Genomic DNA, 44,587 nt, shown 5'->3' on the forward strand with positions numbered 1-44,587 from the left:
ATGTCTTCGACAGAAACGACAACCTCGTTGTTACACCAGAGACAATTTCGGAGGCATAGACGGAGAACACCATGGCAAATATTAGGCTAAAAGAAATTGCTCATTCATATACAGGCGAGTCCGATAATCCTGACGATTTCGCACTCAAGCGTCTTGATCTCACCTGGCGTGACGGCGGCGCATATGCACTCCTCGGTCCTTCCGGTTGCGGTAAGACCACTCTTCTAAACATCATTTCTGGACTGCTTGTTCCAACCAGGGGCGAGATTCATTTTAATGATGAAGATGTCACTCAGCTGCCAACCGAGCAGAGAAATATCGCTCAGATATTCCAGTTTCCAGTTATCTACGATACCATGACGGTATTTGAGAATCTGGCATTCCCGCTCAAGAACCGCGGTCGCTCCGCTAAAGAGATCGAACCTCGGGTTATTGAGCTTGCTCAGATGCTCGGCCTAGAAGAGAATCTTCACACTAAGGCACAGCACCTTACGGCTGATGCCAAGCAAAAGATTTCTTTAGGCCGTGGACTTATCCGCCAGAGCGTTAATGCAATCCTGTTTGATGAGCCTCTGACCGTAATTGACCCTCAGATGAAATGGGAGCTTCGGTCCCAGCTCAAGCATCTACATAAGCTCTTTGGATTCACCATGATCTACGTGACCCACGATCAGACCGAAGCGCTCACCTTTGCTGATGAAGTTGTGGTCATGTATGAAGGTAAAATCGTCCAGGTCGGTACCCCGGAAGATCTCTTCGAACGCCCTGCACATACCTTTGTAGGCTACTTTATCGGTTCTCCGGGAATGAACATAGTTCCCTGTCAGCTCAAAGGCAGCACCGCGATTGTAGAAGGTCACGAAATTGCACTAGGCAGCACCTACGCGCAGCCATCATCAACTAATGTAAAATTTGGCATCCGCCCCGAGCATCTCTCTGTCGTGGGCCCAGACCAAAACGGACTACCGGTCGAAATTATCAACGTTGATGACATCGGTCGGCACAAGATTGTACGCGTTGCCCTCAATGAGTCCCTGCTTAATGTGGTTATGTCTGAGTTCAAAGCCCTTCCAGGCGACAAAGGATCATTGATCATTAACCGTGACAATATAAATATTTACGTCGATGAACTTCGTGTGACAGGAGAAGCGCTGTGATACAAAAACAGGAGAATCAGAAGGCATGGTTTATGGTCCTGCCTGTGTTTTTACTGGTGGCCTTCAGTGCTATCATTCCACTCATGACAGTGGTCAACTATTCCCTTCAGGATACTTTCGGGAATAACCAGTTCTTCTGGGTTGGTCTTGACTGGTTTAGAGAGATTATTCATTCAGAACGTTTTCATGATGCCTTCTTCAGGCAGCTCATGTTCTCGGGCATCATTCTCGCTATTGAGATTCCACTTGGTATCTGTATAGCACTGGCAATGCCGAAAAAAGGCTGGGCCGTTCCGGTCTGTCTGGTAACCATGGCTCTGCCGCTGTTAATTCCCTGGAACGTAGTCGGAACAATCTGGCAGATTTTCGGTCGTGTAGATATTGGTCTTCTCGGCCACACTCTTGCTGCCATGGGTATTGATTACAACTACACACAGGACCCTATTGCTGCCTGGATTACTGTTGTTGTTATGGATGTATGGCACTGGACCAGCCTTGTTGTGCTGCTCTGCTACGCAGGTCTCTGTTCAATCCCTGATGCCTATTATCAGGCGGCAAAAATTGACGGTGCGTCCCGTATAGCAGTCTTCCGTTATATTCAGTTGCCGAAAATGCAGAGAGTTCTGCTTATCGCTGTACTGCTCAGATTTATGGATTCGTTCATGATCTACACTGAACCTTTCGTAATTACAGGTGGTGGCCCGGGTAACTCAACCACGTTCCTCTCCATTGATCTGGTGAAGATGGCAATCGGACAGTTTGATCTCGGTCCTGCTGCGGCAATGTCCCTGATTTATTTCCTCGTAATCCTGCTTCTCTCATGGGTCTTCTATACCGTGATGTCCAATGTCGGAGAAGAAAGTAAGGGAGGTGCATGATATGCGACTTAAATGGTTAGTTCCAACACTCTATATTATATTTCTCATGCTGCCGATTTACTGGCTGGTAAACATGAGCCTGAAGACCAATACAGAAATACTTTCAGTATTTACGCTCTGGCCCCAGAATCTGACACTTGATAACTATCGGGTAATTTTCAACGATCCATCGTGGTACAACGGCTATATCAACTCGATGATCTACGTCAGTATAAACGTTGTTATCTCAGTATCTTTTGCTCTGCCAGCTGCCTATGCGTTTTCCCGCTACAGCTTTGTAGGCGACAAGCATCTCTTTTTCTGGCTGCTCAGCAACAGAATGGCACCACCAGCGGTTTTCGCCCTGCCATTCTTCCAGCTCTACTCTTCAGTAGGACTGTTTGATACCCATCTGGCTGTTGCGCTAGCACACTGCCTGTTCAACCTGCCGCTGGCTGTCTGGATTCTTGAAGGTTTCATGTCAGGTATTCCAAAAGAGATTGATGAGACCGCTTTTGTTGACGGGTACTCATGGCCGAGGTTCTTTGTGAAGATTTTTATTCCGAACATCGCTTCCGGAATCGGCGTTACAGCCTTCTTCTGTTTCATGTTCTCCTGGGTTGAATTGCTTCTTGCCCGTACCCTTACATCGGTAAACGCAAAACCGATCTCAGCAATTATGACCAGAACTGTTTCTGCATCAGGTCTTGACTGGGGTGTACTTGCTGCAGCCGGCGCACTGACGATTGTCCCGGGTGCTCTTGTCATCTGGTTCGTTAGAAATCATATAGCTAAGGGTTTTGCCCTCGGACGAGTCTAAAGGAGGAACACTATGGATTTCAGCTGGATGGCATGGACCACACCAACAATAATATTTTTCTCAACCATTCTGTTTTTTCTCATAACACTTACTGTTTGGGAAATTAAAATACCAGGAGGTGCTCCTCGAAAGGGTATACTCCGTTTTGAAACTACTCGTGGCGATCGCTTGTTTATATCGCTTCTCGGCTCAGCCTACATTCATATCCTTTGGCTGGCGGTCACCAGCTTCAGTATATGGGGGGCACTTGCCCTGGCAATTGTATTTGCTATTTGCGTCTTTAGTTTTGTTTAATCAGAATACGGTGTTTTTGTACTGCCAGCGCAAATGCCCTGGCAGCTTAATCGGCAAAACAATAGAGGAGAAAAACATGATCAAAAAGCTAGCAACAGCAGCAGCGGTAGTAGCTATCATGGCAGGACCCGCTTCGGCTGGCATGGACGAAGCCAAGCAGTGGGTTGATAGTGAATTCCAACCGTCAACTCTTTCAAAAGCTGATCAGCTGAAAGAGATGGAATGGTTCATTAAAGCTGCCGAGCCTTTTAAAGGCATGGAAATTAACGTTGTTTCTGAGACCATTACGACTCATGAGTACGAGTCCAAGACTCTTGCCAAAGCCTTTTCCGAGATCACCGGTATTAAACTTACCCACGATCTGATCGGTGAAGGTGATGTTATTGAGAAACTGCAGACTCAAATGCAGTCAGGCAAGAATATCTACGATGCGTTCATCAACGACTCTGACCTTATCGGTACCCATTTCCGTTATCAGCAGGTTGTTCCACTGATGGACTGGATGAGTGGCGAAGGTAAAGCAGTTACCAACCCAATGCTCGACCTTGATGATTTCATTGGCAAATCATTCACCACAGGCCCAGATGGAGAACTCTATCAGATTCCTGATCAGCAGTTCGCCAACCTGTACTGGTTCCGTTATGACTGGTTCAAACGTCCTGACCTGCAGAAGAAATTCAAGGATATCTACGGATACGACCTTGGTGTACCTGTAAACTGGTCTGCCTATGAAGATATCGCAGAATTCTTCTCTGAGAAAGTAAAAGAGATCGATGGCAAGCGCGTTTACGGCCATATGGATTACGGTAAAAAAGATCCTTCTCTTGGCTGGCGCTTCACTGATGCATGGCTCTCAATGGCTGGTGCAGGTGATGCAGGTATCCCGAACGGTATTCCAGTAGATGAATGGGGTATTCGTGTCGATGGCTGTAACCCTGTTGGTTCTTCTGTAGAACGTGGTGGTGCGACCAATGGTCCTGCCGCTGTTTACGCACTTACCAAGTACATCGACTGGTTGAAAAAATACGCACCACCTGAAGCTGCAGGCATGACTTTTGGCGAGGCTGGACCAGTTCCTGCTCAGGGTCACATTGCTCAGCAGATCTTCTGGTACACAGCGTTTACTGCTAACATGGCAGAGCCAGGAACACCTGTTGTTGATGAAAACGACAATCCTAAATGGCGTATGGCTCCTTCCCCTCACGGTCCTTACTGGAGCGAAGGCATGAAGCTTGGTTATCAGGATGCAGGTTCATGGACCCTCATGAAATCTACTCCGGTTGATCGACGTAAAGCCGCATGGCTCTATGCGCAGTTCGTTATTTCCAAGTCCGTTAGTCTTAAGAAGACCCACGTTGGTCTGACCCCTATTCGTGAAAGCGACATCCAGCACGAATCATTCACCGAGCGCGCACCTAAGCTTGGTGGTCTTGTAGAATTCTACCGTAGCCCTGCTCGTGTACAGTGGACTCCTACCGGTACCAACGTACCTGATTATCCGAAACTTGCTCAGCTCTGGTGGCAGAACGTAGCCGATGCAGTAACCGGCGACAAAACCCCTCAGGAAGCAATGGATTCTCTTGCTAATCAGCAGGATAAAGTCATGCAACGCCTTGAGCGTGCTGGCATCCAGGGCGAATGTGGTCCTAAGCTGAACAAGAAGCAGGACGCATCATACTGGCTCAACCTGCCAGGTTCTCCAAAAGCGAAACTTGCTAATGAGAAACCTCAGGGACAGACCATCGATTACGATGAGCTCGTCAAAAGCTGGGAAGCTGCAAAGAAGTAAGCTGCAACCAGCATAGAACCCCGCACCAGCCTCCAAGGCGGGGTTCTTTTGAATATGCAGGCTGGAGGAATTTCCTTCAGTCTGCATTTTTTTTAGCTGTTTTTAACAACCAGATAAATGATAGGGTTATCCGTACTTACAATTGCTCATGTAACCCACATCAATTCTTAAAATTTTATTACACAAAATTCAGCATTCTCTCAGCCGACTTCGTAGATGCAACCCTGGTGGATTGCCAAGTCTGCTCGATGAAGGAGAACAACAATGGCCGCATACGTACTCGCAATTGATCAGGGAACGACCTCCAGCAGAGCTATAATTTTCAACCAGGAATTTGAAATAGTCTCCGTTGCCCAGCAGGAATTTGAACAATTCTTCCCTCAATCCGGATGGGTAGAACATGATCCCGAAGAAATCTGGAGTTCAACGCTCTCAACATGCCGCAAGGCGCTTGATAAAGCAAACCTGAAAGCCGAACAAATTGCGGCAATAGGTATTACCAATCAACGCGAAACTACCCTGATATGGGATAGAGAAACTGGAAAACCAATCCATAAAGCAATTGTCTGGCAAGACAGGCGTACCGCTGACTTCTGTTTTGAACTGGCCGAAGCCGGCCATGATCCAATGATCAAGGAGAAAACCGGCCTGCTGCTGGATGCCTATTTCTCTGGAACAAAAATTACCTGGATGCTCGATAATGTTGAAGGCGCACGAGAAAAGGCCGAAGCTGGGAAACTCGCTTTTGGAACTGTAGACACCTTTCTTCTCTGGCGGCTAACAGGCGGCAAAGTGCATGCAACCGACGCAACCAATGCATCGCGGACAATGCTCTTCAATATTCATGAGAACTGCTGGGATGAAGAGCTTCTGAAGCTTCTTCGCGTACCGGCTTCCCTCCTTCCTGAAGTAAAAGATTCCTCTGATGATTTCGGAATGACTGAATCGAATATTTTCGGTGGCTCCATTCCATTACGTGGTGTTGCCGGCGACCAGCAGGCAGCACTTGTCGGCCAGGCCTGTTTTGAGCCGGGTATGATCAAGTCTACCTATGGAACCGGCTGCTTTATCGTTCTCAACACTGGTGAAGAGACTGTTACTTCAAAAAACAGACTACTGACCACTATCGGCTACAGAATTAATGGCAAGACCACATATGCCCTTGAAGGTTCGATTTTTGTTGCAGGGGCCGCAGTTCAATGGATGCGCGATGCCATGGGACTCATTGAAGCAGCAAACGAAACTGGAAAACTTGCTAGAAAAGCGGATGTAAATCAGGATGTATATCTCGTCCCGGCCTTTACCGGTCTCGGTGCACCACACTGGGACCCTGATGCACGTGGAGCGATTTTTGGCATAACACGTGCCACCGGACCTGCTGAGCTTTCCCGGGCAGCACTAGAGTCTGTCTGTTATCAGACCCGCGATCTTCTCGATGCCATGCGTGGAGACTGGGAAGGTATGGGAGATACCATATTACGCGTAGACGGCGGGATGGTTGCCTCGAACTGGACCATGCAGTTTCTTGCTGATATCCTCAATGCCCCTGTAGATAAACCTGAAATCCTTGAAACCACAGCACTCGGGGCTGCATATCTCGCTGGCCTTTATGAAGGAATCTATCCACCACCTGAAGAATTTTCACAATCGTGGAGACGAGAGGCACGCTTCGCTCCATCACTTGAGGAGGACATTCGCATCAGGAAATATAAAGGATGGCAGGACGCAGTCCGTAGGACACTCACCCGCTGATATTTTTTCGTGCTGGCAATGTACTTCAACAGTGCATTGCCAGCAGCTTGCTCCACAAACATCCCGAGTGTATACATAGTATTTTCATTTTTTAGCACTCACGTGATAACTGTTAGTTATAATGCACACGTTACTGCTTTGCGTGTATATCTCCTCTCAATCACCTCCCGCCTTTACTACAATCAGCCAGAGCCCTTAATACACCAGACAAATAGAAACCAGACTTCCTAAGAAGGAACCACCCGGCAAGCTCATTTGTACATCTTTGACCTCTTCTATACACAGCCGAAACACTCTTCACTCACTACCCAAACCAACCTTATCAACTCACCGTATTGTCACGTGTATTTCTCTAAACAGACACCGTCATTTGTTTAAATCCTTCCCCGAAAGACTTACTCCCCCTCGCACCAGCCTAACGCTATGAACGAGCTTACAAGGCGAATTTTATTTCGATATCTTAATCTCTTACCCATCTCAACGAAACCGTGTTTCCACATGTCGACCAAAATACCAATACCTAAACCACACACCACATCGTGGCACTCTAAATATCACCTGGTCCTCTAAAAATACCCTTCATCATCATTAGTCAGAAAATCAGACATATACAAATAATAGAAACCGACTTTCTTCTACACCCCCCCATATATAAGGAGAATAAGGCTCCAAATAATCTTGACAAGGCGCCTTGATTTCGCGTATCGTTGCTAACAATGTTGATTATGCGGTATATCCCACCCATCATGGATCTGTAGTCAGACCAGGGTACCAATTTAGAAATGTGTAGTTCAGGCAACACGTCATATTTTGGAAACCTGGTATACAATTCCTGATGCATATTGCACGATCCGTTTTTTTGCAACTCATCGTCATGCCAGAGGCGGTTCGTTGCGGCGAGCATGTTTTTTTTTCGGAGGAACTGAAAACGCAGATTCGTCTGCCTGTCCGAACATTAAGTGCTGAACGTTTAGCATGTTCACCTTATGGTTTAGCCACAACCAGCATAGGTTATTCTGTCGGCCCATCCGTACGAGATAGTCCAGCTGTTGAGCATTCCCATAGCAGGTACAACTAAGCACAGTACTGTTTGTGCAGACGAGACAGGAAGAGAACAGACTGTCTGCAATGAGAAAAACTAATTTAACCATTGGTTTTCTCTGTACAACAAACACTTTTGAATGAGGTAGTTATGTCAACATCGATTTTAGCCCTTCTGGCTGCGACACCTATTTTCGTTGCAGCAGTACTTCTGGTGGGTCTCAACTGGCCTGCCCGCCGCGCAATGCCAGTGGTTTATCTTACCGCAGCAGCAATTGCACTCACAGTGTGGGACATGAGTGCAACCCGTGTTATGGCGTCAACCATACAGGGTGTGCTTATCACTGTAGCAGTTCTGTGGATTATCTTCGGAGCAATTCTTCTTCTCAACACCCTTCAGAATTCTGGTGCTATCACCACAATTCGCGCAGGCTTTGTTAACATCAGCCCGGACCGTCGTGTACAGGCGCTGATCATCGCATGGCTCTTCGGCTGTTTCATCGAGGGTGCATCAGGCTTCGGTACTCCTGCAGCTATTGCCGCTCCACTTCTCGTTGCCATCGGCTTCCCAGCAATGGGCGCAGTTATGATCGGCATGATGATTCAGTCAACCCCGGTATCTTTCGGTGCTGTTGGTACCCCGATCATCATCGGTGTTACAAACGGTCTTGATAACGCAGCAATCGGCGCTCAGCTGACCAGTATGGGTTCAAGCTGGGAAGCTTTCCTTCAGCTTATTACCTCCGAAGTTGCCATCGGTCATGCAATCGTTGGTACCCTTATGCCTTTCCTTATGGTTGTTATGCTTTGCCGTTTCTTCGGCAAGAATAAGAGCTGGACTGAAGGCTTTTCAATGGCTCCATTTGCTCTTTTCACCGGTCTTGCTTTTACTATTCCTTACGCACTTACCGGCGTATTTCTCGGACCAGAGTTTCCATCTATTGTTGGTGCTCTCGTTGGTATGGCTATCGTTGTTCCTGCAGCAAAAGCTGGTTTCCTCCTTCCTAAAACCACTTGGGATTTCCCAGCAGAAGAAGAGTGGCCAAAAGGTTGGTTCGGTACCATTAAGCCAAAAGCTCCAAGCGCAGATGAGAGAAAAATTTCTCTGCCAATGGCATGGCTCCCATATGTTCTCGTTGCAGCTATCCTCGTAGCAAGCCGTGTATCTCCAGATCTCAAAGGTATGCTGGCTGGTGTTGGCTTCGGTCTCTCCAACATCCTTGGAGAAGCTGGAATGGGCTATACAATCAAGCCTCTCTATCTTCCAGGTGGAATTCTGCTGTTTGTTAGTATTCTCACCATGTTCCTCCACAAGATGAAGCCTGCTCAGCTGGTTTCTGCTGCAACTGACGCTGGAAAGACCCTGGTTGGTGCTGGTTTTGTTCTTGTATTCACCATCCCAATGGTACGTATCCTGATCAACTCCGGTATTAACGGTGCTGAACTTGCTTCAATGCCTGTTGCAATGGCGACCTTCGTATCTGAGAGTTTCGGTTCGGTTTACCCAATTTTTGCTCCTACTGTAGGTGCACTTGGCGCATTCATCGCTGGTTCAAACACTGTTTCCAACATGATGCTCAGCCAGTTCCAGTTTGAAGTTGCTAATCAGCTTGCCATCTCCGGTGCTATCCTTGTAGCACTTCAGGCTATCGGTGCTGCTGCTGGTAACATGATTGCAATCCATAACGTTGTTGCAGCTTCTGCAACAGTTGGTCTTCTTGGACAGGAAGGTAAAACCCTTCGTATGACCATTATTCCGACCATCTACTATGTACTTGCAGCTGGTATTCTTGGCATGTTTGCTATCACCGCATTTGGTTCACTCGACCCATTCATCGGATAATTAGCAGCATGAGTCTACTTCTCAAGTAGATACCCCAGATAAATGCCCCCCGGTTATATTACCGGGGGGCATTTTTATTTCTCTGCTCACAGCCTTCCCCTATTGCACATCAGGTAAAAAATCGACAAAGTCGAATTTCACTTGTTACCCGTATAACCTCCTTAGATTTCCCTACACATAACGGCTATTGACTGTTTTCACTCAAACAGACAAAGATACTCTGCAGAACCTCCATACGTTCCATTATCCTGCTTTATTCGACTCATTCAACTGGACATATCTGCCAGTTAACACGCATTAGCTCTCAGTTGTTCTCCGGCATACTGAATGCCGTCGGCTTGAGTACTTTTCACCTCAAATCAATATATTATCGAAAAATCAAGCATCGTCATTTAGTTGACATTTCGTATATGTGTTTTTTTCTATTCCTAAGACTTTGGGAACAAAACCATTCTCTGACATCTTCCCAGTCGCACTAAATGGCGATGCATACTGTAGCAAATCACACCGTAGGAATTCCAATAACCAGATTCAGGTTTCGTTTTAATTCATAATTCAATAATCCAGTCGTCGTGTTGACTTGACTCCGGCAACTTTACCAATCGTTTTAACTGCGCGACGACCAAAGACACGTTATACATATGCTTTAACAGATACTTACAACATACCGGCAATCCACCACTCGGCGGTTATCCTGTCACATCAATGGATAGCAAATACCATTTTCAAATTTCGCTTTTCAAGTTTTTTACTTTCGGTTGCGCTTTTAAACGATTTCACTTGAACATATCTTGAAAGAGGGATACTAATACACTGTGCGTTTGAATGGAGAAAGCATATCTCTCCCGGCTACGGAGTTCAGAACAATCTGCAAAGAGCCACTGAAACCGTTCACTACAATGTCCAAGCTAAAGGATTCAGACAATGACGTCCTCCCCCTCCAACCCTTCTATATCACCCGATAGCACAACTGTTACTACCGAAGTACTTGTTATCGGTGGTGGTGCAACCGGAACAGGTATCATGCGTGATCTTGCATTGCGCGGTATACACTCAATCCTGATAGATAAACAGGATCTCTGCGCAGGTGCTTCAGGTGGCAACCATGGCCTCCTTCATTCCGGTGCGCGATATGTACTGAGCGATCCACACTCTGCTGCTGAATGTCGTGAAGAGGGCAAAATACTTAAAAAGCTCGCTTCACAATGTATTGAAGATACCGGTGGACTCTACGTAGCAGTCAAAGGAGATGATGAGGATTTCATTGCGAAGTTCCCGCAACTCTGCGAGGCAGCGGGTATCCCATGTGAACCGCTAACTCCTGCTAAGGCAAGAGAACTCGAACCACATCTTTCAGAAGATACTATTGCTGCGTATGCTGTCCCTGACGCTACAATCGATCCATTCAGGTTGGCTCTCGAAAACGTCAACCATGCAAGAGAACTAAACGACTCAATCTATTATCCGCATACTGGTGTTAGCCACTTTGAAATACACGACGGTAGAATATCCGCTGCGCTTTGCACAGATCACCGCACAGGCAAATCACTCCGCATCGAAGCTACCCAGTATATTAATGCAGGTGGAGCATGGGCAATGGACATTGCCAAAATGGCAGGTTGCGAGAATATCAATCTCCTCTACTCCAAAGGCACACTGCTTATCAGCCATGACAGATTAACCAGCCGTGTCATCAATCGACTACGACCACCCTCCGATGGTGACATCCTCGTACCCGGCGGAACAGTTTCTGTACTTGGAACCACCTCATTGCGCACCGACCAGCTTGAAAACATTCGCCCTACAATTGATGAAGTGAATAAAAATGTTATTGAAGGGACCGCAATGATCCCCGCACTCGAAAAGGCCAGGTACATTCGTGCATTTTCCAGAGTGAGACCACTTGTCCAGACTGGCGATGCTAGCGATGACCGCAGTGTTGCACGATCGTTTTCCCTTGTAGACCACGTAGAACAAAATCTTGAGAACTTCTGTACCATCACTGGTGGTAAGCTGACGACATTCCGCCTTATGGCCGAAAAAACCGTAGACCTTGTAGCCAAACGCCTCGGCAATACCAATCCCTGTCTCACGACTTCGGAACCACTTCCCGGTGGCCAGGCATGCAAATGGACCGAGCCGGGCGCTTCACCTAAATACTGGTATGAGGCAAATAATTCCGACGATATGATTCTGTGCGAATGTGAGATGGTTCCACAATCAGCCATTGATCAGATTGTTCTATGCGCACCGGGCGCTGAAGCAGAAATGACGCTTGAAGCTATTGCCCTCAGATCGCGAGCTGGTAAGGGTCCCTGCCAGGGTTCATTTTGCGGCATTCGAATCGCTTCCTACCTCTATGATCGCGGTTATTATCAGGATACTACCGGCCTTACACATATGCGCGACTTTTTTAATGAGCGTTTCAAAGGGATGCGAACCGTTATATGGGGCCAGCAAACCGCCCAGATGGAGCTTGCTGAAGCATTACACTGCGGCCTTCTCGGGCTTGATCGCCTTGATGAATCAGACAATGAACCAGAGCAGAATAAATAGGTTGGGAGAACAGATATGACTCAGGAAAAACGAGAATTCACAACCGACCTCGCAGTAATAGGCTCTGGCCTTGCAGGTATGGCTGCCTCTATCTTTGCGCTTAAGCGCGGGATTTCAACAGCACAGGCAGGAAACACAGGCGCCATCGCCTACACAACCGGATATCTAGATCTACTTGGTGCTTCAGGTGGTAGTTCTTCTGCGCTGCTGAGTGACCCGTGGTCCGGAATTAAACAATTACAAAAAGAGCAGCCATCACATCCGCTTGCCAGAGTTCCCGAAGCGGATATTCGACAGGCCTTTGTTGAATTCACCTCCTTTCTTGGTGAATGCGGCATCATGTACGGCGCTCCAACTGATCATAATGTATCCGTCATGACTCCTGCAGGAACAGTAAAACCAACACTCAGTGTTCCCGCAACCATGCAGGCCGGAGTTGACGCATATGCTCAAAGAGCCAAATGTGTCATTGTTGATTTTAAGGGACTCCGGGGGTTCAGTGGACACCAGGTAGTAGCTAATCTCAAGAAGGCATGGCCTGCTGTAAGCGCTGAGCGTATCACCTTTCCAGAAATGGAACATGGTGAAATTTACCCTGAAGTTATGGCTCGCGCTCTTGAGGTTCCGGCAACCCGTGAAAAACTTGCCGAAGCTATCAGACAGATTCGTGGCGATGCCGAATTTATCGGTATGCCGGCAATTATGGGAATGCACAATCCTGATGTTGTGATGCAAGACCTTACCCGCCTTATCGGCTGCCCGGTTTTTGAAATCCCGACAATGCCGCCATCTGTACCCGGTATCAGACTTCGTGAAATGTTTGAACAAGTATTCCCACAAAAAGGGTTGACACTTGTTCCTCAGCAGAAGGTCAAAAAAATCGATTTTTCAGGAGAGAGAGTAGAACTCTCCCTCTCTGATAACTATGGTCCTATTATCATTCACGCTAAAACCGTTATTCTTGCCACAGGTCGATTTTTGAGCGGTGGACTTGAAGCTGAGATGGATGGAATTTCAGAGCCGCTGCTCGATCTTCCCGTAACACAGCCGGAATCCCGTGATGACTGGTATTCGACACAGTACATGGATAAAAAGGGACATGAAATTCATAAATGCGGTATCGAAGTTGATGATGCATTTCGCCCGCTCAACAGTGAGGGCAACGTTGTTGATCCGCGCCTGTTTGCCGCAGGTGTTATCCTCGCTCATCAGGACTGGATTCGTGGTCGTTGCGGCGCTGGCGTCGCTATCGCTACCGCTTTCAAGGCCGTAGAAGAAGCGCAGCAGGTCATTGACGGAAATAAGTAGAAACGCTGACATGGTGACAGCAACCATGCATGACAGACCCAAACCTGGTGCATACTTCAATCACCCGGTTTCATTATAAGGACGACAGCATGTCTGAAATTGAAAACACCACTCCCACAATCAGTTTCAAAGAAAAAGCGATTGAGCTTCTGCCTGAAGGCGCAAGTTTTGATGCCTGCCTTACCTGCGGCCTTTGCTCTTCCGGTTGCCCTGCTTCCGGCATTGAGAACATGGACCCGAGAAAATTTATCCGCATGGCTATGCTTGGCATGGATAAAGAACTCTCGACCACTCCATGGATATGGACCTGTACCCAGTGTAAACGCTGCCAGCATGTCTGCCCCATGAACATTGACATCTCCCAGCTTGTTTTTCTCGCTCGCGGTAACTGGCCAAAAGATAAAAAACCCAGCGGTATTGTTCGATCGTGTGAACTGACTCGCTCTACCGAAAGCACCAGCGCCATGGGACTTCCACCTGACGATTTTGTCTTTGTCGTCAATGACGTCCTCGAAGAAGTACGAGAGCTGCAACCGCAGTTTAAAAATATGCAGGCTCCGATTGATAAAAAAGGAGCACATTTCTTCGTCAACCAGAACTCTCGCGAGCCGATGAGTGAACCCGACGAGATGGTTCCACTCTGGAAAATTTTCGACATCGTCGGTGCCGACTGGACCTACAGCTCAAAAGGTTGGGCTGCAGAAAACTTCTGTATGTTTTCCGGCGATGAGGCAGCGTGGTATGAGGTAATCAAGACGCGTGTCGATGCGACAAATGAGCTTGGTTGTGCAGTCTGGCTGAACACAGAATGCGGCCATTCGTACTACACTATGTGGAATGCGATAAACAAGTTCGACATGAAAGCTAACTTCACCATTGAGAGCCTTGTCAGTTACTACGCACAGTGGATTCGTGAAGGCAAGTTACCGGTTAACTCAGACTGGAATACAAAGAATATCAAATTCACCGTACAGGATCCGTGTCAGATTGTCCGTAAGGCCTATGGTGACTCAATCGCCGATGACCTTAGATTTGTAACCAAAGCGCTCGTCGGTGAGGAAAATTTTATCGACATGCAGCCAAATCGTAGCGCCAATTACTGTTGCGGTGGTGGTGGCGGATTCCTGCAAGCCGGCATGACCGAGCATCGCAGAACATACGGCAAGCGAAAATTTGATCAGATTATGGCAACCCAGGCTGAATATGTACTGACACCGTGCCACAACTGCCATTCACAGATGGAAGATATTGGCCACCATTTTGGCGGCAAATACAATGTTGTCCATTTCTGGACGTTGATCTGTCTTTCTCTTGGCATTCTTGGTGAAAACGAACGCACTTATCTGGGCCCGGATTTGGCCGAACTCGGTTTATAAGCGCTTAATTTTCATCCCGTTTTACGTTCTCTCCTCTCACTATGGAAGTAGCAGGTATGATCCTGCCCGATTAATCGCCTGCTCTTCCATCAGTGTTTCAAGCGAAATTTCCCTGCCCATATCGTCATAACATGTACTGTACACCTGCAGCACGTCTACCACCCTTTGCATAGCCGCATATCGCTCAGGCATTCGTAACAAATGCGGGTGTAATGAAAGATACAAACCAGGCCTGCTCTCACAAAGATAGTTCTCCATGGTTGGCAAGAGCTTGAACTCTCCCCCTTCGATATCCATCTTTATGGCAGTTATTTCCGGTTGACCAACGAGGTCGAACCAGGTCAACCAGCTGAGACAGGGAACCTCGGTATTACCAGAGCCCTCCGGTCGCAACAAGCTTGTCATAGAATCACCGCGTTTACCTCGTGGACTTGCCATCCGGCTAAGCATATTTGAGCTGGATAGTGCAATATTAAAAGGCACGACATTTTCCAACTGGTTAAGCTTCAGGTTCTGGAGCAGGTACATGTAGGCGACCCGGTCAGGCTCCATACAGTAGACTTTTCGGCACTGCATTGCTGCATGCAATACGGTCGGTCCGATCCAGGTTCCTATATCGCAGTAGACCGCTTCCTGATCTAATAAATTGTCGAGGATAGTAAAGGTCTGCGGTTCCCAATCCCCCTCGCTAACCCTATCCCAGAAACTAATATGGTCCGGATCACACCTGTATTTCCTGCCAGCCATGGTTACCGGATACCAGCCTCTCACCCGTGACCAGGCTTCCAGCAATTGTTCGCGTGGCCCCATTACCTCTCCCTGCTAAATTTCTTCACCAGCCATTTCCATGGAAAAAGCATGGAAACATCCTGTTGATAACAACGGTACTTCTCACCATACTCGGCAACCAGCTTTCGTTCTTCAAGCCAGCTACCGACAATAAGATAGACTGACAGCACTATCGCAACAACCATAGTTGAATCATAATATGTTTGATATCTCGACCAGATAATCAAGAGGCCTCCGAGATACCAGGGGTGCCGTATAATACCATGGGAACCCTTTCTGCAAAATTGCTCATCATCGCCAAGAAGGATAATCTGCTGTCTGCTTTTTATCTGCCGAAAACCGAGCATACAGCTGAAATCGTAATTTCTGGCACCATCAATAAAAAGCCAGATAGATAGCCCAAACATCATGGCTCTCAAAAAATTCCACCCTCCCTGCCAGGTAAACACAGGCGCAAACCGCATTGAATCCGTTATGAGTAAAAGGGGAATCAATGAAAACAAAGCAATCAGGTTATACAACAACCGATAGTAATACCGGTACGTTCCCAACATCCCATGTAAATACCCGCTAATGCTTTTAGAAATGAGTAGGCTATGCAGACCACACCAGGCTATCCAGCCCGTGGTAAGCAGAGTATACGAGATAAAATCCATTTAGTAACTCTTGCTGAACATCGGTTTTTATTCTATATGCGGATTCTGTTAGCTATTCGCCAATAGTATCATGGTTGACAAAAATCAGTTTTTCAGTTGCAAAACCTATATTTTTTGCCTTTTGTACCAACTCGTCCCTGGTAAAATCATTAAGTTCCGGCTGGCGCGAAAGTAGCCAGAGATAATCTTTGTCAGGCCCGCTTATCAATCCGTACTGATACCCTTCATGATCCAGCTCAAAAACTATATACGAGCCGTAAAATGGGCCAAAAAAACTCACCTTCAAAAACCCCACATCGGAGGTTTGGACAAATTTCGCTTTACCAGTTGCTGATTTCCATTTTTTCTCTTTTGCCGAATATCCGCGGTTAATCACCTGTACGATGCCATCTTCACGAAGACTATATTCTGCAGTAACGTTTGACAATCCACGCTCAAAAGAATGGTCGAGCCGAGCAACTTCATACCATTTACCCAGATACCTGCTGATATCAAAGTTCTTCACAGGTTGGACCCCGGCTGGCAGTTGCGTACAGCCTCCCAAGAGCACACAGAACAGCAGGTATAGTTTTTTCATAGATCCTCCAATTACTGATAACCTTTTGTTAGGAACAAATTCAGGCTTTTCATAAACTTTATAACATCTCAAATAATTAACCAGTTTTTACAGCATACAGATCAGATTATACCTCGTGAAAAAAACCAAAGTTGGCAAGATGCCGACACCATATCAACTTGAATTGGTAAAGGACTCAAAAGAATCTTCAGGAAGCTGCCTGAAAATTAGAATTCCGGTCAGAATCCAGAAGTTTTGGAAAAAATATACACAGCCATCTAGATGATCGCGAAAATTTCACAACCAGCCATATTGTTTTTTGAAGATTCCTAAGAGTTTTAGCGAAAAGGCTATTCCCGGACAGCCTCCAACATTCCTTCTACAGGAAGTACACACTCAAAAAAAAAGCCTCCGCCCGGATATACCGAAACGAAGGCTTTAAAAACAACGTCTACTCTAAAGTATGAGACTTACCAGTTTTCACCTAGCAGCTCAAAGTGCGCCATGGCATGGGCGCAGGCAGGACACACTTCTGGTGCTTCCTCGCCCTCATGCAGATAACCACAGTTTCGGCATCTCCATGTAGATTTTTCATCGCGCTTAAACACCCGGCCGGCTTCGATGTTTGCCAACAGATCCTTGTAGCGTTTTTCATGCTGTTTTTCGGCATTAGCAATGGCCATAAAAATATCAGCAATATTTGCAAAACCTTCTTCACGAGCGGTCACTGCGAATTCCGGATACATTGTTGTATGCTCGTAATTCTCACCTGTCGCGGCTTCCTGAAGATTCTCAGCAGTAGTCCCAACCACACCTGCAGGGAAAGTGGCAGCAATCTCCACCTCACCACCCTCAAGGAGTTTAAACAAGCGTTTTGCGTGTTCTTTCTCCTGATCGGAAGTCTCTTCAAAAATATGTTGTATTTGCACGTATCCATCCTTTTTTGCCTGTGATGCAAAATAGGTATAGCGGTTCCGTGCCTGTGATTCGCCGCAAAATGCGGTCAGGATATTTTTTTCTGTTTGAGTACCCTTAAGACTAGCCATTGTGGTTCACCTCTTAGTTGTGTTTACCGGCTTCATTCAAACCAACAAATCCCGTCCATTGTAGCATACAAATTGGGAGAATCAACGAACAAATCAAAACAGCAGTAGAACAGCGATATTACATTATCTTAGAGTTAATCAATGAGCTTCTCATTCTTACAGGCACAAAACAATCCAAATCTATAACTTTCATTCATAGAGAGAGTTGTATGCAGTATTTTTTCATAGTTTTTTAATTACCTATAACCGCAGATAGCAACCAACTACCCTTATCTGCAATACTCGTATACTCGTTTTTTTCTATACGCTTACCTGACCTGCATGAAATATTTCAACGTATCTCCCCATGATCAACCTTTCGAACAGGCTTTAATACAATCCTGGAAGACTGTAAGAGAATGGCTTTTTTCCTTTGAGTGGCATCAAGCATTCCAATCAAGCGAGAAAAAAACGCCGCCTCAAAAATTGAAGCAGCGTTTTTCCTTTATCTTTAGACAAAAACCACTATTCAAAATCATCCCGTTTTCATAAGAAGTGCAAGATTAAGTCTCCCATTGGTCTGCGTTTTTGTATAGATTGAGCTGAGATGCGCCTTCACTGTTCTTTCAGTTATATCGAGTTCAACTGCAATCTGATTATTATTCAAACCATCTGCCACAAGACGCGCAATCTGGTATTCCCGTTTGGATAATTTACCAATCAATGGATCAGGAAGCTGTTCATCTGCAGTTTCTTCATTGTTTCGGTTTCCCGGCAAACTGTTTATCAGACGAGTCATTAACGTACTGCCAACCCAAACAAGGCCCGATTCAACAGTCTCTATTGCCGCTTGCAGCCGCCCCGGCGAGGTATATGTATTCGCATAACCGACACACCCCATTTGCAGACAGGATATTCCTTCATCGTCGTCAGGCCGATCTGAAAATATAAATATTTTCGTTCCTGCTTTTTTGGCACAGATTTCTCTGAGCTGCTGCTCATCAATCAAGCTCCGATGGAGTAAAATGGTCTCCACCGGAAACTGATTCCATAACGACAATAGCTCCTCAATCGAAGAAGCCTGATGCACCTTCCATTTTGGCGAGAGTGCCAAAAACCACTTTTTACGTACAGTATCATTTCTACTGCATAGCAAAAGTGCCATATATTCACCTCTTAGTTCAGGTACTATCGTTCCCGAAGTGCCATTTGCCTGGCTCGTAGTACAGGTTTTAGCAGGTAAGACAAAATAGTTTTCTTACCAGTTACAATATCCACCATAGTCACCATGCCGGGTATAATCGGCAGCTGTCCATCCTTACCTTCCAGATAATTTTTATTGGTGCGCACCCGTACCATAAAATAGCTGTTTCCCTGTTCGTCTGTAATAGAGTCAGCACTGATGTTTTCGAGTTCCGCTTCAAGCCCTCCATAAATTGTGAAATCATAGGCTGTAAATTTGACCATGGCTCGTTGCTTAGGTCGCAGGAAAGCAATATCTGATGGTTTTATCTGGGTTTCAATAAGTAGTGAATCTTCTAACGGAACAATCTCCACTAATGCCATACCCGGCTGAACCACACCACCTACAGTATTAAGCAGTACCTGTTTTACCGTACCGTAAACAGGAGACCGAACCGATGTCCTCGTAAGCCTATCTGCCAACGCAGTCGCAGTAGTTGATAGTGCCTCAAGTTCGACCTCGACCTCATTCAGTTGCTGCTTGGCTTCGTTAGTAAATTTGATTTTTTCTTCTTGCAAAACATTACGAGCTTCGGTGAGTTTTGATTGCACTCGTGGAATGGCAAGCTTTGTCGCTGAAATATCGCCACGCATTGTTGACGACTCGCGCTCCAGGCGTAAGACTTCTACCTCTGAAACTGCCCCCTGGGCAATCAACGGTTTAGTCAGGTTGATTTCACGATTCAGAAGCTGGAAAGTTCGGTTAAGTTCATTAAGTTTTGCATTCAACTCTGTCAGTTCATGCTTCCTCTGAACGATTTGTTCTTCTAAAACTGACAGTGTCGCTTTCAGCTCATTGTTTCTGGATCGAAAAAGTTGTCTCTCTCTGCCTGCAAGATCCGCACGCTCCTTTTCTACCACCTCAGGAATTACAATTTCTGTTCCCTCGGTCTCTGCCCGTAATCGTGCAGCACGTGCCATGAGCGCCAGATATTTGAGTCGTGATTCGTTATACGGTGCAGAAAATCGTGTTTCATCAAGTCGCATGAGCATTTGTCCCTTCTGGACAATATCGCCCTCTCGCACAAATAACTCCGCGAGAATACCACCTTCAAGATTTTGCACGACCTGAATCTGACTCGAAGGGATGACCTTGCCCATTCCTCGTGTCACCTCTTCAACCTCTGAGACGTACATCCACACCATGATAAGTATCACCAGCACCAAGGTCATCCAGACTATGATTCTGCCACCTCTGGGAGACTGAATCAGCACAGTTGTTCGGATATCTGATATCTGGTCGAACTCTTCAGTTTGTCTGGAGTCAAATATCTGGGTTGACGAGGTGTCAGGCCCAGTTAATCCCTTGCCGTTTTCGTCCTTTCTTTTCACCACAACCGCCACCGGTAATAATAAGGTTTTGGGTTTCCTGATGGAGTCATCAATCTCTTCGACCTGATATGATCAGACATTTATCTGACCGCTCTTTAAGGCCTCAAGGATATGATTTTTAGGTCCGTCAGCACGTATCACCCCATTATCCAATACGATGATACGTTCTACCATCGACAGCAGAGAGGCCCGATGCGTTATCAGCACAAGAGTCTTACCACTCATTATCTGGCTTAATTTCTTTCGCAGCTGTGCCTCTGTTTTGGCATCCATATGGCTGCTGGGTTCATCCAGAATGAGGACAGGCGGGTCGAGTAAAAGGGCCCTGGCCATCGCGACGATCTGACGTTGTCCGCCGGAGAGAACCCTGCCCTGCTCACCGACCGGCATATCAAACCCCATCGGGTGCCGCTTTATTATTTCACTTGTTCCAGACAAGTCAGATGCACGAAGGATATCAGCATCGCTTGCAATATCACTTCCCATGACGATATTATCACGCACACTACCTCTAAAAAGTGTAACATCCTGAGGCACACAACCGATAAAACGCCTCAACTCAGTTGGATCTATCTGCCGAATATCCGTCCCATCAATCGCAACCATGCCGCTATCCGGTTCATATAAGCCAAGCATCAATTTACCGAACGTTGTTTTACCAGAACCAACAGTACCAATAATACCTACCCGTTCACCTGATTCAATAGTTAGCGAGAGATCTTTGAGCGCCAGCATGTTCTGGCCGGGATAGGTAAAATTTACATCCTTAAACTCCACAGCACCTTTCAACTCGGCACGATGCAAAAAGTTTTTGTTTGCGGGCCGCTCTACCGGCATAGCCATAACCTGCTGCAGGGTTTCCAGCGCAGTTCTTGCACGGTGATATCTAGTGGCAAGTGACACAACCTGAGCCATAGGCGCAACCGCCTGCCGGGTAAGTATGACAATTGCGATCAAGCCACCCTGTGACATTGCACCCTTGGATATCGTATACACACCTGCAATAACGACGGCGACCACAGTTATGCTCTGTACAAAATTTGCGAGATGGTTCACTGAAGTGGAAAGAAACCTGGACTGCGCACTCCACTTAGAGATGTGCGCTACAGCTTCTTCCCATGTGTGCTGAATTTTGCTCTCGGCTCCAAGCATTTTTAATGTCTCTAGACCGTTTAGCCCTTCCACAAGAATTGCATTTTTTCTTGCTGAAGCATGGAATGTCTGCTCCACCGAGCGTTTAAGTGGCACCTGGATAAACAGGGCATAGACTAAAAGAATTATAATCGCTGAAATATGAATCACCACAATCGGCCCTGCCAGATACCAGATTGCCAACAGGCCGAGCGCCACGAATGGCAGATCTACCAGAGCGGTTATGGACAGTGAGGTGATGAAATCCCGTATACTGTCAAACTGCTGAATTTTATTTGCAAACGATCCAATAGAATCAGGTCGTGCAGACATTTTCAGGCCAAGAATCTTTTCAAAAATCATCGAAGACATTTCTATACTTGCCTTCTTCCCTGCTTCATCAATAAAATACCCACGTAATCCCCGCATGAGCAGGGAGAAAAGATATATCACACCAATACCTATTGCCAGCACCCAAAGCGTCTCAAAAGCATTGTTGGGAATAACACGATCGTAGACATTGAGAATGAAAAACGGCGTCGTTAAACCAAAAACGTTAATGAGAAATGATGCCAGCAACACATCCCGGTAAATACGCCAAGAGGCAAAAAGTGTTCCCCAGAACCAGTGCTTTCGTTTACCAGCAATTGTTGAAGCGGTTTGTTTATCTTCATGAAATTCAGGATGAGCAAATATTGCATATCCGGCATACATCTCTGCAAGATCTGCAAGAGGAATCTTCTCTCTACCCGCACCAGCTTCAGGTAGCAGGATTGTCGCCTCTTTAGACTTCAGGTTGAGATCGACGAGAACCACTGCTCGTTTTTCCTTTAGCAACAAAATACAGGGGAGTTCGAGGTTGCTAAGCCTATTCAAAGGCCTCTCCAGAACTCTGGAAGAGAGTCCTGCGCGCTGAGCCGCCCGCGCTGAAAGCTTTACTGTCAGTCGATTATTGACCAGCGGCAGGCCAGCCCGTAATGAAGTGCGGGATATGGGCCGCCCGTGCAATTTTGCCAGGACAACCAAACAATCAGTAAGTGGATCATCGATAACATCACTATCGCCACTGATTTCCCACGAGTCTGCTTTATTTGAAGTGATCTTTGTTTTCATGAACCAAAAGAACTATTGTAGAATAGAGTACCAATGCATATAAATGATGCCTTCAACACAACCTGAAGTGTATTTGTAGTTAATCACAGATATATATCGAGAGTCAATCTGAGGCGGACAAGCTGGTACTATTTATTATTTAGAAATGTTAAGGATTTTATAATCGCAACCACTCAAATTTCGGAGACCACGGTATGCTCTATGCCAGCAGAGACGACCAAGGCAAAATTATTGCCATTACAAACAGCCCTGCGGAAAACAACCAGACAGAGCTTACCGAGGCTGAACTGATCGAGTTCATATCTCATTCAGAAAACAGCGGAACCTATGAGACCCTTCTAACTATTCTTGATACCGGTATAATCAGAGTACTTGATGATCTCGTTGACATCCTTGTTGCTAAAAACGTTATCATGTTCACCGATCTACCGCAGGAAGCCCGCGAGAAAATTGCCGAGAGGAAACGTATTCGTCAACAGATGAAAGAAAGTAACGAACTTATGGTCGATGATATTCTCTGATGTGTGCTCACGAGTTCGCACCTAACCCTGTATCTCAAGAAAGTCATATCTCATAACGGCTTCGGCTCATCGATGAGATATCCCTGAATCGCATCGATATTCAGCTCTTTCAAAAGCTCAAGCTGTGCCTCCTGCTCTACCCCTTCAGCAACAACTTTAACACCCAGACTATGTGCCACACCGCATAGCGAGCCTATGAAAAAATGTGAATCACTCTGCTCATGAATGAGTTCATTGGTAAATGCCCTGTCAATTTTCACATACTCTGGCCTAAGCGAACGTAAATAGCCAAAATTAGTAAAACTCTGACCAAAATGATCCAGGCCAACGGCATGACCAAGGCGCTGAACCTCTCTTGAGAACCCCTTCAAAACATCCATATACTGGACTGCCGTGAACTCTGCGAACTCGAACACGAACTGTATAGAGCTATCGGATTTGGTCGCCAGCTCAGATAGAATCCACGTCTGAAACTCAGGATCATTGAGCGATGACGCCGAAACATTGACTGCTATTGAGTCAGTTCCAACCTGATCCGAATGCAACTGTAAAGCCTTTTCAAGAACAATCCTGTCAAGACGGCTCACCATTCGCATCCGTTCAGCAAGAGGAACAAATACCCCGGCACTGACAATTTCACCTGGCGCCAGCGTGATACGTGAAAGCAATTCTTTATGTATAATTTTTGTCCGATCCGAGCATGCGACAACTGTCTGGCCAAATAAAATAATGTCCTTTTTATCCAGAATATTCCCAAGTGTTTCTTTCCACCAGTTCTTCCCTTTAACCTGCGCTGCTGATGTCTCTGTAAGCTCAGTTACAACCCATTTATTAGGGCCCTGCTGATATGCTGCTCTCAAAGCAGTATCAGCCTCGGCATAGAGTTGGGCTAAGGTTGGTGACAGATCATACGTAACCCCCCCTATATGAGCCACATTGTCAGAAACGCCTACATCTTCAACAGCGAGACGGGTCAGTTTATTGCTTAGACTCTCGGCAATTTCATGTACATCATCTGGGCTCACTTCAGGCATGAAAACTGCGAAATCACCACCCGTCACTCTCGCAAGTGCAACATTATTTATGAGGGTCGTCTCGCTACGGATAATACCTGCCGCTTTCTTAAGTATCTCATCACCGGTACCAAAACCTTTTTCCTCGTTAATCTTCTGCAAATCATGCAATTGAACAATCATGAATGCACCGTTGACTGTTCCCTGAGAGACATCAAGCCCAGCCTCTACTTGGCCATTGAGATACCTACGATTGCCAAGCCCGGTAAGTTGATCACTATAGGCATTTCTACGTAATCGCTCGGCAATCTGTGCCTGCTCGTCAAACATATCCCGGACACGTGTTGTCATTCGGTTCATCGAATCGACAACCCTTCGCAACTCCCTCGTCCGCGGCAAATACTTCTGCACCTTATATTCTTTTCTGCAAATTGCTTCGGCCTGTAACTCAACCCGCTTTAATGGTCTCAGCAACATACGCAACCCCAGTCCGCCAAATATCAACACCAGTGAACCCGTTATAAGAAAATAGATACTGACTTTCACAACCGTTTCCCAAAGTGTCCTGTAAGCAAATCCTGGATGACTTTCGACAAACAATGTTCCTGCGTGGGCCCAGCCTGCCATAATCAGCGATTCTGCAGATGGAGCCCGGATTGGGACAAGCTGAACAAATACCGAAGGCACTCCGGCAATTTGCACATCCTGAACCCGTTCAGTAATCACCTTCCCTTCTACATCGCGAAGACTGATTATGCGATAATACCCACGGTCATATACCGCGTTCATCATCGTCTCTGCCGTGGGGAGATCATTCGCAGCTATAACCGGCGAGAGTGATAGCCCAAGCGAAGTTGCTGTATCCTGTGCATGAGATTCCAGCTGGTCGATTAGAAATGATCGTGTTGACTGAAGCTTTTCGACCCATATCCCTATAAAAAGAACAAAAAAGAGGATCAGAGTGAAAAACAGCAGCTGCCTGTATAGTGTCATAATTTCATCCCTATCTCAGTAAAGTCCTTCAGGCATTCTTTGAAGCAGGTCACGCCATCGTTTCAATCTCTCGCTGCCGCCAACCTTCTGCCCCCGTCCACGTGCCTTTGCAAGCCACAACCCTGATCCGTTGAAACTGTAAACAGGAAGCAGGTCATTACGTTTTGACGCATATTTAATATCAGAAATCAGGTTATCCAGTACCAGTGGCTCAGCATTGGGAGCGGAATAATAGGTGACAACCATATGCGCCTGATTCAGCCGTACCGCTTTTACATATGTCATGTTGAGCTTCTGTTCGGAAACACCCAGTGCTATAAGTGTAAAATATTTCGCTAGCGAGAAATCTTCACAATCCCCTCCGTTAGTCGCTAGAAATTCGACAGGAGTTGCCCAGTAATCCTTTTGTTTCCAGTGCACGATGTCATCGATGAAGCGAATCCTGTTGAAAAATCGGTTAACTTTTTCAAGCTTCTCGCTGTCTGTCTTACTGGAGTCGTTCCGGATAAGTTCCTGCCACGAAATCAATCGCCTTTTGGCATATTCCCCATACTGTTTTTCAACACTGGTTATCAGTTTTGTTGACAGTACAAACGAGGCATTTCCTCCTGCAATTGCAGAAAACACAAACCATATCAACAACAGGGCAACTGCCCCCTGCACTCTGGCGATATTTAGACGGCCTGCCATCCTCATGATGCAACAACTCCCTCAAGGTACGGACTACCTTCGAGGATGTAGCGATTCTTCCACCACCAGCCAAACTCTCCAATGCAAAAGTGCAGTTTTTGGGTTGATTGTCTTATCATTAATGCCAGGAACGTATCGATCTGCACATCATCAGGCAAATACGTATAGGGGGCTGTCCTAAAATAGGTGTTTTTATCAAAGTCGGGGTATTTTCACACAATATGCACAGCCATATAAATGATATTGCGAATAGTATCTTCTGGAAATCCCCAACAACCAAAGGGCATAGTTTTACGAGTAAAAAATACGCATAAAAAAGCCTGTGAAATTCGATAAGATTCCACAGGCAATTTGCGATAGTTACACAGCAATCAATCCAACAATAGACAGGTACACTGCGCAGCCAAAGACGCTTACAAACAGGTATTACTATTACTACGCAAGCGACCTGAACCTGTCGGATTAATCTGCGGCAACCTCCTGCATTTCCGCCTCGTCTTCACTTTCAACCTTACTCTCTTCCGGCAACTCAAGACCAAGCGCTCCAACAAGTCCACCCATACCATTGAGAATACGGTACTGGGCATATAATCCGTCATAGGTTGCGTCGATAAGATCCCGTTTTGCCTCAACAACCTCAGCCTCAGAATCCAACACATCCAGAAGTGTCCGTTTGCCTAGATCAAACTGCTTTGCATACGATTCAACAGTCGCAGTACTTGATTCAACATGCTGCTGCAGATACTTCATCCGATCAAGCACCGACTGATATGCTCTCCATGATAAACGTATAGATTCAACAACCTGTCTATGGGTGTTGTTCTTTATTTCTCGAGCTTCTTCGATAAGTTGCTTTGTTTCTGCCTTACGTGCCTGATCACTGAATCCCTGAAATAAATTGTAACGCAAACGTATCATAGCTACAGTTGACTCCTGCTCTCCTTCAACCCCATCGACATCCTCATCCCAGTTCTGATCAACTTCAAGGTCGACCCTCGGCCAGAAAGGACTCTTGGCGACCTCATACTGCTCATAACGAGCCTCCAGATCAGCCTGCGCTGACTTCAGTGTAGGGTGTCCTATTAAAGCATTACTCGCCGCCGCATCAAGATTAGGTGGTATCATGTCGTCTGGAGAATCAGGCCGAAGTAGGGAATCCGGCATATGTCCGACTACTGCAAGATAATTGGTCTGCGCATCCAAAAGATTAGTTTCGGTTACTACAACATTGGCTTGAGCCAGTGACAGACGCCCTTGAACCTGATCCAAATCAACCTCGGTTCCAACGCCTGACTCACTTCGTAACCTGATCTGATCAGCGATCCTCTCATGTGTCAGAAGATTTTCTTCGGCAAGCACCTTGAGTTCTTCTCTACGCAACACATCGAGGTAAACCTTTGATGTTTCAAGTGCCAGGTTCTCACTTACACCTCGAAGCCGATAGGCGGAAGACCGTACTCTTGCTTTCTGTCTGGAAACTTCATTTTTAGTCGAGAAACCCGCAAAGACATTTTGTCTCAAACTGAGTCGAATCTCTACGGGATCAAGACTGCTCTCTTCAGGTTTATCTATTTCCTCAATACCTGTTCCTGCAGTAAAATCTGCAGTTGGCCAATACGCAGATTTTGCCTGCTTTACCTCTTCGTCTCGAGCCAGCCTGTTATACGCCTGGGTCCTTACCTGCGGGTTGGTTTGCAACACTTCTCCTACCGCTTCCTGCAGTGTCTCCCCTAAAGCCGTGCCTCCACTGAGGATAAGCGTACTGCAGAGAATAGCTAGACCAGTGGTTGTAGACCACTTCATATCTCTCCTCCTTCTGATATATGGTATGACACAACTACATGATTATTGGCAAAAGCCATATTTCCTATCAAACATTTTGCCTCAAATTATTCTTTCATCGCATTTGGCAAATTACAAGAAAAACATCAGATCAGTATGTATCGTCAAGTTGGCGGAAAGCATTACTTTTACAATACAAAATAATCAGAGGAAATCCTTCATGTGTAAATAGCTAAGAGTTTCAGGATATTAAAGAACAATCCAATACTACATGAGGCTATTGATATCTATAAGGTTATGAAATGTTACGTGAAGAAAAAAGACTGAAGCGGAATTATTGGGGATATTGATGCAATTCCGTGTTTAACAGACTCCCCCAGCGAGTGTTGTAAGGGTGGACCTTTCTCGTTCTACCACCTGCACCAATCAACTCCATGTGCTGATTAGCCCATTCGAACACTGAACCACGAAGATTATAGGCGTTTATAAACCCGGATTTTTGCAATTCACTAATAAATTTTGCAGAACGGAGCCCTACTGAACAGTAGGCAACAATTAAGACAGCAGGGTCAGTATTGTTTCTGGCAATAGTGTTAAAAGAAGAGACATGAACAGCACCGGGAATGTGGCTTATTTGATACTCCTCAGATTCACGTACATCAATGAGCACAAGCCCTCTCCGCTCTCTGATTAATTTCTGAAGATCACTTGTGTCTATATGCGCTACTCCCGGATAGTCGGCTTTGATAGCTGCATTAACTTTTTCCCACGTCAACTCACCAAAACTTAACGACCATCGAAAGCCGCATAATAGTACGACAATGCAGAATAAACAGATATAGCCCTGTAACGTATTGAGCCCGCAACACTTCAGGATGAAACTGTTATTGCACACCCTTTTCTTTGAGAAATTCACTATACTTTTTATCTTCCCCGACAATATGGTCAATCCACCATTTTCTTAGAAAAACATATATCTTCTGAGCCGCCTGATATTTATCGGTCTCCATTTCGGTCAGCAACTGGTCCATCACTTCATAATATTCCTGGTGAGATGTTTTCTGAGTATCGAGACCCGGATATCCGTGGGTTTCAAGAAGGGTTTCCTCATCGCGCAAATGATACTCTGCATAATCTGACATCTCCTGAAGGATGGCATCCAACTCATCCACCCCTTCTTTATCGCGTAACATCATATAGAGTTTATTAACCAGCTGAATCAGTGCCTTATGTTGATCATCCATCGACACGATACCTGTTTCATACATCTCACGCCATTTCAAAATTTCCACAGATCAACTCCTCAGGAAGGTCAAACGTCATCCATTTGGGGGATTTTTCGAGTTTCACACGCGCTTAAGGTGATCCTCATTGGCTTAGTATAACGTTAGAATGGAGAAAATAAAACGGATGTGCAAATTCTCTTTGTTTAAAGAGCTATCAACCATCACTTTCCGGTATCAGTACAATTTTACCGCAGTTTCCAGACTCCAGAACTCTTCTATGTGCCTCTGCTGCTTGAGACATCGGCAAGACATCTGCGATTACAGGTTTTAGATGACCGGACTTCATGGCTACAGAAAGAGCAGCATGTGTTGCCATCAGTTCCTCTCGTGTTGCGTTTGCCAGTGCCAGCCCGCGTATATCCGTCTCCCTTCCCATAGTGGCCCGAGGATCAATTTCTATCCGGCCCCGACTGCCGATAATCACAACCCTGCCTCCGGGTGCAAGTAATGACAAATCTATTTCCAAATTTTTATTGGCAAGCATTTCGAGTATGAGATCAAACCCTTTAGGAACAAATGACTGCAATTTTTTGATATATTTACCGTGGTGCAATAGTGCACCATCAGCTCCAGATTCCAGAATACATTGCAGGCCTTTTTCTGATCCGGCAGTTCCATACATTCTCATGCCTGCGGCATGACCTAGCTGAATAGCTGCCAGCCCCACTGAACCACTTGCCCCATGGACCAGCACACGCTCTCCCGCCCTTCCTGAACCTCTGGTGAAAAGTGCGCGGTAAGCCGTTGCGGCAGGGGTGCCTAAAGCTGCACCCTCGTTGAATGACATTTCTTCAGGAAGGGGATATATCTCACGAAAATCGCACAAACAATATTCACTATATGCACCTTTTTTTGAAGCTGTATATACCCGCTGCCCCACCGTAAACCCAGTTACACCTTCTCCGACTTCGTGTATACACCCAGCACAATTCCCACCAGGTATATATGGCAGATCAGGAAGAACAGGGTACTCACCGGCTCTGATATATGTTTCAACAGGGTTAATGCCAATTGCCTCGACTTTGATCACCACTTGGAAAGCGCCAGCCTCAGGAACAGATCGCTCGACATATTCGAGAACTTCAGGACCTCCAAAATTACGAACTTCTATTAGACGCATAGATACACCATGAGTTGTTATGAGTGAAAATTGAGGGTTAACCTACTCTTTCACTGTAAATCCTGGGAGAAATTTGTCGAGATGGCTGTATCGGAAAATGAATATACCTCATGCAGGAAGAATAGAACTGGAAGTATTGATAAAGATTCTCAGAGTATCTTCCGATATAAATACCATACGGATAGTGATGCAGACAGGAGGTCCGCCATGACACACCAGCAAGCAATACAGATACTGATGCTCAGTCCGGTTTATTATACACTGGGAATACGAGAACGCATGCAGCTCATAAAAGACTACTGTAAGCAATTTTATGAGCTGCAACACATCAGGAAGCAGAAGTCTGTCAGGGGATAAGGCTGTGTTCAGGCAAAAACGATTTACTACTTTTTCTTCCAGCTTTTTTCCTCGCCCTTGAGTAACCTGCCAATATTCTCGTGGTGCTTAATCCATATCAGTGCTGCAATAGCAGCCGCAGTTATAATGGTTACAGACGATTCTCCAAGTAACCACAACCAGAGCACCATCAAACCTGAAGAAAGCAGCGAGCCCACCGAAACAAATCCGCTTAAGGCTACCGATCCGGCAAAAACACCAAGGCTGATCAGAATTGCCATCGGAGAAAGATACAAAAAGACCCCAAGCCCTGTCGCGACACCCTTTCCACCTTTAAATCCGAGATAAACAGGAAACATGTGTCCAACCACTGCAAGCAGACCGCAAAGGCAAACGATAAGCTGTTTATTGACTGCATCTCCGAGCACCATCTCTGCAGCCAGCATTGGCAAAAAGCCTTTCAAACAGTCACAGACAAGGGTGGCAAAACCAAGTTTTTTGCCCAACAACCGGCTGACATTTGTTGCGCCAATATTTTTACTCCCCTCTTCACGGACATCTTTACCTGCAAATTTACCAATTACGAGACCAAACGGAATTGCCCCGATCAAATAGCTTGCAACAAGAAGAACTATGCTCATAATATTTTCTAGTTATGTATTAATTTTTAATAATTCACTATTTATATAAACCACACGCGATAAGCCTACTTTACTTTCTTTCCAATAACAATATTTACCCTACACAACAGGGCAGTCGGTCGTTTCCCGAAGATTATTACTATTTACCCAAATACCTTCTGGTCGTTATTAACGATAAATATTTTTAATTTCACTCCACATGTCAGGTTTTTTACTTCTATTTCACATTTTTTCTCATGTATACTAGTATGGAGTTATATCACTAACCTTTTCTTACGTATCAACAACACCTTTCTGCTTGTATTTGACAGGAAACCCATGACGTGATTGGCAATAAAATCCTAATAATAGATGACCAGCCTGAGCTCAGAGAACTTCTCTCAAGTTTCCTCACCAGCCTGGGCTATGAGACACTGACTGCGGAAAATGGTCAGGAAGGACTGTTTCTACTCGAACAGTGGCCGGCAGATCTTGTCACAGTTGACCTCCAAATGCCTGTAATGGATGGGCAGGGTTTTATCAGGGAAGCCGTTAAGCGCTGGCCTGATTTGCCGATCGTTATTGTCTCTGGAATAGATGCCGTTGATCAGGCCGTTGAAGCTTTACGCCTGGGAGCACGTGACTTCATTACTAAACCGATAGAAAGTTTTTCTCTCGTTAAAAATACTCTCGACAAAGCCCTCGAGTCGGCTGAGCTTATTCGTCAAAACCGTGATTATCAGCACAATCTTGAGCGCATGGTTGATCAGCGCACAAACGAACTGGAGGAAATCAAACGCCAGTTGCTCTTCAGCCTTGGTAAAGCTGCAGAATTCAGAGATAACGAAACGGGTAGACACGTAATACGAGTAGGAAAAATGTGTGGCCTCATCGGCCAAACCATGGGTCTTGGCGCAGCCGCTGTAAAAACATTCGAAGAGGCTGCACCGCTTCATGATATTGGCAAAATTGGGATATCCGACCTCATTCTTTTAAAACCAGGAAAGCTCACCCAGGATGAATGGAATACAATGAAACGTCACTGTGAGATTGGCTGCGATATCCTTCGCCATCACTCATCTCTGAAACAAAGTGACGAATCGCTGTATGCTCATATTATCAAAATGGCAAACAGTGGAAGTGAACTGTCTATTCTGGAGCTAGCCATGGTTATTGCTCTCTGTCACCATGAGCGTTGGGATGGCAACGGCTACCCCATGAGAATTTCAGGCGCCAACATTCCCTTAGTGGCAAGAATTGTTGCTGTAGTTGATGTCTATGACGCCTTGGGTAGTGAGCGCCCGTATAAGAAACCATTTTCAGAAGAGAAATGTCAGCAAATTCTTATAGAAGGTTCAGGCAACCATTTTGACCCTGACATCATTGATGCATTCATGGAGATTTACCCTGAAATAATCACAATTAAAAAAGACTGGATGGATTAACTCTTACATTTTTCATTTATCATACCTTTCTCCCACAATCGCCCAAACCTATCCTTCAAGTGAAGCACCTGCTTGTGCTATAGTCTTTATAATCACTTTCCCTCAGTCGTATCTGCACCTCATCGACTGATATGTCAGTATCGGTAACCGTAACATTCATGGTCCAGCTTTTCGCAACTCAACTTTTCCATCAGGATTGGAGTTGAAATTCACAGCATCAGCCTTGTCATCTACAGTAATTGACATCAGGTTTATTGTATTGAAATCGTTAGTTCATGTGCTGTTTTTTATAAACTCAACCGAAAGAGGTAAGGAATGAGAAAGCGGATAATCCCCTTAATCAGTGCACTCTTCATAATGCTTGGTACACCACTTATGACATATGCTGCTGATGCCTGTATCGACTGTCACACAAAGCTATCACCTGGACAGGTGATGGACTGGCAGGTAAGTAAACATGCTGAAAACGATGTCGGTTGTGCTGAGTGTCATGGAGAGGCACATTCTACAGCAGAAGATGCTATGAAAGCAGTTCTTCCTGCCGAACAGAAATGCGCTGAATGTCATCAGGATCAGTTTGATCAATTCTCCCATGGCAAACATAACTTCGGCTGGAAATCGCTCAACGCAATTCCCGCCACACATATGGCTCCAGATGAACTGATCGAAGGCGGACGAGGTTGCGGCGGTTGTCATAACATGGGTATAAAATCAGAAGAGGAGAAAAAAGTCCTGGCCGATAAAGGGTATAGGTATCAGAATAACTCCTGTGACGAATGCCATACACGTCATGCATTTAGCAAAAAAGAAGCATTGAATCCGCGTGCCTGCCAGCAATGCCATATGGGATACGATCACCCTCAATGGGAAATGTGGTCAAGCTCCAAACATGGTATGCGCTGGTTCGCAAAGCAGAATGGAGATCTTCCTGAAACTGCAGCGGCTCCTACGTGTCAGAATTGTCATTTGCCGGACGGCAGCCACAAAAACGAAACGGCATGGGGCTTTCTTGGAGTAAGATTACCACTACCTGATAACGAACAAGCTGCCGCCGACAGGGTGACTATCCTTAAAGCACTTGGTGTTCTTGATCCTGAAACCGGTAACCCTACACCTATTCTTGATGCAGTAAAAGCCGTAAGAATGGCAAAGCTTGACCAGGAGTCCTGGCAAAAAGAGCGGGATAAAATGCTGAAAACCTGTTCACAATGCCATTCGCCGAAATATGTTAAAGAACAGCTTGATATGGGCGACTCAATCATGTCTAAAGCTGATAGATTGATGGCGGATGCCATTGAAACTGTAGCTGCTCTCTATAAAGACGGACTGATTAAGAAACCTGCAAATTATCCGGCAAATTATCCATTTCTACTCACCTTTATGCATACCAATGGTGAAAGATGGGATAAAGACCTTGATAAACTCTCCTACATCGATCAGGTACTTGTACAAATGTACATGAAACACAGGATGCGGGCCTATCAGGCATTTTTTCATGTAAACCCTGACTATGCCTACTGGTATGGCTGGAATGAGATGACTAAAGATCTTGGTGAAATAAAAGAACTGGCCAGAACAATGCGAGCAACACATAAATAGCATACTCATAAAACACAATACGCTTAACGAAGGCAAAAAAAAGGGCCCTGGGAAAATTCCCAGGGCCCTTTTTACAACTACAATATGCTACTCAACAAGATTATTTTCTACTTCTGTTTTTCATAATCCGTTTTTTCAATCGCTCGGCAGTCTCATTATCACGATACGATACAACTATGCAGGGGCAGCGACGAAACATTCTTTCGGCGACTGACCCTGTAAATATGTGACGGATATCTGTTGTCTTCACACCCATCACAACCATGTCAATCTCTTCATCCACGACCATCTTCAACAATTCTGCTGCCGGGTCTCCAACCAGAAAAGAAAAGGAAACCTTATCATCCGGCAAGGTGAGGTTTTCAGTTATCTCGTCAAGGATCTTGCGACGTTCCTCCTGAATGATATGCACATAGTGCTCGCCATCAACCTTATAACCGAATGAGGCGATTCGCTCGACTGCCTCTAGATCCCGCTCATTGATTACATTAACAATAAGCAGTTCAGCACCGATGGGTGCAGCAAGTTCAGCCGCATAATCCAGAATTCCCTTGGAGAAATCTGAAAACGCAATAGGTACCAGTATTTTTTTTATCATTTCCTGCTCCTGAAAGAGGAATACGTCTAGCAATCAGCCAGTGTTCATCCATTGGAAAACCAGGCATTTTGGACATTTACACAGTTCAAACCACCTGAAATTCTATGCATTCTCAACTGCATCATCCAATTCTTTTTCCCTGCGAGCCCTGCCCCGCTGATTATACCAGACAAACATAAACATGAGTAATGCCGGTAAAAACATCAACTGCTTGGGTGGACGATCGGTTGGAACCTGAACGCTAAGAATCTCCTGATCAAAATCGATACCTGCTTTCTGTGCCAGACTATCAAAGCCTACCATGTCTACCAGAATTTTTTGATCCTCTTCCCGCGTCTCAAGTCCTATTGCGGTAAGACGCTCAGTACCGGTTGCTTCATCACCAACCTGTAGCATAATGGTAGAGACAAACTCATCACCGTTAAACTTTTCACCTTTAATCTGTAATCGCAACTGACTTCCCGGATTCATCTTTTCAACAATCTGGGCCAGTTCTGCAGGTGGTTCTTCATTTAACGGAGGGAAGACCTTATCCCAGAAATATCCAGGTCTGAACAAAACAAACGCTATCAGTAATAACGCTACAGTTTCCCACATTTTACTTTTCGTCAAAAAGTACCCTTGTGTTGCCGCAGCAAAAATGAGCATAGCCAAAACTGCAGCAGAAACGACAATGGTAAAATGCAATGGACTGCCAATACCAATCATCAACAATTCAGTATTAAAGATAAAGATAAACGGCAGGATCGCTGTACGAATATCATACCCAAACCCCTGAAGCCCTGTCCGGATAGGATCACCACCCGAAATACCTGCCGCTGCAAAAGCAGCAAGGCCTACCGGCGGAGTGTCATCTGCCAGAATTCCAAAATAGAAGACGAAGAGATGAACAGCAATTAGGGGTACGATCAGTCCATTCTGCGCACCAAGATTTACGATTACCGGTGCCATCAGCGTGGAAACGACGATATAGTTTGCTGTGGTCGGCAATCCCATACCAAGAAGTAAACTGATAAATGCGGTGAATAACAGGATCAGCATGAGGTTTCCGCCTGAAATAAACTCAACGAATTCGGTCATAACTAGACCAACACCGGTAAGTGTTACAGTACCAACCACAAGACCAGCTGCGGCTGTCGCCACGCCGATACCAATCATGTTTCTACCACCGGTAACCAGACCGCCGATAAGATCCTTCAGACCACGTTTAACGGCATACTCTGCACCCATCGCCTTTCGGAAAAAACCTTTCAACGGGTGCTGGGTCACTACAATAAAGGCCAGTAATACTGTGGCCCAAAAAGCAGATAACGACGGAGAAAGCCGCTCAACAGTCAAACACCACATCAGAACAACAATGGGGAGCAGAAAGTAATATCCCGCCTGAGCGGTCGAGCCGAGGTCAGGAAGCTCTTTTATATCTGTCGTTGTTTCGAGTTCGGGAACCTTGCAGGCAAAATAAATAAGATACAGGTATGCTACCACCAGAAGGACGGTCACTATCCAGATAGCCGCATCTCCAGCCACGGTCTTGATCCAGCCAAGGCCATAGTAGGTTGCCCCTCCGACAATAATCAGGCCAAGGGCAGTCATGACAAATGTCAGAAGACTTTGAGGAAGAGTCTTTTTACGTGTTCGTCTCTTCATCCCCTTCAAATTCATCTTACATGCTTCCAGATGAACGATATAAACAAGCGCAATATAGGAAATTACAGCTGGTAAAAATGCATGTTTGATTACCTCAATATAAGAAATACCGACATATTCAACCATGAGAAATGCAGCAGCCCCCATAACCGGTGGCGTCAACTGGCCATTGGTAGAGGATGCAACTTCAACAGCCCCGGCTTTCTCTGCAGAAAAGCCAACTTTTTTCATCAGGGGTATAGTAAAGGTTCCAGTTGTTACAACGTTAGCAATGGAAGAACCCGAAACCAGGCCTGTCATTGCAGAAGAGATAACTGCGGCTTTTGCTGGACCTCCACGCATGTGACCAAGTCCGGCAAAGGCTGTACGAATAAAATAATTACCTGCACCTGCAGCCTCTAGCAAAGAGCCAAAGAGCACAAACATAAAAACCATTCCGGTCGACACACCAAGCGCAACGCCAAAAACACCCTCTGTCGTCAACCAGTAATGCGTCATACCCTTAACAAGGCTTGCACCTTTATGAGCAATAACATCAGGCATAAATTGCCCGGCAAAAGTGTATGTAATGAAGGCAGCAGCCACAATCATCAGTGGCGGTCCAAGAGCTCGTCGGGTTGCTTCCAGCAGGAGAATAAGACCCACTACAGCGACCACAAGATCCATTGCAATTGGAGCTCCGGGACGGTCTGCCAATTGCGCATAAAAAATATAGATATATCCTGAAGATAATGCAGCGACTATTGCAATTATCCAATCCTGAACAGGAATAGATCTTTTGGGTGACGACTTGAACGTGGGAAAAGCAGTATATGCCAGGAACATTGCGAAAGCGAGGTGAATAGCCCTTGCTTCAGTGTCGTTGATGACAAAAAAATTCAGCATGAATGGCAGCGGTGAAGCATACCAGAGCTGGAAAATCGTCCAGGCGAGCGGGACAAAAAACATAATTCTTTTTGATATAATCCCTTGAGGATTACGTGCCCCCGTATCCGCCTCAGCAATCATCTCATTGAGCTGATCATCGGATAACGGTTTTTCAGTCGGTTTTGTCATACTAACGACTCCTCTTAGCAAAACTTAGACGTAAAGTACAATTACCTTCTCCCCACCTCACATGCACTGAACAAAACCCGGCAACTCCTCCAGGCTCAATGTGTTGATTTTTCCAATGGCGGGAATTTAACCTCCACCGGAGACATGTGAAAAGGGCACGTGATTTTTTGAATAGCGAACACGTCACGAATGACATACTACACAGCCCATTGAACTAATCACGTTGGGTACAGACTATACATGTTAGATATAAACGCCTGCGACCTACAGGACTGCTGAAGCAACCCTTAATGCGACCTGACGTCACCGGAGAATCCGGGTTTGGTGGATATGTATTATGAAACAAAATATGAATACAGATACTTAAAGGCCGATTCTCAACTCTAGAAAGAACTGAGAATCGGCTTCAACAACTGAAACGTCCAGATTTACATCAAACCTGCTTCTTTGTAATACTTGATTGCACCTGCATGCAGTGGAGCTGAGAGACCATCTTTGATCATCTCTTCTTTCTTCAGTGTTGCAAATGCAGGATGGAATTTCTTGAAATCATCAAAATTCTCAAATACAGCTTTTACAACAGTGTAGATAACGTCTTCAGGTACTTTTGCAGAAGATACAAAAGTTGCTGCTACACCAAAGGTCTTAACATCTTCAGGTGAACCATTATAGGTTCCACCAGGAATTGTTGCATATTTGTAGTAGCTGTTTTCGGCGACGAGACCGTCAACTTCTGGTCCCTGTACATTAACCATAACTGCATCACAGGTGGTGCTTGCTTCTTTAATTGAGCTATTTGGCACACCTACAACATAGACCATAGCATCAATTTTGTTATCACAGAGAGCTTTTGACTGCTCAGCAGCTTTCAGTTCAGAAGCCAGTTTGAAATCATCTTTGGTCCAGCCAAGTTTGCTCATGAGCAGCTCGGTGGTCAAGCGCTGTCCAGAACCAGGGTTACCGATATTTACACGTTTACCTTTCAGATCCTGAAAGTTTTTAACACCAGCGTCTGCACGAGCAACAACATTAAAAGGCTCAGAGTGGATAGAGAAAACTGAACGGAGGTCTTCATTTGGTCCGATATCTGCGAACTGGTCAGTACCCTTATATGCCTTGTACTGGGTATCAGACTGGGCTACACCCATATCGAGTTCACCTGAAGCAATTGCATTCAGATTGTATACGGAACCACCGGTACTCTCAACAGTAGCGCGAATTCCGTGCTCTTTCTTATTCTTATTTACCAGACGGGCAATAGCGCCACCGGTAGGGTAATACACACCGGTAACACCACCGGTTCCGATGGTTACGAAGCGCTGGTCTGAAGCTGATGCAGTTCCGGTCATTGCACTGAAAGCGGTAACACAACCAAATGCTACAGCTGCCAGTAAAGATACATTTCTTTTCATTGGGCTTCTCCTCTCGTTTTTTTGTTTAAGAACACCTCGCGGTCTCCTCTATCGACCGTGAAGATTCAAGGACATCTATACACATAAAACAAAGCAAGGGCCCCACGGCCCAGATATTTTCAAGCCATGACACCCGCTACTTGGACGTTTCCGTAAAGAAAACCTCACCCCGTAAGTCACAATATATCGGAAGATAAGTCAAGATTTTTTCCTACATTTTCCGACTTTTTACACAGGGTTTCCAGCATCTTTCAAACGAATTGAGTAGGTATTTTTACTCTAATCTAAAAACATCTGGTCTTGAATACAAACCATAAATAGCGGTAGTTTTTTACCATAACTTATAAACAATAAAGGTCAACGTGGGCATATTCTTTTAACCATTTTAAAGAAGTACTCATATGCCTTTCTGCACCATCAAAGCCAGCTCAACGCCTTGCCTGTGATTCTCAAATAAACCAGTGACTGGCGGCATATAACCAGCATCGCTAATTACACTGCCCCCTCATTATTGATGTCTACATGAAATTGTCTTCCCGGATTATTATCAAAATACACATACTACTTTCAACGAACTTCAGTATCTGATTCCGTTTTTACGTCTCAGGTAGTGAGTTTCAATCCAAAAAACAGCAGGTGGTTCAATATCGAAAAGCGTGCCCGTTTTTCCAGCATACAAATAGCTGATATGTCCGGGTTTTAATCCTCACTTACATAGCAATAACAATTGAACATACAACGCAACTTTTTTGGACATTCGGGACACTGGAAGGCTGTCCGAGAATAGGGATTTGGGTCAAAATCGAGACATTTACATAAATTAATCACTGTATTTAGTGAAAATGTGTGATTACATTTCATGCATGGCGAAAAGTTCCCCGCCATGTTACACTGGCGGGTCGTACACTCAATACACGCATAATAACCACTACGGAAAGATTACTCCGATGAGCATACGTAAGATTTTACAATACCCAGAGCAGGTTCTCCGCGACGAGACCCTACCGATTTCAAACTTTGATGACAGCCTCAGGCAGCTTGTAGATGACATGGCCGAAACCATGTACGACGCTCCCGGAATCGGCCTTGCCGCCCCGCAGATAGGAGAATCCTTAAAGCTGATAGTTGTAGATATTTCCGAAGACCGTGAAGACAAGCAAGAGTTCATGGCAATGGTTAATCCGCAAATTACAGTGCATGAAGGTTCACAACTAGATGAAGAAGGATGCCTGAGCGTCCCTGAACTGACAGCAAAAGTTAAGCGATTTAAAAAGATCACCGTATCGTATCAGGACCTTGAAGGAAACGCCATGGAACTGGTAACAGAGGATCGTTTTGCCGTCGTGCTGCAACATGAGATTGATCACCTTAACGGTATCCTCTTTATAGATCACCTGAGTTCGCTCAAAAGAAATCTATACAAAAAGAAAGTTAAGAAGTGGCTTGCACATAGTAGCTAGTGTCAGATGTCGTAACAATGTGAAGCTTTTTCTCTTCCTGCAAGGCTTGACTGCTGGAGCATAGCAACATGTAGCTTAAGGAGCAACGAAGTCAGGAAGTGAAAAGGGCGAACAGAATTAGACATCTGAGGCATGACATGACACGAGTTTTCATCTAAATAGAAGCGCTCGAAAAATTTCACCACAGCAGTAACCATGATGCCGAAGTCTTCGCTTACCTTGGAGGATAAAGTTTTGAGAGCAACGAAGAGTTAGAAGAAAAGTGCCGTTTTCAGTTTGAGACTAACTAATTAACCGGTTGTAACTCACTGGTTTTCATTTCGACAACTAGCTAAAGATAACAATGACAAACCCACCACTTCGTATTCTGTTTATGGGAACTCCGGATTTTGCGGCTGCAACACTGCAGGCGCTGCTGAGTGGTCCCGATACTGTAGTTGCAGTCGTCACCCAGCCGGACAGACCGAAAGGACGAGGTAAAAAACTCACCCCCCCACCGGTCAAGGTGCTTGCCCAGCAGGCTGGCCTGCCAATCCTGCAACCTACCAAAATTAAAACTGAAGAATTCGCTGAGGAGCTGAGCAACTACGCCCCTGATGTGATCGTGGTTACAGCCTATGGCAGAATTCTGCCACCATCAATTCTTGAACTTGCCCCCCATGGCTGTATCAATGTCCATGGCTCTCTTTTGCCTGCCCATCGTGGTGCTGCACCGATTCAGTGGGCACTCATAAATGACGATAAAGAGATCGGGGTAACTATTATGCAGATGGACGAAGGAATGGACACCGGCGACATGCTGCTCACAGCAAGTATTACCCCCGATGACCATGACACATCCGGCACCCTTTTCCCAAAGCTTGCTGAACTTGGTGGTAAAACACTTCTTGAAGCGCTTGCACTTCTCAAACAGGACAAACTTTCCGCCACCCCTCAGGATCACTCCCGAGCCACTATCGCTCCCATGCTAAAAAAAGAAGACGGGGTGATCGATTGGAGTAAAACTGCCAGGGAAATCCATTGTTTGATACGTGGCCTTGACCCGTGGCCTTCAGCATATTGCTTTTTGGATGGTAAACGTTTTCGTCTCTTTGCCCCGGAAGTCCTTCATCAGGACAGCGATGCTCAACCAGGCACACTGTTGAAAGCCGACAAACGCGGCTTGCTTTTTGCGACGGGACGTGACTGCCTGCTAATAAAAGAAGTTCAACCTGAAGGCAAAAAACGTATGGCTATCGAATCATTTTTATGCGGTCATTCGCTTAAGCCGGGCTTAAGCTTTTCTTCCTGATCAGCGCGATATATACCAGTGAGAAATATCACCATTCATCAACCAGGCCGCACAGCCTATTTAGACTGTTTTTCCGGTATCAGCGGAGATATGTTTCTTGGCGCATTACTTCATGCCGGCCTTGATGAAGAAATGCTTCGCACGGAGTTGGCAAAACTCAAACTTGAAGATGCAACGATAGAAGTATGTGATAGCTCAAACCAATCGATTGGATGTAAAAAAGTCACTATTTCACAAAAACGCAGGCAGGCGCTACGCACCCTTCCGAACCTCATTGCAATCCTGGATAGTTCAGATCTTAACCCGGAAGTTAAACAAACGTCCGCAGCCGTCTTCAAAGCGCTGGCTGAAGCCGAGGCCAAGGTCCACGGCATTTCTGTTGAAAAGGTCCATTTTCATGAGATCGGTGCACTTGATACAATCTTTGATGTAGTGGGTGTTGTTATCGGCCTGCATCTCTTAAATATCTCACGTGTAATCTGTTCCCCGCTTCCTCTTGGCAGAGGGTTTGTTCAGTGTGATCATGGCCGGCTCCCTCTTCCAGCTCCTGCAGTCTGCGAACTTATTCAAAATATCCCCAGTTATGGTGTAGATATAGACCAGGAACTGGTCACTCCGACAGGCGCAGCTCTCGCCATCACTCTTGCAGATGAATTCGGCACCTTCCCCGCCATGACTGTTATGGCTACAGGATATGGAGCTGGCAGCCATGAACTGCCAAACAAGCAGCCCAACCTTTTACGGCTTTGTATCGGCACAGAACATGACGTGAAAGAAGCACAGGAAGTTACCGTAATAGAAACACGCCTTGATGACTGGAACCCTGAAGGTTTTCCTTTTCTTTGCGACTTGCTTCTCAAAAATGGCGCACTTGATGTAAGTCTAACACCATGCCAGGGAAAAAAGGGACGACCTGGATTTCATCTGCAGGTTATAGCTCCTGCAGTGGCTCAGCAAGGTCAGCAGGAACTACTCCTTTCACAAACAACAGCAATTGGACTGAGATACAGAAAGGAACAACGAAGAACTCTTCCGCGTGAATCTGTTACCGTACCCACCAAGTGGGGTGATGTTAAAGCCAAAAGCGTTGTTACCCCCAGAGGTACGGTTATTTATCCCGAGTATGAGTCTTGCAAAGAAACCGCTTTAATAAACAACATATCGCTCGACGAAGTATACAGAGCAATATATGCATTCAGTGAGGAACAGTAGCAATGAGGACAATCATTATGGCTATAGCCACAGGCTGCTGGGTCGGTAATCTTCCCAAAGCTCCCGGAACATGGGGTTCCCTGGTCGCCTTTCTGCCATGGTTGCTTATCAAAGGCTTTACCCTTCCTTTTTATCTGCTCACCCTCGCTATCGTTTTTATCATCGGTTTTTTTGCCGCCGGATCTGCAGAAAAGATTCTTGATCGCGCAGATGCCGGACCCATCGTTATTGATGAAATTCTTGGCATGTTCGTCACCCTCACGCTTGCCCCGAACCACCCTGTCGCCTGGGCTTTAGGTTTCATTTTCTTTAGAATTTTTGATATCTCCAAACCATTTCCCGTGTCATGGTTCGATCAGCGAATCCACGGAGGAATCGGCATTATGATGGATGATGTTGTCGCAGGTATATATGCGCTTATATCTCTGCATTTACTATGGTTCATAATCGGCAACATTGTTCAGGCTAAACTCCCCTGGTAATTATTTTCCGTATTTCTGAATTACAGAGTCCACTCACCTCTCCTTGCATACCGCCGCAGCCTTCCTTTTAAGGTATCGTTTTGATATAAGAATATACACGCTTTGAGTTTTCTTCTTCAGGGATACCGGAATGGCTCACCGTAAAAAGATACTCTTCGGCCTACTGGTCACACTTATGTTTCTGGCCATTGGAACTGCAGGGTATACACTTATTGAGCACTACTCTGTTCTAGATGCCTTCTACATGACGGTGATCACCATCACCACTGTAGGATTTGGCGAAGTTCATTCTCTCTCCCAGGAAGGGCGTATTTTCACCATCTTCCTTATACTTTTTGGTTTTGGCAGCATAGGCTTTCTCGCCCATGCCTTTACAGAAGCCATAATAGAACGGGCAGCAAGCAGAAACCTCGGTAAGAAAACTATGCAGAAGAGAATCGGTAAACTTAAAGATCATGCAATAATATGCGGATTTGGACGCGTCGGTGAAGCAGCAGCTGAATATTTTGCTTCGACGGGATCTCAATTTGTTGTAATTGAATCTGCCGAAGACCAGTTAAAGTTGCTTGAAGAGTATAACTATATATATATGGAAGGAGATGCAACCAGGGAAGACGTCCTTTTAGCCGCTGGTATTAAGCAGGCTTCGGCGCTGGTTGCTCTACTTGACTCTGACCCAGATAATTTATTTACTGTCCTGACAGCACGGGAACTCAATCCGACACTACATATCATAGCAAGAACAGAAATAACAAGCTCAGAGTCACGAATGCTTCGCGCTGGAGCCGACTCAATAGTATCGCCCTATGCATATGCCGGAAGAAAAGTTGCCCAGAAAATTCTGGAGGCTACCGCAGATGAATCAAGCCAGTTAATTGATGATTTCGAAAAAGACACACTGACTCAATGGATGGAGGTTACTGAACAGTCGGATCTCGCTGGCCATGTCGTTGAGACAGCAAGTGGTTTTATCGGTGGCACTATCATAGGCATCCGTCGTGATGAGGGAGACATCCTTCTCCCTCATGCCGAGGAAAAAATACACTTAGGAGATCAGCTCCTCTATGCAACCTCAATTGTAACAGAACCTTCTGTAAGAGATCATTCTCAAACACGAAAAAAGATTATTCTCATTGATGACAATGCTGTTATACGCCACCTCTATACGAGACTATTCCAAAAAGCAGGGTTTCATTTGATAACAGCATCTACTGGGGAACTGGGCTATTCATTGGCCGTAGCCGAAAGACCTGATGCTGCGATTGTGGACTATGAGTTACCCGACATTTCCGGCCTGAAGATCTGTGAACGTCTGCGCCAAAACAAAGAACTCAGGACAATGAAGCTTTTCCTTTTTACAGCCAACGAAGACGTGACCACGAAAGAT

37 protein-coding genes (2 of these 37 cut by a window edge) are annotated in these 44,587 nt (G+C 45.6%); 20 read left to right on the top strand and 17 right to left on the bottom strand.

The features are described from left to right. The 11 genes from FCL46_RS22185 to FCL46_RS22235 form a co-directional block, all read left to right on the top strand. Nucleotides 1-59, top strand: the end of a protein-coding gene (locus tag FCL46_RS22185) for an ABC transporter ATP-binding protein (RefSeq protein ID WP_136808847.1). The gene continues 1,030 nt to the left of window position 1, outside the view; the window shows 59 of its 1,089 coding nt (coding positions 1,031-1,089); its start codon lies off the left edge, out of view; its stop codon occupies nt 57-59. 12 nt (nt 60-71) lie between these two features. After that, nucleotides 72-1,157: an ABC transporter ATP-binding protein gene (locus tag FCL46_RS22190; protein ID WP_136808846.1), complete on the top strand. Its 1,086-nt coding sequence runs from the start codon at nt 72-74 to the stop codon at nt 1,155-1,157. A gap of 32 nt (nt 1,158-1,189) precedes the next feature. Beyond that, nucleotides 1,190-2,035: a carbohydrate ABC transporter permease gene (locus tag FCL46_RS22195; protein WP_420811283.1), complete on the top strand. Its 846-nt coding sequence runs from the start codon at nt 1,190-1,192 to the stop codon at nt 2,033-2,035. A 1-nt stretch (nt 2,036) separates the two neighbouring features. Next, entirely contained in the window at nt 2,037-2,834 is a 798-nt protein-coding gene (locus tag FCL46_RS22200) for a carbohydrate ABC transporter permease (RefSeq protein WP_136808845.1), read from the top strand. 12 nt (nt 2,835-2,846) lie between these two features. Continuing rightward, entirely contained in the window at nt 2,847-3,128 is a 282-nt protein-coding gene (locus tag FCL46_RS22205) for a DUF2160 domain-containing protein (protein ID WP_136808844.1), read from the top strand. A 76-nt stretch (nt 3,129-3,204) separates the two neighbouring features. Next, on the top strand, nt 3,205-4,917 hold the full coding sequence (locus FCL46_RS22210; RefSeq protein ID WP_136808843.1) for an ABC transporter substrate-binding protein: 1,713 nt from the start codon (nt 3,205-3,207) through the stop codon (nt 4,915-4,917). Between the two features lie 264 nt (nt 4,918-5,181). Then, a complete protein-coding gene (gene glpK, locus FCL46_RS22215; protein WP_136808842.1) occupies nt 5,182-6,669 on the top strand; it encodes a glycerol kinase GlpK in 1,488 nt (495 codons plus the stop codon). 1,192 nt (nt 6,670-7,861) lie between these two features. Further along, nucleotides 7,862-9,553: an L-lactate permease gene (locus FCL46_RS22220; protein WP_136808841.1), complete on the top strand. Its 1,692-nt coding sequence runs from the start codon at nt 7,862-7,864 to the stop codon at nt 9,551-9,553. A gap of 924 nt (nt 9,554-10,477) precedes the next feature. Then, entirely contained in the window at nt 10,478-12,109 is a 1,632-nt protein-coding gene (locus tag FCL46_RS22225) for an FAD-dependent oxidoreductase (RefSeq protein WP_136808840.1), read from the top strand. A 15-nt stretch (nt 12,110-12,124) separates the two neighbouring features. Continuing rightward, entirely contained in the window at nt 12,125-13,417 is a 1,293-nt protein-coding gene (gene glpB, locus FCL46_RS22230) for a glycerol-3-phosphate dehydrogenase subunit GlpB (protein WP_136808839.1), read from the top strand. Nucleotides 13,418-13,506: 89 nt separating this feature from the next. After that, the gene (locus FCL46_RS22235; protein ID WP_136808838.1) at nt 13,507-14,793 is read left to right on the top strand and encodes a (Fe-S)-binding protein; all 1,287 of its coding nucleotides are present in this window, start codon (nt 13,507-13,509) and stop codon (nt 14,791-14,793) included. Nucleotides 14,794-14,832: 39 nt separating this feature from the next. On the opposite strand, the gene FCL46_RS22240 is transcribed toward FCL46_RS22235, so the two are convergent. The 7 genes from FCL46_RS22240 to FCL46_RS22270 all read right to left on the bottom strand — a co-directional run bounded on the left by FCL46_RS22240 (nt 14,833) and on the right by FCL46_RS22270 (nt 22,637). Next, nucleotides 14,833-15,603 (bottom strand): FkbM family methyltransferase, encoded by a 771-nt coding sequence (locus FCL46_RS22240; protein WP_136808837.1) that lies wholly within the window; start codon nt 15,601-15,603, stop codon nt 14,833-14,835. Next, nucleotides 15,603-16,238: a methyltransferase family protein gene (locus FCL46_RS22245; RefSeq protein WP_136808836.1), complete on the bottom strand. Its 636-nt coding sequence runs from the start codon at nt 16,236-16,238 to the stop codon at nt 15,603-15,605. The genes FCL46_RS22240 and FCL46_RS22245 overlap by 1 nt, the downstream gene beginning before the upstream one ends. Before the next feature lie 52 nt (nt 16,239-16,290). After that, the gene (locus tag FCL46_RS22250; protein WP_136808835.1) at nt 16,291-16,815 is read right to left on the bottom strand and encodes a lipocalin family protein; all 525 of its coding nucleotides are present in this window, start codon (nt 16,813-16,815) and stop codon (nt 16,291-16,293) included. Nucleotides 16,816-17,264: 449 nt separating this feature from the next. Further along, on the bottom strand, nt 17,265-17,840 hold the full coding sequence (gene rbr / locus FCL46_RS22255; RefSeq protein ID WP_136808834.1) for a rubrerythrin: 576 nt from the start codon (nt 17,838-17,840) through the stop codon (nt 17,265-17,267). A 514-nt stretch (nt 17,841-18,354) separates the two neighbouring features. After that, nucleotides 18,355-18,984 carry a response regulator transcription factor gene (locus FCL46_RS22260; protein WP_136808833.1) on the bottom strand — a complete coding sequence of 210 codons (630 nt, stop codon included), beginning with the start codon at nt 18,982-18,984 and terminating at the stop codon, nt 18,355-18,357. 23 nt (nt 18,985-19,007) lie between these two features. Then, a complete protein-coding gene (locus FCL46_RS22265; RefSeq protein WP_217909493.1) occupies nt 19,008-20,396 on the bottom strand; it encodes an HlyD family type I secretion periplasmic adaptor subunit in 1,389 nt (462 codons plus the stop codon). A 69-nt stretch (nt 20,397-20,465) separates the two neighbouring features. Next, complete coding sequence (locus FCL46_RS22270; RefSeq protein ID WP_136808832.1) at nt 20,466-22,637, bottom strand: type I secretion system permease/ATPase; 2,172 nt, start codon at nt 22,635-22,637, stop codon at nt 20,466-20,468. Nucleotides 22,638-22,831: 194 nt separating this feature from the next. Between FCL46_RS22270 and FCL46_RS22275 the strand changes: the two genes are divergently transcribed. Beyond that, on the top strand, nt 22,832-23,158 hold the full coding sequence (locus tag FCL46_RS22275) for a hypothetical protein (protein ID WP_136808831.1): 327 nt from the start codon (nt 22,832-22,834) through the stop codon (nt 23,156-23,158). A 50-nt stretch (nt 23,159-23,208) separates the two neighbouring features. Here the strand turns inward: FCL46_RS22275 and FCL46_RS22280 are convergent, their stop codons facing one another. The 6 genes from FCL46_RS22280 to FCL46_RS22305 all read right to left on the bottom strand — a co-directional run bounded on the left by FCL46_RS22280 (nt 23,209) and on the right by FCL46_RS22305 (nt 30,042). Next, entirely contained in the window at nt 23,209-25,164 is a 1,956-nt protein-coding gene (locus FCL46_RS22280) for a bifunctional diguanylate cyclase/phosphodiesterase (RefSeq protein WP_136808830.1), read from the bottom strand. Between the two features lie 15 nt (nt 25,165-25,179). Next, nucleotides 25,180-25,860, bottom strand: a complete 681-nt coding sequence (locus FCL46_RS22285) for a transglutaminase-like cysteine peptidase (protein ID WP_217909494.1) — start codon at nt 25,858-25,860, stop codon at nt 25,180-25,182. 456 nt (nt 25,861-26,316) lie between these two features. After that, a complete protein-coding gene (locus FCL46_RS22290) occupies nt 26,317-27,657 on the bottom strand; it encodes a TolC family outer membrane protein (protein ID WP_136808829.1) in 1,341 nt (446 codons plus the stop codon). Nucleotides 27,658-27,970: 313 nt separating this feature from the next. Then, the gene (locus tag FCL46_RS22295; RefSeq protein ID WP_167505962.1) at nt 27,971-28,411 is read right to left on the bottom strand and encodes a rhodanese-like domain-containing protein; all 441 of its coding nucleotides are present in this window, start codon (nt 28,409-28,411) and stop codon (nt 27,971-27,973) included. Between the two features lie 109 nt (nt 28,412-28,520). Then, the gene (locus FCL46_RS22300) at nt 28,521-28,928 is read right to left on the bottom strand and encodes a bacteriohemerythrin (RefSeq protein ID WP_136808827.1); all 408 of its coding nucleotides are present in this window, start codon (nt 28,926-28,928) and stop codon (nt 28,521-28,523) included. A gap of 148 nt (nt 28,929-29,076) precedes the next feature. Next, complete coding sequence (locus tag FCL46_RS22305) at nt 29,077-30,042, bottom strand: NADPH:quinone reductase (RefSeq protein WP_136808826.1); 966 nt, start codon at nt 30,040-30,042, stop codon at nt 29,077-29,079. A 207-nt stretch (nt 30,043-30,249) separates the two neighbouring features. Between FCL46_RS22305 and FCL46_RS22310 the strand changes: the two genes are divergently transcribed. After that, entirely contained in the window at nt 30,250-30,399 is a 150-nt protein-coding gene (locus FCL46_RS22310; RefSeq protein WP_167505961.1) for a hypothetical protein, read from the top strand. Between the two features lie 26 nt (nt 30,400-30,425). Here FCL46_RS22310 and plsY read toward each other — a convergent pair whose 3' ends face one another. Further along, a complete protein-coding gene (plsY, locus tag FCL46_RS22315) occupies nt 30,426-31,019 on the bottom strand; it encodes a glycerol-3-phosphate 1-O-acyltransferase PlsY (RefSeq protein WP_136808825.1) in 594 nt (197 codons plus the stop codon). 323 nt (nt 31,020-31,342) lie between these two features. Between plsY and FCL46_RS22320 the strand changes: the two genes are divergently transcribed. Together FCL46_RS22320 and FCL46_RS22325 are read left to right on the top strand one after the other, a co-directional pair. Further along, nucleotides 31,343-32,443 (top strand): response regulator, encoded by a 1,101-nt coding sequence (locus tag FCL46_RS22320; RefSeq protein WP_217909495.1) that lies wholly within the window; start codon nt 31,343-31,345, stop codon nt 32,441-32,443. Nucleotides 32,444-32,800: 357 nt separating this feature from the next. Next, nucleotides 32,801-34,042 (top strand): multiheme c-type cytochrome, encoded by a 1,242-nt coding sequence (locus tag FCL46_RS22325; RefSeq protein ID WP_420811291.1) that lies wholly within the window; start codon nt 32,801-32,803, stop codon nt 34,040-34,042. A 100-nt stretch (nt 34,043-34,142) separates the two neighbouring features. Here FCL46_RS22325 and FCL46_RS22330 read toward each other — a convergent pair whose 3' ends face one another. From FCL46_RS22330 to FCL46_RS22340, 3 genes are all read right to left on the bottom strand, one after another. Then, nucleotides 34,143-34,640 (bottom strand): universal stress protein, encoded by a 498-nt coding sequence (locus tag FCL46_RS22330; RefSeq protein WP_136808823.1) that lies wholly within the window; start codon nt 34,638-34,640, stop codon nt 34,143-34,145. A 102-nt stretch (nt 34,641-34,742) separates the two neighbouring features. Next, a complete protein-coding gene (locus FCL46_RS22335) occupies nt 34,743-37,343 on the bottom strand; it encodes a TRAP transporter permease (RefSeq protein WP_136808822.1) in 2,601 nt (866 codons plus the stop codon). Nucleotides 37,344-37,771: 428 nt separating this feature from the next. Continuing rightward, nucleotides 37,772-38,755: a TAXI family TRAP transporter solute-binding subunit gene (locus FCL46_RS22340; RefSeq protein WP_136808821.1), complete on the bottom strand. Its 984-nt coding sequence runs from the start codon at nt 38,753-38,755 to the stop codon at nt 37,772-37,774. A 947-nt stretch (nt 38,756-39,702) separates the two neighbouring features. Between FCL46_RS22340 and def the strand changes: the two genes are divergently transcribed. From def to FCL46_RS22365, 5 genes are all read left to right on the top strand, one after another. Then, nucleotides 39,703-40,215 (top strand): peptide deformylase, encoded by a 513-nt coding sequence (gene def, locus FCL46_RS22345; protein ID WP_136808820.1) that lies wholly within the window; start codon nt 39,703-39,705, stop codon nt 40,213-40,215. Between the two features lie 343 nt (nt 40,216-40,558). Continuing rightward, nucleotides 40,559-41,506: a methionyl-tRNA formyltransferase gene (gene fmt / locus FCL46_RS22350; protein WP_136808819.1), complete on the top strand. Its 948-nt coding sequence runs from the start codon at nt 40,559-40,561 to the stop codon at nt 41,504-41,506. An 18-nt stretch (nt 41,507-41,524) separates the two neighbouring features. Beyond that, entirely contained in the window at nt 41,525-42,718 is a 1,194-nt protein-coding gene (gene larC / locus FCL46_RS22355) for a nickel pincer cofactor biosynthesis protein LarC (RefSeq protein WP_228723265.1), read from the top strand. Between the two features lie 17 nt (nt 42,719-42,735). Next, a complete protein-coding gene (locus FCL46_RS22360) occupies nt 42,736-43,200 on the top strand; it encodes a phosphatidylglycerophosphatase A family protein (protein ID WP_228723266.1) in 465 nt (154 codons plus the stop codon). Between the two features lie 130 nt (nt 43,201-43,330). Next, nucleotides 43,331-44,587, top strand: the 5' portion of a protein-coding gene (locus FCL46_RS22365) for an NAD-binding protein (RefSeq protein WP_136808817.1). 96 nt of this gene lie beyond the right edge of the window; the window shows 1,257 of its 1,353 coding nt (coding positions 1-1,257); the start codon lies at nt 43,331-43,333; its stop codon lies off the right edge, out of view.

Source organism: Desulfosediminicola flagellatus (assembly GCF_005116655.2).
GTDB classification, from domain to species: domain Bacteria; phylum Desulfobacterota; class Desulfobulbia; order Desulfobulbales; family Desulfocapsaceae; genus Desulfopila; species Desulfopila flagellata.

Bases quoted from the DNA above. Each gene is read 5' to 3' on its own strand.
- FCL46_RS22290 (WP_136808829.1), bottom strand. From the start codon at position 27,657: ATGAAGTGGTCTACAACCACTGGTCTAGCTATTCTCTGCAGTACGCTT.
- FCL46_RS22285 (WP_217909494.1), bottom strand. From the start codon at position 25,860: ATGAGGATGGCAGGCCGTCTAAATATCGCCAGAGTGCAGGGGGCAGTT.
- FCL46_RS22270 (WP_136808832.1), bottom strand. From the start codon at position 22,637: ATGAAAACAAAGATCACTTCAAATAAAGCAGACTCGTGGGAAATCAGT.
- FCL46_RS22340 (WP_136808821.1), bottom strand. From the start codon at position 38,755: ATGAAAAGAAATGTATCTTTACTGGCAGCTGTAGCATTTGGTTGTGTT.
- fmt (WP_136808819.1), top strand. From the start codon at position 40,559: ATGACAAACCCACCACTTCGTATTCTGTTTATGGGAACTCCGGATTTT.
- FCL46_RS22195 (WP_420811283.1), top strand. From the start codon at position 1,190: ATGGTCCTGCCTGTGTTTTTACTGGTGGCCTTCAGTGCTATCATTCCA.
- FCL46_RS22240 (WP_136808837.1), bottom strand. From the start codon at position 15,603: ATGGGGCCACGCGAACAATTGCTGGAAGCCTGGTCACGGGTGAGAGGC.
- FCL46_RS22220 (WP_136808841.1), top strand. From the start codon at position 7,862: ATGTCAACATCGATTTTAGCCCTTCTGGCTGCGACACCTATTTTCGTT.
- FCL46_RS22325 (WP_420811291.1), top strand. From the start codon at position 32,801: ATGCTTGGTACACCACTTATGACATATGCTGCTGATGCCTGTATCGAC.
- def (WP_136808820.1), top strand. From the start codon at position 39,703: ATGAGCATACGTAAGATTTTACAATACCCAGAGCAGGTTCTCCGCGAC.
- FCL46_RS22360 (WP_228723266.1), top strand. From the start codon at position 42,736: ATGGCTATAGCCACAGGCTGCTGGGTCGGTAATCTTCCCAAAGCTCCC.
- FCL46_RS22225 (WP_136808840.1), top strand. From the start codon at position 10,478: ATGACGTCCTCCCCCTCCAACCCTTCTATATCACCCGATAGCACAACT.
- FCL46_RS22305 (WP_136808826.1), bottom strand. From the start codon at position 30,042: ATGCGTCTAATAGAAGTTCGTAATTTTGGAGGTCCTGAAGTTCTCGAA.
- rbr (WP_136808834.1), bottom strand. From the start codon at position 17,840: ATGGCTAGTCTTAAGGGTACTCAAACAGAAAAAAATATCCTGACCGCA.
- glpB (WP_136808839.1), top strand. From the start codon at position 12,125: ATGACTCAGGAAAAACGAGAATTCACAACCGACCTCGCAGTAATAGGC.
- FCL46_RS22190 (WP_136808846.1), top strand. From the start codon at position 72: ATGGCAAATATTAGGCTAAAAGAAATTGCTCATTCATATACAGGCGAG.
- FCL46_RS22275 (WP_136808831.1), top strand. From the start codon at position 22,832: ATGCTCTATGCCAGCAGAGACGACCAAGGCAAAATTATTGCCATTACA.
- plsY (WP_136808825.1), bottom strand. From the start codon at position 31,019: ATGAGCATAGTTCTTCTTGTTGCAAGCTATTTGATCGGGGCAATTCCG.
- FCL46_RS22260 (WP_136808833.1), bottom strand. From the start codon at position 18,984: ATGGCACTTTTGCTATGCAGTAGAAATGATACTGTACGTAAAAAGTGG.
- FCL46_RS22335 (WP_136808822.1), bottom strand. From the start codon at position 37,343: ATGACAAAACCGACTGAAAAACCGTTATCCGATGATCAGCTCAATGAG.
- FCL46_RS22200 (WP_136808845.1), top strand. From the start codon at position 2,037: ATGCGACTTAAATGGTTAGTTCCAACACTCTATATTATATTTCTCATG.
- FCL46_RS22250 (WP_136808835.1), bottom strand. From the start codon at position 16,815: ATGAAAAAACTATACCTGCTGTTCTGTGTGCTCTTGGGAGGCTGTACG.
- glpK (WP_136808842.1), top strand. From the start codon at position 5,182: ATGGCCGCATACGTACTCGCAATTGATCAGGGAACGACCTCCAGCAGA.
- FCL46_RS22205 (WP_136808844.1), top strand. From the start codon at position 2,847: ATGGATTTCAGCTGGATGGCATGGACCACACCAACAATAATATTTTTC.
- FCL46_RS22210 (WP_136808843.1), top strand. From the start codon at position 3,205: ATGATCAAAAAGCTAGCAACAGCAGCAGCGGTAGTAGCTATCATGGCA.
- FCL46_RS22330 (WP_136808823.1), bottom strand. From the start codon at position 34,640: ATGATAAAAAAAATACTGGTACCTATTGCGTTTTCAGATTTCTCCAAG.
- FCL46_RS22235 (WP_136808838.1), top strand. From the start codon at position 13,507: ATGTCTGAAATTGAAAACACCACTCCCACAATCAGTTTCAAAGAAAAA.
- FCL46_RS22310 (WP_167505961.1), top strand. From the start codon at position 30,250: ATGACACACCAGCAAGCAATACAGATACTGATGCTCAGTCCGGTTTAT.
- FCL46_RS22280 (WP_136808830.1), bottom strand. From the start codon at position 25,164: ATGACACTATACAGGCAGCTGCTGTTTTTCACTCTGATCCTCTTTTTT.
- FCL46_RS22245 (WP_136808836.1), bottom strand. From the start codon at position 16,238: ATGGATTTTATCTCGTATACTCTGCTTACCACGGGCTGGATAGCCTGG.